The organism is Ruegeria marisrubri, assembly GCF_001507595.1.
In the GTDB taxonomy this organism is placed as follows: domain Bacteria; phylum Pseudomonadota; class Alphaproteobacteria; order Rhodobacterales; family Rhodobacteraceae; genus Ruegeria; species Ruegeria marisrubri.
In genome coordinates this window covers 281,595-336,103 of the sequence record NZ_LQBQ01000034.1, presented here as the reverse complement: position 1 = coordinate 336,103, position 54,509 = coordinate 281,595, and the positions used below count along the sequence as shown (strand labels likewise).

The window sequence follows — 54,509 nt, the reverse complement described above, 5'->3', positions numbered from 1 at the left end:
TCGCGTTCCAGTTTCTCCTCGGCCGTCGTGGCAGCATTGGCGTAGATCGCCGTGAAGAGGCCCAGAAAGGGAATGATCGGGCCGGCATTGAAGAAAAAGAAAAAGATGTTCCAGCCATCGGTCAGCGGGCGGGCGGGTTCGGACATGATGGCCATTGCCCCGCAGGCAACGAAGACCAGCCCGTTGCCCAGGCTGAGCAGCAGCCGTGTCGTGGCCGAGTAATAGGGGATCAGCGGGAACAGCAGGATCGGAAACAGGATGTAACCGATGAAAAAGGGCGGCAGGCCCATGTAATAGGTGCACAGCACGGCATGCAGCGGAATTTCCACCACAAAGGTCAGCAGCGTCGGCCATTTGATGTCGCCCAACGTCCAGGCCGCCCGGACCCCCCAGATCAGCAAGGCGACGGAAGCGATGTTGAAGATCGCCATGACCGGCTGATCCAGATACCAGAACAGGGGAATGAAACAGGCATGCGAGAAGAGGCCAAGGGGGAAACCGACCCGCGCAAGCCCAAAGGCGCGCACTTCGGCAGTGCTCACGCCCGGGGGCGCGCGGTTCACCCATCTTGCCAGTTTCCTGATTATGCTTTGACTACGCATCCTTGGCCCGAGAGTTGCTGCCCCATTCTCAGGGGGCGGGCTTTCGCGAGTCAACTGTCGGCCCACCACACCGGATCAAAGCCCGCTGGTCGTTTCCCCTCTCGTCCTGCCTCGCAAGCTGCGCTATGAGAACGCCATGCCACAGATTGAATCGCTTTTCGTCACCCGCCTGTATCGCGCCGCCCTGTCCGAATTCGATCCCAGGATCGACCCGGAGGAACTGGAAAGCTCGTGCCTCGTCATCGCAGAGGACGACGAGGCCGGGCAGGAATGGTGCGAAGAAAATGGCTATTCCGGCTATACCAGCTATGCCTCTCTGACCGACCTGCCGTGGCGCTTCCCGATCTTCGCCGATCTGGTGAAGGTGCTGGATCAGCATGTGGCGGCCTTCGTTGAGGATCTGGAGTTCGATCTGGACGGGCGCGAGCTGAAACTCGAGGACCTGTGGATCAACATCCTGCCCGAGGGGGGAATGCACGCCTCGCACCTGCATCCGCACAGCGTGATTTCCGGCACGACCTATGTGGCGATGCCAAAGGGTGCCAGCGCGCTCAAGCTCGAAGATCCGCGCTCGGCCCGGATGATGGCCGCGCCGGTGCGCCGCAAGGATGCCCGGCGAGAGTTGCAGCCCTTCATCTACATGAAGCCCGAGGTCGGCGACGTGCTGCTGTGGGAAAGCTGGTTGCGCCACGAGGTGCCGATGAACATGGCCGAGGATGAACGGATAAGCGTCAGCTTCAACTACCGCTGGGACTGAGTGCTGTCTTCCCGGCAAAGAGACACCGGAGCTGGGCCGCTCGAAGCGGGTTTGAAATGAGTGATGCGTCTCGCGGAAACCCTGTGAAGTTGCCACTGATCCGGGCTGTCTGGACGTAGAAGCCGTGCCTGATTTTCTCGTGATTTGGTTGCGGTCAAGATCTGCTGAAAGAAAATGTGAGGGGCTCAAATACAAGGGCATCGCGGAATCTGGTGGCGGACAATTGCTTGGTTCTTCACCGATCAGACTTCGTGGCGTGAGTGTCCTGATCGCGAATGTCATTCGGCTCTGCAATGCCAACAAAATAGGCCCCGGGATTGTGCAGCTGATCTGCCCCGGGGCCTGTCGTGCTAAAATATGCCCGGATCATGACGACGAACGCGTTTGGAAACGCCTTCGCCCGCGCGAAAACTGCGCAACCATCCTGACAACACCTTTCTGGCAGCCACTCACTTCTGCCTTGGCGTGTTCACCGGGCGTTTCAAGGATACTACCGATCCGATGACCGTTCAGTGATCTGGATCACAATTTACGAGATTATTAAGGAAATTTTCTCGCCTTCAGGTGAACTGCTCGGAAATCAGGCGTTCTTCCAGGCCGTGTCCAGGGTCGAACAGGATTCGGTGCTCGATTTCGGGGTCGGAATGGATTTCCACCCAGTCGATGTCGGGGATCGAGATCGAATCGGCATCGGCCATGACGGGGCGCTTGTCCGCCTCCAGCACATCGAACCGGACATGCGCAGTCTTGGGCAAGAGGGCACCGCGCCAACGGCGGGGACGGAACGCAGCGATGGCCGTCAGCGCCAGAACATCCGAGCCGATGGGCAGAATCGGGCCGTGGGCCGAGTAGTTGTAGGCCGTCGACCCGGCCGGAGTGGAGAGAAGTGCACCGTCGCAGACAAGTTCAGCCAGGCGCAGACGTCCGTCCACCGTGATTTTCAGGCGGGCGGCCTGTGGCCCGGCCCTCAGCAACGATACCTCGTTGATGGCCAGCGCCTCGTGCAGCTTGCCCGACTGGTCCATCGCCGTCATCGCCAAGGGGTTGATGATCGTTTCTTCGGCGGCCTCCAGACGCTCCAGCAGGTCGGTTTCGCTGTACTCGTTCATCAGAAAGCCGATGGTGCCGCGGTTCATCCCGTATACCGGCACATTGAGGTGCTGTGTGTTGTGCAGCGTGCGCAGCATGAACCCGTCGCCCCCGAGCGCCACGATCACGTCCGCATCTCGCGGCGCGACATTGCCGTAGCGCCCGACAAGGGCGGCCCGGGCCGTCTGCGCGACCGGTGCGTCGCTGGCCAGAAAGGCGATTCTCTTGCTCATGTTTTTCGGTTTCCGGTGCTGCGCATTTGGTTCCGAAACAAACATACCTTTCCCCGATAGACCAGACTTGACGCCGCAGCGGGCCAATTCGTCGCTTTAAAGCCTTTCTCGGCAGGATGGTTTCCTATAGGAAATCCCCAAATTCACCCAGCGATGCGGAGCCCCCATGAACGCCAACCTTCGTGATACCGGTTTCTTCACCCAGTCCCTTGCCGATCGGGACCCGGAACTTTTCGGCTCGATCACTTCCGAACTCGGCCGCCAGCGCGACGAGATCGAGCTGATCGCGTCCGAGAATATCGTTTCTGCCGCCGTGATGGAGGCGCAGGGGTCGGTGATGACCAACAAGTATGCCGAGGGCTATCCCGGCCGGCGGTACTATGGCGGTTGCCAGTTCGTCGATATCGCCGAGAACCTGGCCATCGACCGCGCCAAGCAGCTGTTTGGATGCGAATTCGCCAACGTGCAGCCCCACTCGGGAAGCCAGGCGAACCAAGGCGTGTTCCAGGCGCTGCTGAAACCCGGCGACACCATTCTGGGCATGAGCCTGGATGCAGGTGGCCACCTGACTCACGGTGCCGCGCCCAACCAGTCGGGAAAGTGGTTCAATGCCGTTCAATACGGTGTGCGCAAGCAGGACAACATGCTGGACTACGATCAGGTCGAGGCGCTGGCCAAGGAACACCAGCCCAAGCTGATCATCGCCGGCGGCTCCGCGATTCCGCGCCAGATCGACTTTGCCCGCATGCGCGAGATCGCCGACATGGTCGGTGCCTACCTGCACGTGGACATGGCCCATTTCGCTGGTCTGGTCGCCGCGGGCGAGCATCCCTCGCCCTTCCCGCACGCGCATGTGGCCACGACCACCACACACAAGACCCTGCGCGGCCCGCGCGGCGGAATGATCCTGACCAACGACGAGGCCATCGCCAAGAAGGTGAACTCGGCAATCTTCCCCGGCATTCAGGGCGGCCCGCTGATGCATGTGATCGCGGCCAAGGCCGTTGCCTTCGGCGAGGCGCTGCGTCCCGAGTACAAGGACTACATCAGGAACGTGGTCAACAACGCCCAGGCGCTCAGCGATCAGCTGATCAAGGGCGGTCTGGATACCGTGACCCACGGCACCGATACCCACGTGGTTCTGGTTGACCTGCGCCCCAAAGGCGTCAAGGGCAATGCCACCGAAAAGGCGCTGGGCCGCGCGCATATCACCTGCAACAAGAACGGCGTGCCGTTCGACCCGGAAAAGCCCACCGTGACCAGCGGTATTCGGCTCGGCTCGCCCGCCGGCACCACGCGCGGCTTTGGCGAGACGGAGTTCCGCCAGATCGCCGACTGGATCATTGAGGTTGTTGACGGTCTTGCTGCCAATGGCGAAGACGGCAACGGCGCCGTCGAGGCCAAGGTCAAGGCCGAGGTCGCCGAGCTCTGCGCCCGGTTCCCGATCTACCCGAATCTCTGATCGGCCCGAAAATGGAACGGGAAACGGCGCCGCAAGGCGCCGTTTTTCTGTCTGGCCATCCTGTTTTTCAGCGGGACGGGACCGGCAGCGCACGGGTTCAAATCAGCCCGCGCCACCAAAGCAATATGAAAACCAGAACCGCCAGCATCAGCATATTGGCAGCGATACCTGCCAGTACTCCCAGAAACGCCCCCCAGCGCCTGTCTGCCAAGTCGATCGCGTGCAGATGAGCCTGCACCTCTTGTGCCGCATAGGTCAGCTGAGGCGTGTCGAGCGTGAGCCTTAGCTTGGGATGCCGCATCATCTGTTCTGCCTGGGCGAGTTTCATCGCCTGGGTATAGACCCTGCGGGGCAGAAGGTGTTTGGCGCGCCGAAGTGACGCGGCAAGCGTCTTTCCTCGCACACCCAGCTTGGTCCGCAACAAGGCAATCGTCGCGGCGATCTGCTCCTGGATGGTGGTCTCTTTCGGCATCGACAATCTCCTGAACGGGCATGTTATCCCTGCGTTTCAGAGGTCACAATGGGGGCTGGCCGTTCGCCGCGTGCGCAGGTATCACCGAACCATGCTCAATACCATCGTGCATGGCACCCCGACCGACGCCCCGCCGCTTCTCATCGCCCATGGTCTGTACGGATCGGCGAGAAACTGGGGCGTGATCGCAAGACGGCTGTCGGATGAACGGCAGGTGATCGCAGTCGATATGCGCAATCACGGGTTCAGCCCGTGGTCAGAGACGCATGACTATCCGGTCATGGCGGCCGATCTGGCCGAGGTCATCGACAGCCTCGGTCAGCCTGCTGACGTCGTGGGGCATTCGATGGGTGGCAAGGCAGCCATGACGCTTGCGCTTCTGCATGGTTCGCTGGTGCGGAAACTGGTGGTGGCCGACATCGCGCCGGTGGCCTACGGGCACAGCCAGATCCAGTATGTCGAGGCCATGCGCGCGGTGGACATGTCGAAGGTCGAGCGGCGCTCGGACGTCGAGCGGCAACTGGCGGACATGGGCGTCGAAAGAAGCCTGCAAAGCTTTTTCACGCAGTCGCTGGACATCCCGGAAAAACGGTGGCGGCTGAACCTTGACGGGCTGGCCCGCGAAATGCCCAAGATCATGGGGTTCCCGGAAATCGAAGGGTCGTGGAGCGGCCCCACCCTGTTTCTGTCGGGGGCCGAGTCGGACTATGTGCGGCCCGAACACCGTGACAGAATCCGCGCGCTTTTTCCCAACGCGCGGTATGCCAAGATTCCCGGGGCCGGCCATTGGCTGCATGCCGAAAAGCCGCGTGAATTCGAAGCCGCCGTCCGGACCTTTCTCAACGCCTGAGCAGCGCCCCTATTGCTGATAGAGACGCTGCGCTACCAGCCAAGAGACCGGCGCGGCCAGAATGCAACCGACCCCGGCAGCCCCGAGAATGGCCGGGAAGGAGATCAGCCCCGCTGAAAGCACGACTATGATTCCGGTCCCGGCGAATGCGGTCGAAATCAAAGAAAACAGAAGTGTCGCGAGGCGTATCATGGCGGGCCCTTCCTGAATCGGTGAAACGGCCATGACATTCCATGATTCAAATGTGAAGGGCTTTGACCTGCATCAGAAAACCAGCCTTACATACCGGAATCGACAGGTTCGGTAACCTCTCCTCCGCCATTTTTCCAATCAGCCAGCCCGCCCAGGTTGTAGACCTCGGCATAGCCCATGTCCTTGAGCAGTTTGCCTGCAAGGGCGGCGCGTCCGCCGGATGCACAATGCAGAATGATCACGCGATCCTTTTGCAGCTCCGGGTCATGAAACTGGGTCGAGGAATCGGCCCGGAACTCCAGCATCCCGCGCGGGATATGGTGCGAGCCGACGGCCCTGCCGCTGCGCTCGAGCTCGGGGGCATCCCGGACATCCAGCAGCAATGCGCCCTTAGCCATCAGTTCCTTCGCTTTCGCAGTGTCTATGCGCTCCACCGCGGCATTCGCGGCTTCCAGCATGTCCTTGACCGTCAACGGCATGTAAAGCTCTCCCTGATTTTCATTTCCGAAGCCTAACATGCGAATTTCGGAACGTGTAGGAAAGACCTGCTTTGAAGCTGTAAGTCCGGCGGGGGCGACCGGGGGGCAGACTTTGCGTGGCCTGCGCCGCAAAGACAGTTGCGTCCAGCCTTGCCGATGGCCTTGCGTGGCACTTGGCTCGAGGAGCGGGAAACGGGCTTGAACGCGCGGGCGAGGCTGGCGAACACACGAGAGAGCAGGCGAGTGGTGCGGATGGCGGGGATCGAACCCGCAAGTCATTGAAGACGAGGGATTTTAAGTCCCTTGCGTTTACCAGTTTCGCCACATCCGCATGTCACCGCCTCATGTTGGTACCTGCTCTGACGCTGGAGTCATGCCAATTCAGACAGTTTTCCCAGTGTTCATCGGCAGGCTCTGGCGTTGCGCGCAATCGGAAGGTGCTTGCGCCCCCTCGTTATTGGTGCATGCCGATTTTCACGTGGGTGTTCAAGGGGAAGATTGAAATCGCCTCGAAGCTGGACGCAGATTGCCAGACACAATGGGCGGCAGAACTTGTTCGTGTTCCGGCGGCGGACCGACCGTGCCGACTGAGGGTGGGCGGCCGAAAGTGCTTATGGAACGGGCGACTATCAGCTAAGATCCCTGTTGCTGATCAACCTGAAGGGTGAAGGCATGACAAAGATATTTTTGATGATTGCGATTTCTATTGTTTTCGGCGCAGGCGTCGCTTTGGCGCAGGACTACGGCGCGGCACTTAAGGCGCGGCAGGGGCAGATGCGGCTGTTGGCGCTGAATCTGGGCATTCTTGGGGGCATGGCCAAGGGCGAGCGAGATTATGATGCAGCCCTGGCCCAGGCTGCCGCCGACAACATCGTTGCCGTTGCGGCTCTCAACCAGTTGACCGCCTGGCCGGAAGGCTCTGACATGGGGGCCACGGAGGGAACGAAGGCCAAGACAGATATCTGGACCGACTTCTCGGGTTTTCAGGACAAGTGGCGCGCGCTAGCACCCGCCGCGGCGAAACTTCAGGCCGCCGCAGGTCAAGGGGCGGGCGAAATCGGCGCGGCTCTGGGGCCGGTCGGTGGCACCTGCAAGGGCTGCCACGATACCTATCGCGCGCCGCAGAGCTAGGCTTTCATGCGCAGGCTTCTCAAGCTTCTGATCGCGGCGGCGGTGCTTGGTGCCGCCGGTTTTTTCTGGCTGACCATTCCGGTGCGGGTCACACCGGAAGACTTCGCCGGGGTTGAAGGCGATGAAACGGCGGGCGAGGCGGTCTTCATCGCGGCCGGGTGCTCTTCGTGCCATTCCGCTCCCGAGGCCAAGGACACCCGGGTGTTGACGGGCGGGCAACGTTTCCCTTCTGAATTCGGCACCTTCGTCGCGCCCAACATTTCAATGCATCCCGAGGCCGGCATTGGCGGTTGGACACTCGTAGATTTCGCAACGGCCCTGCGCCACGGAACGTCCCCGGACGGGCAGCACTATTTTCCGGCCTTCCCCTATACATCCTATGTGCGAATGACGGACCAACAGATCGCCGATCTTTGGGCGTTCATGCGAACGCTGCCTGCGGATACCTCGCCGAGCCAGCCGCACGAGGTATCCTTTCCGTTTTCGTTCCGGCGCGGCATCGGTCTGTGGAAGCTTCTCAACCTGTCGCCGGGCTGGGTCGTGCAGGACGCGCCAACGCCGCAGATTGAACGCGGCCGCGTGCTGGTCGAGGCCCTGGGGCACTGCGGAGAGTGTCACACGCCGCGAAATGCCATGGGCGGGCTGAAGCTCGACGCCTGGCTTTCAGGGGCGCCCAACCCATCGGGCAAGGGGCGGATACCTGCGCTGACGCCGGGAGAGTTCGATTGGAGTGCAGCCGATATCGCCTATTACCTTGAAACCGGGTTTACACCCGATTTCGACAGTGCAGGCGGTCACATGGTGGCGGTCATCAAGAATTTTTCGCAGCTGCCGCCCGAAGATCGTGAAGCCGTCGCCGCCTATCTGAAGGCTCTGCCATAGTGGCCCCTGCCGATGACGCACATTGAGGGTTTGGGGCAGCCCTACCGACTCGGATTTGCGGTCAGAGCCACCCGATCTGGACTCAAAACACACGGGTCAACCGTTTTTGATCGTTCATGGCGCCCGATTTTTTTGTTTCTGCTCTTCGTTAGGCGAACAGCCGCCAATGGGTTTGGCGGGTTGCCGCCGGGTCAAGTTGGCCTTGGTTTCAATTCTCTGGCGCGACGCTAAATAGGCTTCAAAGCCATACTCTCTGGGACAGTCATGAAACCCAATGCACTGGAAATCATCTGTGTCTTATTGGCCGGCCTGCTCGCAGTCGCTGGGTTCCTGGGCGCCGTTCACGCATTGATCACGGCTGTCTGACGATTGCAGTCAGAACACGAAGCTGTCGGTGTCGAGTCCGCTTCCGCAAGCGTGTTTCTGGGCCGATATGGCTTATTGTTTCCGTTATGGGAACGGTTTGTTAACATCAAGAAATTGGACACAATTTCGCCACAATGCCACACTGTGTGAGTGGGCGGAGCGCTGCAATTTTCTGACGTAGCAATTTTTTTATTCCGGTAACAGTCAAGCGCTTCGCCCCACGATTTTTCTGAAAAACGATATGCTGGTTCGGTTTGCATCAGGCGACCAAGTCGTGCTCTGAGCTTTCGCCCGCCTGCGCCGGGAATTGCCATTCCGATGGGCCGTATGTTGGTCATGCATTCACTGTCGAACTGGACCACTTGCGCTGGGGTGATAGGTCTGGCCAAACTCGGGCTTCATTGATTTCAGCCGGACTGATCCGTGGTCGGAGAAACGAGCGGTGACATGCCCAGTCCTTTCCAGTCGAGCGACGGGAAGCTGGCAAGACTTTGGCCTTGGCTTTCGAAGTTCTGCGGGGGTCACGCGTCGATAACCGGGATTATCTCCATGATTCACAACGGTCTAGGCTTGTGCGTCGCGTTTGCTGCATACAGCTGCCAAAGAGGTTCTGCAACTGTCGAAACCGGTGACGTGACAAGGGCATCTATACCCGGATACCGGCGGGTTTGGCTGCCGAGCAAAGCGACGAGACGACCGTGATGAAGCGATGCAACCTTTCCCAAGGCGCAGCGTTCTGCGACCACAGTGAACCTCAAAAGAGGGGGCGTCGTCATCTGATTGATCGCACCAGGGGCGGCATGAACCACCGACCGACAGGGCTTTGCGAAACAATGTCCCGGGTGGGACAAAGCTGCACGCCGTCTGCGGCAACCAAAGCTTCCCATTCAGACTTTTCGTCATCGCATGAGAGGTCAGCGACGCCATCGGCGCGCGGGCGCTCTTGGACAGATTGCCGTATATCGATTCGTTTCCGGGCGGCTGCGGGCATGACGTCAACTGGTATCGAGCGGCGTTGAGGCAGTTTTCGGCCAGCCCGAGCATCGTCCTTCACCCGCGGCGCTGAAAGGCGATCACGATCAGGGCGAGTAGCGACGAGCCAAGCATCAGCAACAGGGACACGGCGTTCAGAAGTGGGGTCGATCCCTCCTTGAGGCGGTCGAACATCGCGATCGTTGTGGACCGGCATGCAAAATTGTCCCCTGTATTGGGGTAATCGGCGTCCAAAAGTGACCCCCTGAAAATTCGTTTCAGAAGCTTCCTCGACGGATTTGAGGGAGCGAGTTGGGGATGTTGGTCGTGGAGACGATTGCGAAGATCAGGCGGGCGTATTTCATCCAGGAGAAGTCGATCAAGCAGATCTGTCGGGAACTTCGGGTGTCGCGGAATACGGTGCGCAAGGTGGTGCGGTCGGGCGCGACCGAGTTCAGCTATGACCGGTCCACGCAGCCCCGGCCCAAGATCGATCCCTGGCGGTTCGACCTGGATGAGATGCTGGCCGAGAACGCCCGGCACCCCAAGCGCCAGCGGCTGACCCTGGTCCGGATTTACGAGGAGCTGCGCAACCGGGGCTATGACGGCAGCTATGATGCCGTTCGGCGCTATGCGGCGAGTTGGTCGAAAGCGACCCGGGAAGCCTCCGCCGCTGCCTATGTGCCGCTGAGCTTCGATCCGGGCGAAACCTATCAGTTCGACTGGAGCCATGAAGTTGTCGTGATCGATGGCGCTACCACGACAGTGAAGGTGGCACATGTGCGCCTCAGCCATAGCCGGATGCCGTGCGTGAGGGCCTATCCCAGAGAGACCCAGGAGATGGTGTTCGACGCCCACGACAAGGCGTTCGCGTTCTTCGGCGGTGCTTGCGCCCGGGGGATATACGACAACATGAAGACGGCGGTCGATGCGATCTTCGTCGGCAAGGATCGCGCCTATAACCGGCGGTTCCAGCAGATGTGCGGCCATTACCTGGTCGACCCGCCGTCCATTGGGCTTGAACCAATGGCGCCTCAATGAACGGCCCTGCACCCCGGCCTCGGGCTGGGAGAAAGGACAAGTCGAGAACCAGATGGGCGTAATCCGGCGGCGGTTCTTCGTGCCGCGTCCGAAGTTCAAATCCTATGCCGAACTGAACGCCTGGCTGGAAGACCGGTGCCGGGATTATGCGAAGGCGAACAGGCACCCGGAGATGCGCGACCGAACGATCTGGGAGGTGTTCGAAGAGGAGCGCCCGAGCCTTGTTCCTTACGTCGGCCCGTTCGATGGATTCCACGCGGTTCCTGCATCGGTATCTGAACTGGCCCCTAATTCGACCGGACACCTTGGCCTGACCAAGGAGGCTTAAGGATAGCCTTAAGCCCATGCTTATGTCTGAGATTGAAATCATCAGCGATGGCGGCCGCCGTCGTCGTTGGTCTGCGGTTGAGAAACTGCGGATCGTGGAAGAAACCCTGTTTGACGGCGAAAGCCTTTCTGCCGTTGCCCGTCGCAATGGCGTGGCGCCCAATCTGCTGTATCGTTGGCGCAAACTGATGCTCGAAGGGGGTAGTATCGCTGTAACCGGAGACGACAGCGTGACCAGCAACAAGACCGTCCGCGAGATGGAAGCCCGCATCCGCGAACTCGAACGCCAGCTCGGTCGCAAGACGCTGGAGAACGAGATCCTCAAGGAGGCGTTGGAAAAGAGCCGGTCAAAAAAACCGACCTTGCTTGCGCGGTCGCTCAAACGGGACGATTTGGCATGAAGACGGTTGCCGAGACCCTGGGCATGTCCCGTTCCAACCTGCACGACCGTCTGAACGGGAGCGCAAAGATCCTGAAAATGAGCGAGGAGATCAAGAAACAGACAATCAGAAAACGCCGGTTGCAGCACCAAGCCGCTGCCGCATAAACTCAAACAAAAACCGAACCAGAGCCTCCGTTACGAAAATGCCTCAGCATTCCGAAAAACTCTGACGACGGACATCGGGCGGTTACTTTCAAATTGGCATTGAGGGGTTTTGATCAGCCGGATAGGGCTGCTAACATCCCGCGACCGCCAACATCGCGTCGTGCCGAACTGAGGCGGAATTGGAAGTTGTCTCGCGACAGGAAACGGGCTTGACGCCCTACAAGCAATGAATTACGTCACGGTTCCACTGAGCGGGCGTTGTGTAGTGGTAAGACCTTAGCCTTCCAAGCTAATGACGCGGGTTCGATTCCCGCCGCCCGCTCCAGTCTCCGGAAATTGCGTCAAATAGACTTTTCATGCATCGCTGAGGGGCGCTGTCCTTGACCCCGCGGCGTGCGGAGGCCATGAAGCGGGCAACCTTTGGAGACCAGAATGCAAGGGCCTGACATGGCAAGATCTAAATCCGCCAACGCGGCAACATCCGCGGCACCCGGAGCAAGTGACGAGCGGGCCGGGTCCAGAAATATGAGCGTTCTGGCCTCTCTCTGGCCGTTCCTGAAGCCCTACCGCCTGCTGATGATCGGCGCCCTGCTTGCACTTGTTCTGACCGCCAGCATGACGCTGACCCTGCCGCTGGCAGTGCGTCGCGTGGTCGATCATTTCCGAATCGAAGACGGTGAGTTGCTGAACCTGTATTTCCTGGCGGCGCTGGGAATCGCGGCGATTCTCGCCGTGGGAACGGGGATTCGCTATGCGCTGGTGACGCGGTTGGGCGAACGGGTGGTGGCCGACATCCGCAAGGCCGTGTTCGATCGCGTGATCGGGATGAGCCCGGAGTTCTTTGAACGCATCATGACCGGCGAAGTCCTGAGCCGGATCACCACCGACACCACGCTGATCCAGTCGGTTCTGGGCTCGTCCGCCTCGATCGCTTTGCGGAACATGCTGATGTTCCTGGGCGGGCTGGTTCTGATGCTGCTGACCTCGGCCAAGCTGACGGCGATGGTGCTGTTGCTGATTCCGGTGGTCATCGTGCCGATCCTGGTGCTGGGGCGCCGTCTGCGCGCCATCAGCCGCGAGAACCAGGACTGGATCGCCGCCTCGTCGGGCAATGCGGGCGAGGCGCTGGGCGCCGTTCAGACCGTGCAGGCCTTTACGCATGAGGACGCCAGCCGGGCGCAGTTCGCCGAGGTCACCGAGACCTCTTACGAAGTGTCCCTGCGGCGTATCCAGACACGCGCGGTTCTGACGGTCATCGTGATTTTCCTGGTGTTTTCGGGAATCGTCGGCGTTCTGTGGATGGGGGCCAACGACGTGCGCGCCGGTAACATGACCGAAGGCACGCTGATCCAGTTCGTGATCTACTCGGTCATCATGGCCGGTTCCGTCGCGGCGCTGTCAGAAATCTGGAGCGAGTTGCAGCGTGCGGCGGGCGCGACCGAGCGGCTGGTCGAGCTTCTCAACGCCGAAGACACTGTGAACGACCCGGCCAACCCCAAGGCGCTGCCGCAGCCGGTGCGCGGTGAGATCGGATTCGACGGGGTGAGCTTCCGCTATCCCTCGCGCCCCGAGGTTCCGGCGCTGGACAATGTGACGCTGAAAGTCGAGCCGGGCGAAACCGTGGCCTTCGTCGGCCCTTCGGGGGCGGGCAAGACGACCGTGATCCAGATGATCCAGCGGTTCTACGACCCGGACGCGGGCAAGGTCAGTCTGGACGGCATTGACCTGCGCGAGTTGAGCCGGGCCGAGTTCCGCCGCCATATCGCGCTGGTGCCGCAGGACCCGGTGATCTTTGCCGCCTCGGCGCGGGAAAACATCCGCTTCGGACGGCCCGACGCCTCTGACGCCGAGGTCGAGGCGGCCGCCCGCGCCGCCGCCGCGCATGATTTCATCGCGGCGCTGCCCGAGGGGTATGACAGTTTCGTCGGAGAGCGCGGCGTGATGCTGTCGGGTGGTCAGAAACAGCGTATCGCCATCGCGCGCGCCATTCTGCGGGACGCGCCGGTGCTGCTGCTGGACGAGGCAACCTCGGCGCTGGATGCCGAGAGCGAGATGGCGGTCCAGCGCGCGGTCGATGAGCTCAGCGCCGGACGCACCACGCTGATCGTCGCCCACCGTCTTGCGACGGTGAAAAAGGCTGACCGGATCGTGGTGATGGAGGAAGGCCGCATCGTGGCGCAGGGCACCCATGCCGACCTGGTGGCCGAAGGGGGCCTGTATGCCCGTCTGGCGCGGTTGCAGTTCACCGACGGGGTCGCCGCGGAATGAGTTGACGTTCCGGCACCCTGACTTTCGTCGCAGCGTCATTCTACACAATCCTCACCCCGCCCATTAAGCCCTCGCTTGCACAGACGAGGATTTGCTCTCATCTTGGAGCGGACAGAACGGTCCGCGTCGATGGGACCGCATAAGGGGAGGAACCGCATGGCTTTTGTGGGGTTGGAAGACAAGGCACGTATCGAAGCAGAGATGCCGTGGGAGGAGCGTGACCTGCCGGTGACGTTCCATCAATTGCTGTCCCGGACGGCAGGGAAATTCCCGAACCACAAGGCCGTCAGTTTCCAGATTCTCTCTGGCCCCAAGGACAAGGCCGAGACGCTGACCTGGTCCGAGCTGCTGGGCAAGGTCAACCAGGCCGCCAACCTGTTCCGCTCGCTTGGCGTCGGAGAAAAGGACGTGGTGGCCTATGTGATGCCGAACTCGAACGAGACGCTGATCACCCTGATGGGCGGCGCTGTCGCGGGCATCGTGAACCCGATCAACCCGCTGCTGGAGCCCGAGCAGATCGCCGCGATCCTGCGGGAAACCAATGCCAAGGTCGTGGTCACGCTGAAACCCTTCCCCAAGACGGACGTCGCGCAGAAAGTGGCCGAGGCCGTGCGTCACGCGCCGAATGTGCATACCGTGCTCGAGGTGGATCTGAACCGTTACCTGACGCCGCCGAAGTCGTGGATCGTGCCATTCGTCCGCCCGAAAATGGAAGACAAGGAACATCTGGCCCACGCGGACTACCTGGATTTCAACAAGGAACTGGCCAAACAGCCCACGACCCTGACCTTCGAGGACAGCAAGGAAGACCGGGTTGCCTGCTATTTCCACACCGGCGGCACCACCGGCATGCCCAAGGTGGCGCAGCACAAGTATTCCGGCATGATCTACAATGGCTGGCTGGGCAACACGCTGCTGTTCTCGGAAAAGGACACGATCATGTGTCCGCTGCCGATGTTCCACGTCTTTGCCTGCCATGTGATCGTGATGGCCGCCGTGGCCTCGGGCGCGCATGTGGTGTTCCCGACGCCTGCCGGCTATCGCGGCGACGGCGTGTTCGACAATTTCTGGAAGCTGATCGAGCGCTGGAAGGTCACCTTCATCATCACCGTGCCCACGGCGATCTCGGCCAAGATGCAGCGTCCGGTGGATGCGGATATCTCCACGGTCAAGACGGCGTTTTCCGGCTCGGCCCCGCTGCCGGTGGAACTGTTCCGCCGCTTCGAGGAGGCAACCGGCGTGACCATTGTCGAAGGCTACGGCCTGACCGAGGCGACCTGTCTTGTCTCGTGCAACCCGGTGGACGGCGAGAAGAAGATCGGCTCGATCGGCATCCCGTTCCCCTACACGGATGTGAAGATCCTGAAGGACGGACCCGACGGGCCGCAGGAATGCGCGGTGGACGAGGTGGGCGAGATCTGCATCTCGAACCCGGGTGTCTTTGCGGGCAATACCTATACCGATCCCGACAAGAACAAGAATCTCTATCACTACGACAAGTACCTGCGCACCGGCGATCTGGGGCGTTTCGACGAGGACGGGTATCTGTGGATCACCGGCCGGGCCAAGGACCTGATCATTCGCGGCGGCCACAACATCGACCCGGCCGAGATCGAAGAGGCTCTGCTGGGGCATGACGCCGTGGCCTTTGCCGGGGCGATCGGTCAGCCCAACTCGCATGCCGGCGAGGTGCCCTGTGCCTTTGTCGAACTGGTCGAAGGCGCCTCTGCGACCGAAGAGGAACTTCTGGAATACTGCAAGATCCACGTGCATGAGCGCGCCGCGCAGCCCAAGCACCTGACGATCCTGCCCGAACTGCCCAAGACCGCCGTGGGCAAGGTCTTCAAGCCCGAGCTGCGCAAGCAGGCCATCACCCGCGTCTACAACGAAGCCCTGGAACAGGCCGGCGTCGCGGCCCGCGTGGTTTCGGTGGTCGACGACAAGAAACGCGGCCTCGTCGCGCAGCTTGACGCGAACGGCTCCTCCGAGGACGATGTGAACAAGGTTCTGGGTAGCTTCACCCGGCCTTGGGAGTGGGCTGCCTGAGCGGAGGGGCAATGGATTATGAACGCCTGATCGACGAAGAAACCTGGAGATTCATCGGGCGGACAGCCGAATCCTACCCGGAAGACGCAGTAGACCTGCCAATCGCAGAGCAGCGGCGACTTTACGACGCCATGTGCCGCGAGTTCCGGGAAAGCTATCCCGCAGAGATAAAGACAGAGGACCGGAGCGCGAATGGCGTTCCGGTCCGTGTCTATACACTGGGCGATCCCACGCGAACCGTTGTCTATTTCCATGGCGGTGGTTTCGTTCTTGGGGGCCTGGAAAGCCACGACGACGTTTGCGCCGAGATCTGCGCGGCAACCGGATATCGCGTCGTGGCGGTCGACTACCGGCTATGCCCGGAATACCGCCACCCCGCGCAATTCGAGGATTGCTGGACCGCGACCGTCTGGGCGGCGGAAGAATTCGGCGACCCCCTGGTTCTGGCCGGGGACAGCGCCGGAGGGAACCTTGCGGCCTGCGTCGCGCATCATGCGCGTGGGCGGCTGAAGAACATACTCGGACAGGTGCTGATCTACCCGACCCTCGGGGGGGATGTGGATCAGGGGTCCTACCTTGAACATGCCAACGCACCGATGCTGACGCGCGAGGATGTTCTTTACTACAAGAAGATGCGCTGCGGAGACGGCGACGCCCCCACCAACGATCCGACCTACGAGCCTTTGCAGGACACCGATTTCTCGGGCCTGCCGCCGACCGTCATTTTCACCGCCGACTGTGATCCGCTGCGCGACGATGGCCGGGACTACCGTGACCGCATCCTCGCGGCTGGCGGCACGGCGCATTGGATGAACGAAAAGGGGCTGGTTCACGGCTATCTGCGCGCCCGCACGACCGTCGGCCGGGCCCGCGACAGTTTCGAACGCATCACCATCGCCATCGAGGCCCTGGGGCAGGGGATCTGGTGCTACGACTGATCCCCGCCACAGCAAGGTGCGCCGTCAGTTCAGGAACGTCTCGGCCTTCATCGTCTCGGCGACCGGGGCCCCCAGGCGTTTCAGGATGGTCGGGGCCAGCTGCAACTGATCGATGACGTAACCCGCGTCCGGCCCCTCGGCATCGCCGAAGTAGTACAGCGCCGTGTCCTGCTGCAACTCGCCGCGCCCGCCGTGGTGGCCCCGGTCGTCCTGACCGTGATCGGCCGTCACGATCACCTCGTACCCCAGTTGACGCCAGCGGGGGATGAAGGGAGCCAGCATCTCGTCCGCTACGAAACAGGCGTGATCCATCTCGCGGGCGTCGTGATAGAAACGGTGGCCCATGCTGTCCAATGTGCAGCTGTGCAGGATGCCGTAGTCCAGACCGTAGCGCAGGCACAGGTTGGTCAGGGTAGCGAACAGGTCCACATCCGACGGCGTCATCTGGTTGTCGTGGCCATAGCCGGTCATGGTGTGGAACCGGCCGTGGTTGATGGTTGCGCTGTCCGGCTCGTCATATTCGATGTCGCGGACATAGTCGAAGGGGTGGCGGTTGAAGAACTGTGACCAGAAGCTGTGGGTCACGGCCCCGGTCACGCCGCCGGCCTCGCGCACCTGGCTGAAGATGTCCTTGTGCTGCAGGCGAAAGACGTTGCCATTGCCGGTGCAGCCATGCTCGGCCGGGGTCACGCCCGTGTGGATCGAGGCATAGCAGCTGGCCGAGATCGACGGCAGGACCGAGCGGTGTTTCCATACCCGCGCCTCGCCGCTGTCGACCCAGCCTTCGAGATTGCCGAACAGGCGACGGAAATTGCGCCATGGCACGCCGTCAAGAATGATCAGCAGCAGTTTGCGGTCCATCGCGCTCTCCTTGTTCGCGGTGTCTGAGTCCGGTCGAGCCTATCGCTTTGCCAAAACCTGACCAGTCATTTCGTGTCCTGAAAGGCGAAATCCCGGCGTCTGTCGCATGACATTTCGCCGGGATTGCTGATTTTTTGGGTGCAGGCTCAGTGCCCCGCGCTCTCCATCTTGCGGTGGGCGACCACCTCTTCCAGCCAGCCCAGGTGCATCTCGGGGACCGAGCTGAGCAGCAGGTCGGTGTAGTCGTCGAACGGCGGGCTCAGCACCTGAGACTTGGAGCCATAGCGCACCACGCGCCCCTGATACATCACGGCAATCGAATCCGAGATCGCCTTTACCGTCGCCAGGTCATGGGTGATGAACAGATAGGCCACGTCCTCGATCTTCTGCAGGTCCAGAAGCAGCTTGAGGATACCGTCCGCCACCAGCGGGTCCAGCGCCGAGGTGACCTCGTCACAGATGATCATCTTGGGCTTGGCCGCCAGCGCCCGGGCGATGCAGACCCGCTGTTTCTGGCCGCCCGAAAGCTCGGCCGGGTAGCGGTCGATGAAGGATTCACCCAGCTCGATCTCGTCCAGCAGTTCGATGATGCGCTTGCGCTTTTCCGAGCCGCGCAGGCCGAAATAGAACTCCAGCGGACGGCCGATGATCGTGCCCACCGTCTGGCGCGGGTTCATCGCCACGTCGGCCATCTGATAGATCATCTGCAATTCGCGCAGGTCCTCGCGGCTACGCCCCGACAAGTCGCGCGACAGCTTGCGGCCTGCAAAGGTGATCTCGCCATCGCGCGGCGGCAGAAGGCCGGTGATCACCCGCGCCAGCGTGGACTTGCCCGAGCCGGATTCACCCACGACCGCAAGCGTCTGGCCCGGGTGCAGGTCCACGGTGACATTGTTCAGAACGTCGAAGTTCAGCCCCTTGTAGCGCGCGGTGATGCCGTCCACGCTCAACAGCGGGTTTGGCGTCGGCTCTTTCTCTTCGTGCTCGATCGAACGCACCGAGACCAGCGCCTGGGTGTATTCCTCCTGCGGGTTGTTGATAATCTGGTCGGTGGTGCCGTATTCGACCATGTTGCCCATCCGCAGCACCATGATGTCATCGCTCACCTGCGCCACCACCGCCAGGTCGTGGGTGATGTAGAGCGCGGCGACGCCGGTATCGCGGATGGCCTCTTTGATCGCCATCAGAACGTCGATCTGGGTGGTTACGTCGAGCGCCGTGGTGGGCTCGTCGAACACCACCAGATCCGGCTCGGGGCAGAGCGCCAGCGCCGTCATGCAGCGCTGCAACTGACCACCCGAAACCTGGTGCGGGTAACGGTCGCCGATGTTGTCGGGATCGGGCAGGCCGAGCTTGGCAAAGAGGTCACGCGCGCGGGCTTCGGCCTCTTTTCGGGTGAACTTCTTTTGCTCGACCGCGGCTTCGACCACCTGATCCATGATCTTCTTGGCCGGGTTGAACGAGGCGGCGGCGGATTGCGACACATAGGTCACCTCGCCCCCGCGCAGCTTGCGGACATCCTTGAGTGACGATTTCAGGATATCGCGCCCGTTCACCCAGACTTCGCCGCCGGTGATTCTTACGCCGCCGCGGCCATAGGCCATCGTCGCCAGCCCGATGGTCGACTTGCCGGCACCGGATTCGCCGATCAGGCCCAGCACCTTGCCGCGCTCGAGGTCAAAGCTGACCCCGTGCACGATCTCGATGTCGCGGGGTTTTTCGCCCGGCGGATAGACGGTCGCGCCGATCTTGAGGTCGCGGACCTTGAGAAGGGTATCGCTCATCCCCGGCCTCCTTTCAGCGATGTGGTGCGGTTCAGGATCCAGTCGGCCACCAGGTTGACCGAGATGGCCAGCGTGGCGATGGCCACGGCCGGATACAGTGCCGCGCCGATGCCGTAGACGATGCCGTCCTTGTTTTCCTTCACGATCCCGCCCCAGTCGGCCAGCGGCGGCTGAACGCCCAGACCCAGGAAGGACAGGGTCGAGACGAACAGGACCATGAAGATGAAGCGCAGGCCCAGTTCGGCCACCAGCGGCGACAGTGCGTTGGGCAGGATCTCGCGGAAGATGATCCAGCCATGACCCTCGCCGCGCAGCTTGGCGGCCTCGACATAGTCCATAACCTCGATGTCAACCGCGACGGCGCGGGCCAGGCGATAGACGCGGGTGGCGTCCAGCAGCCCCATGACCACGATCAGAACCGGGATGGTCACGGGGACCATCGCCAGAACCACCAGCGCGGTGATCAGCGACGGGATCGACATTACAAGATCGACCAGGCGCGACATGACCTGATCGGCCCAGCCGCCCAGAACGGCGGCCAGAAAGCCCAGGATCGAGCCGGTCACGAAGCTGAGGATCGTGGCCGCCGTGGCGACGAAGATCGTCGTGCGCCCGCCATAGATCATGCGGCTCAGCAGATCGCGGCCGATATTGTCGGTGCCCAGAAGATGCTCGGCGCTCGAAGGCTCCCAAACGTCGCCCACGACCTCGGCCATCCCGTAGGGGGCCAGCAGGGGCGCGAAGATCGCCACGAAAAAGTAGAGGGCCGTAAAGCCCAGGCCGATCAAGGCAGAGATAGGGATATTCTTCATTTCGGATGCCTCAGCCTCGGGTTGGCCAGGATGGAGACGATGTCGGCCACCATGTTCAGACCGATGTAGATGGCGGCAAAGATGACGCCGCAGGCCAGCACCACCGGCACGTCGCGCTTGGTCACATGGTCCACCAGGTATTGCCCCATGCCGGGATAGATGAAGACCACTTCGACCACGACGACACCGACGACCAGATAGGCCAGGTTCAACATCACCACGTTCACGATCGGCGCGATCGCGTTGGGAAAGGCGTGGCGCCAGATGATCTTGAAGTTGTTGAGGCCTTTGAGTTCCGCCGTCTCGACATAGGCGGACTGCATCACGTTCAGGATCGCGGCCCGCGTCATGCGCATCATGTGCGCCAGAACCACCATGGTCAGAACGACGACCGGCAGCGCGATGGCCGAAAGCTTCTGACCTAGCGACATGCTGTCATTGATCATCGCCAGCGGCGAGAACCATCCCAGTTTCACCGCGATGAAATAGACAAGCACATAGCCGATCAGGAACTCGGGGATCGAGATCGTGGTGAGCGTCACGGCCGAGATCAGCTTGTCCGGCCAGCGGTTCCGGTAGCGCACCGCGACGAGGCCGAGGAAAATCGCCAGCGGAACTGAGATGAGGGCCGCCCAGAAGGCCAGGAACAATGTGTTGCCCAGACGGTTGCCGACGGACTCGGCGATGTCGAGCTTGTTGGTCAGGGATGTGCCCATGTCACCTTGCACGATGCCCGTCAGCCATTCGAAGTAACGGGTCAGGGCAGGGCGGTTGAGGCCCATTTCCTCGCGCAGATTGGCCAGCGCCTCGGGCGTTGCGGACTGTCCCAGAACGGCTTGCGCGGCGTCTCCGGGCAGGGCTTCGGTCAGACCGAAAATCAGGGCCGAAGCGCCAAACAGCAGAAGGATTCCCAGCGCAAGGCGCTGGGAAACCAGTTTGATAATGGGATGCATGCGTTCGTTTCCGGATTAAGCGAACCACATCTTGCGGGACATGTTTCCGTTCATCATTTCCTGCGTCGAGTCCGACTCCCATCCGGCCAGCTGGTTGCTGACGCCTTCGATGAAGTCGTTGAACATCGGGCAGATCAGACCGCCCTGATCGCGCAGCATGCGGCCCATCTTGGAGTAGATCTCCTTGCGCTTGGCCGGGTCCAGCTCGGCGCGGGCGGCGAACAGCATGTCGTCGAACTCTTTGACCTTGAACCGCGTGTCGTTCCAGTCGGCGGTCGACAGATACGCGGTCGAGTACATCTGGTCCTGCACCGGACGGCCCCCCCAGTAGGATGCGCAGAAGGGCTGAACGTTCCAGACCTCGGACCAGTAGCCGTCGTTGGGCTCGCGCTTGATTTCCAGCGGGATACCGGCCTGCTGGGCGGTCTGCTGGAACAGGGCGGCGGCGTCCACGGCACCCGGGAAGGCGCCGTCGGCGACGCGCAGGATGATGGGCGAGCCGTCATGGCCGGACTTCTTGTAGTATTCGGCTGCTTTCTCGATGCTGAATTCGCGCTGCGGGATGGTGTCGTCGAACAGCGGATAGGCCGCGTTGATCGGCATGTCGTTCCCGATCGAGCCGTAGCCACGCAGGATCTTTTCGACCATCTCTTCGCGGTTGATCGCGTATTTCAGCGCCATGCGCAGATCGTTGTTGTCGAAGGGTGCCGTGTCGCAGTGCATGATGAACACATAATGCCCGCGGCCCGATGTCGAATGCACCGTCAGGTTCGGCGCGCGGCCCAGCAGGTCGGCAATCTTGGGTTCCACGCGGTTGATGGCGTGAACCTGACCGGACTGCAGCGCGGCGGTCCGGGCGGTGGCGTCGTTGATGACCACGACTTCGACACTGTCGAAATGTCCGAAATCGCCATTCCAGTGGTTTTCGAACTTGCTGAACAGGTGGCGCACACCGGGTTCGTCGGCTTCCAGCTTGTAGGGGCCGGTGCCGATGCCCGCGCCGGGGTTGTCCATGCCGCCATCGGGCTGAATGATCAGGTGATAGTCAGCCATCAGATAGGGCAGGTCGGCATTCGGCTCGTTCAGCGTGACGTGGAAATACTCGCCATCGGCCTTCATCGACTCGATTCCGCGCATGATGCCCAATGCACCAGACTTGGAGTCTTCGTTCGAGTGGCGCTGCATGGTTTTCAGCACGTCTTCGCTTGTCATGGTCTTGCCGTTGTGGAACTCGACACCCTGACGCAGCTTGAAGGTCCAGACCTTGGCATCGGCGCTGCCTTCGACGCTTTCCGCCAGGCGCGGCTCGATCGAGCCGTCGGGGGCCACTTCGACCAGCTGGTCGCCGAATTGCTTGCCGTTCTGGAAGGGGACCGAGCTTGCATAGGTTGCCGGGTCAAGCGAGTTTGTCGACTCCCCTCCCTGCAGGCCCAGTTTCAGGTCGCCGCCCTTCTTGGGGCCAGCCGCGCGCGCGGCATCGGCAAACATGGTGCTTGCCACGGCAGCCGAAACACCCAGTGCGGCCGCCTTCCCCATGAATTCGCGGCGGGTCATCTTGCCAGCGGTCACCTGGCTTGCCATGTGGTTGAGTTGGTCGTTCATCGAAGTCTCCCAATTGGTGGTGTGTTTGCCTCTGCGGGCATTTTTTATTGACGCACGAGTCAAGGTTCGCGCATTTCCGACGGTCGGGCAAGGGTTAATGTCCGCTCCGTAAGGTAATCCCTGTCACAGGTGGTTTCGCGGAATCGTGTCCTCCATCTCTCGGGTGAAGACCACCTTGTCATTCTCATATGCGGTGATGGATGCGCGCAGGTGGAAGCTTTTGGCATCCGACCACATTTCGCTGCGGGTCTCGGTTCTCAGGCGCCAGTCCCCGCGGCCCATCTCTTCGGTCCAATGGCACTGGCCCCTTGCCGAGAGCGGGTCGTCGGGGTGGATCGTCCAGCACTCGCGGGCGATGCCGCCGCTGATCAGACCGTGGTCGTCGTCTTGGACAAGGCCGAAATCGTCCTCGATGATCAGGCGAATCTCGCCGGTTTTCAGATCGGTTTCGGTGCGCCGCGTGTTCGATGCCTCGCGCAGAGTGGTGACCTGCCACGGTGTCTCGGCGTCGGGCGGCGGGAAGGCGTATTCGTCTGTATCACCCGAGGGGCGCAGCGGCAGGGAAATCTCGCCTCCGGTCAGGTGCAGTTCCGCGGTTTCCGGAGAGGGCCAGATCAGGGGCCAGTAGGCGCTGGAAACCGCAACCCGCAGCCTGTGCCCCCTGGGCACGCGATAGGCGATCTGGTCGAGGTCGAGCGTGATGTCGTAGGCCTTGCCGGGTTCCAGCGGCTCCGGCGCGGCATGGCTGTCGCGATGGGTCAGGTTCAGCACGCCATAGGTGATCCGGGTCGAGGCGCCGTCGGGATGCATATGGTTCAGCCGGACGGCGATCTGGGCCTGAGGCTTGTCCGAACTCACCCGCAGCCGCAGCCGGGGCGCGCCCACGATGTCGAGCTCTTCGGCCAGCGGCGCGCCGTCGAAACAGGCTGACAGCGCGTCGTCGTGGCGTTGGTCTCCGGGCATCTCGGGGCCCAGCCAGATGGCGCAGTATTCGCCGCTGTCCAAGCCGCAGTGATGCGGAGAGCGAATGCGTCTGTCCAACGCACCTTCGACGCCAAGCCCCTCGTTGCTCAGAGACAGACTTTGCTGGTTGAGGTGCGAGGTTGCGCCCTCGGCCTCGGCGATCCAGCGGCCGGGGCGTTCGGTATACCACCGCGCCGGACGAACGCCGTCCATCAGGTAGGCGCGATAGTCCGGGTCGTCCGCGACGCCGCTATCCAGCCCCTTCAGCCAGTGATCCCACCAGCGCAGGGCCTCTTGCAGAAAACCGATCCTCGGCTCGGGAACGGCGAAATGCGGGTATTTGTGGACCCACGGCCCGACGATGCCCTTGGTCGGTGCCTGCAGCTGTTCGACCAGCAGGGGAACCGTGTTCTTGTAGGCGTCGCCCCAGCCGCCCACCGCCAGGGTCGCGGCCTTGATCGCGCCGAAATCCTCGCAGACCGAGCCATGCCGCCAATAGGCGTCGCGGGTCTGGTGGCGCAGCCAGATCGACGGCAGGAAGGGCTCGTTCTCCAGCCGCTCCAGCCACAGCGCGCGCCAGTTCTCGCGCAGGGCCGGGTCGGGCGCGCGCGAGGAATAGGCCCACATCGTCGCCCCCCAGCCGAGGTTTTCGTTCAGCAGGCAGCCGCCCTTGTAGTGAATGTCATCCGCATAGCGGTCGGCGGTGGAGCACAGGGTGATGATCGCCTTGAGTGGCTCGGGCTGCATCGCCGCCACCTGCAGCGAATTGAAGCCGCCCCAGCTGATTCCCATCATGCCCACCTTGCCCGAGCACCAGGGCTGCACGGCCAGCCAGTTGATCACCGCGACCGCGTCGTCCAGTTCCTGCTGGGTGTATTCATCGGCCATCAGCCCTTCGCTGTCACCGTTGCCGCGCATGTCGACGCGGATGCAGGCATAGCCGCGCTTGGCGAACCACGGGTGGGTCAGGGCGTCTCGGGCCGTGGTGCCGTCGCGCTTGCGATAGGGCAGGTATTCCAGGATCGCCGGAACCGGATCATCATGCGCGTCCACCGGCCGCCAGACCCGCGCGGACAGGCGGCACCCGTCGGGCATGACGATGCCGAGGTCGGGAAGCTCTTCAATGTCGCGCAGGGCATTGGGGGTGAGTGTCATGGGGCGAGTTTCAGATGCGAACACGCCTAAACAAAGGGCGTAAACGACAGATCATTCCCGAATTGCGACCAACAGGTCCATTACATTGGTACCGGTGGGGCCGGTGATCAGCAAGGCGCCCTTGCGCGCCAGATAGGTGCCGCTGTCGGCGGCCTTCAGCGAGTCCGCGGCGCCCTCTCCCCATGTGGTGCCGTCCACGATGGCGCCCGCGGCGTCGGTCGGCCCGTCGGTGCCATCCGTGCCGCCGACGACCACCGTGAGTCCGTCGCAACCCGCGATCTCCTGTGCCAGCGCCAGCGCCAGCGCCTGATTGCGGCCTCCCCGGCCCGGGTTCTCGGGCAGGACCACGGTCGGCTCGCCCCCGAGGATCATCGCCCCGCGCGGCATGGTCCGCAGGCGAGGGCCCAGCCGTGCGGCCAGCGCCGGCAGGTCGTCATGCAGGGCCTCTTCGTTGGCCAGAACGTCGAACCCCACTTCTTCGGCCGCTTTCGCGGCGGCGGCGCGGGCATGGGCGTTCGAGGCGACTATGCGCGCGCGCGCCGCGTAGTCGTGCCGGTCGGGCAGCGCGCCGATGCCCGAGCCGATCACCATCAGGTCGTCGCCCGGCACATCCGAAATCGCCAGAACCTCGACATGGCCACCCCGGAAGCCGGACAGCAGCCCGCCGCCCTTGATCCGGGATATCCTGCGCCGTTCGGCATTCATCGCGCCGATGTCCAGCCCGGCCGAGAGAAGACGCCGGTTCAGGGCCGCCAGATCATCGAGCGTCTTCCCCGGCATCAGGTCTTCGGCCAGGGACGAGGCGCCGCCCGAGACCAGCAGCAAAAGCCTTGTACCCGGCGCCATCGACCTGACCGCTTCGCGCAAAGCCCGCCCGCCTTGCAGGCTGCGGGCGTCAGGCACGGGGTGAGAGGCCTCGATCAGCCGGACATGGTCCGGCAGCCCTTTGCCGTGGCCGTCCTTGGTCACGACCAGACAGGGAACCGCCCCGAAATGGTCCAGAGCCGCCCGCGCCATCGCCCCCGCGGCCTTGCCCACCGCAAGAACGAGATCCGGTCGCTGCACATCCGCAAGCGCCGCCGCCGTGGCCGCGTAACCGCCGACGGCATCCACGCCGGCCTGCCAGATGGTGCGGGCAATTTCGCGTCTGTCCATCAGATGTCCATCCAGATCGTCACCGGCCCGTCATTGACCAGCTCCACCGCCATATCGGCCCCGAAACGGCCCGTCTCGACGGGAACGCCCTGTTCGGCCAGTTTTGCGGCAAAATACTCGTAGAGGCGTTCCCCCTCGGCCGGAGCTGCCGCCATCGAGAAACCGGGGCGATTGCCGCGCGAGGTGTCGGCGGCCAGCGTGAACTGGCTGACCACCAGGGCCGAGCCGCCAATGTCACGCACCGAGCGGTTCATCTTACCCGCCTCGTCCTTGAAGATGCGCAGCTTGGCGATCTTTGCGGCCAGTTGGTCGGCCTGTGCCTCGGTATCGCCCTGCATGGCGCAGACAAGGATCATCAGGCCGGGGCCGGTCTTTCCGATCACGGCGCCATCGACCGAAACCGATGCACGGGAAACACGCTGAATCAGGGCGCGCATTCTACCTCCTTCAGTGTTGGGGCGTCGGCGCCGGGGCGCGTGACGCTCAGGCTGGCGGCCCGGTTGCCCGCCGCAAGCGCCGCGGCCAGGCTCTCGTGTGTCAACGCCAGGGGAGCTGCCAGCAGGTCGTTGCGATGCAGATAAGCCAGAAACCCCGCGTTGAATACATCACCCGCGCCGACGGTGTCACGGACCTCGACCTTGGGCGCAGGGGACGCGATGCTCAATTCGCCTGCGTGGGCGGCGGCACCGCTGGCGCCTTGCGTGTGGATCAGCACTTGCGCGGGGTCGGTGACAGGCATATCGCCGAGCCAGTTCAGGTCCTCGTCCGAAACCTTGATCACATGCGCCAAGGCCATCATGCGGTCCAGGCGCGCCCGGTATTCATCCGGGGCCGTGACAAGCCCGGGTCGGATGTTCAGATCCAGCCATATCTGCGTGCCTTTTGCCCGCCGGGCCAGACCCTCGAACACATCCGCCGAGGGCGCGTGGATCAGGCTGATGCCGCCAAAGACCAGCGCCTTCGTCGTGCCGGGGAGCGCGGGGATCCGGTCTGAGGTCAGCGAACGGCCCGCGCTGCCTTCGTCATAGAGGTCGAACCGGTTTCCGTCCGGCAATGGATGTGCCAAGGCAATCGTCGAGGGTGCATCAAGTTCGACGGCATGGCGGGTATCGACGCCTTCGGCCGCAAGCCATGCCGACAGCCGCTTTCCCATCGGATCGGTCGAAAGGGCGCCCACGAAACCGGATGCCACGCCCAGCCGGCTGAGCGCGACGGCCGTGTTCACGGCGGCACCGCCGGGGACCGGGCGGAACCCCTGTTCGCCATCGGCCAGCGGTGACGGCACGAAATCCATCACGGCCTCGCCGCAACACAGGATTGCCGGCGGCGTCAGCCCCGCCATTCGACGAACTCGTCCAGACCGGCGCGTTCCGTCCTGAAGGCGTTGGCCGGGTGGTCGTGGTCGGGATAGCCGAAAGAGATGGCGCAGAGTATCAGCCGGTCATCGGGGATGTCGAAGAACCTGTGCAGGAACGGGCCATACGTGGCTACGGCGGCCTGCGGAATGGAGGCGACGCCAAGCGCCTGCGCGGCCAGGGTGAACGCGGTGACGAAGCCGCCGCAATCCATGGCGCCGTAAGGCCCAAGTTCGCGCGGGCTGGAGATAATCGCGCAATGGGGCGCTCCGAACAGGCTGAAGTTTTCCATCATCTGCTTCGCCGATGCGGCCCGATCGCCTTTCTCGACCCCGACCGACTCGTACAGCGCCCAGCCGCAGGCGCGGCGCCGGTCCTGATAAACACCGGAATAGGAGGCGGGAAAGGGCAGGTCGGGCGCCGGAATGCCCGTCGCCGCTTCGTGCAGCAGGGCTTCGCGAAACCTGTCTGTCTCGGTGCCGCTGGTGACGATGACCTGCCACGGCTGCGCATTGCACCAGCTTGGCACGCGCCGCGCGCTGGTCAGTATGTTTTCGATATCCGACTTTGGCACCGGGTCAGGACGAAAGGCGCGGCAGGAGTGCCGGCGGGTCAGCAGATCATCCAGTTCGGTCAGGGTCATCGAATTTCTCTCGGTCGTGGCGCGCGCAGGATGGCCGGGGCAGGTGGGTTAGGCAAGGGGCGGTCGCTGCAATTTGAGCCGGATCAAGAAACAGATAGGCGAATTGTGATACGATCGGACCGAACCGCAGAAGGAGGGCTGAAAATGGTTGAGAAAACCGATCAAACCGGTCTCTGGCCGTCGCTGTACGATCCGTTCCGCAATTTCGGAATGAAGCTGGCGGATTGGCTGACCCCGGCCACCGAAGCGTCCGGAAACGGCGAATCCTACTCGATCTCGATGGAGTTGCCCGGCGTTTCGGAGGACGACATCGAACTGACCGTGGACGATGGCGTCGTGACGGTGCGCGGAGAGAAAAAGACCGAGGAAGAGAAAAAGGGAGATACCTGGTATTTCTCCGAGCGCCAATACGGTGCCTTCCGCCGCTCGTTCCGCCTGCCAGAGGATGCCGACGGTGCAAAGGCCAGTGCCAAGATGAAGGATGGCGTGCTGCACATTACCGTGCCCAAGAAACCGGCCGAGAAATCCGAAGAGGCGCGAAAGATCTCGATCGCGCGCGGATAAGGTTTAGCGGCCTGTCCTCTATTGCTGTCCGGTCGCCAAGAGATAGCCGACGGCGGCAGCCGCCAGAAGTCCCAGGACGGTAGCGATCAGGATCTTGAGCGCCGACCAGGGGCGTTCGCCCTGAACCCGGCCAGACCTGCCGTTGACCACGAAGCGGTAGGTCTGGCCCCTGTATTTGTAGGCCGCCACCCAGACCGGCAGCAGGATGTGCTTGAAGGTCACGTTCCGCACGTCCGTATCGATGGCATGGATGCGTTGCCGGTCGCCGCCGATGTCGAACCGGACGTCGCGCTCGATCACGCGGGCCATGTAGGCGCGGGCCTCGGTGTATCCCTCCTGCAGATCGACAGTATAGGCTTCGGCCCGGAACCCTGCCAGGTATTCCGGCTGATAGGGTTCGATTGCCGCCAGATCCCAGGGCGCCAGCGCATCGGTATAGCTTTTGGGCAGCGAGGCCGAAGCCAGAACCAGAACGTCATCGAAGAACCGGGCGACGCGGCCTGACTTGGGTGTCCAGCGGACCTTTGGCACCTGCTGTTGCACCCGTTTGCCGTCGCGAACGACGGTTCGGGTCACGTAGTAGACTGTGCCGCGCTCGCCCCGATAGCTGGATGTCGTATCGGCGTCGAAGGTCCAGTAAGGGACATAGATGCCCTGCATCCTGCGGCCCTTGCGGGCATAGTCCTTGAGCCCGTTGGGCGCGAACCACAAACGCCCCAGCCAGTCGCTCATGGCCTTGTGCGCGGCGCGCTCGTCCAATGCGAAGGGCAGAACTCCGCGCGGCTTGATGTGCCGGTTCACGCCGGTGTCCGTCACGACCGGTGTGGCGCAGAACGGGCATTGTGCGGCGTGGGTGTTGGGATCGAATTCAACCTGCGCCGCACAGTTCGGGCAGGACAGAACCCGTGTCTCTTCGATTTCGCTGTCGGGCAGGCGGTCGGTGATGGCCGCGTCGAAGTCCAGCTCTCGCAGGCTGGCGCCGCCCCAGGGGCCTGAGCTGATCGGTTCGGAATGGCCGCAGTGATCGCAGATCAGCGTGCCGGATTTCGGATCGAACCGATAATCCGCGCCGCACTGGTCACATGGGAAGCGGTGTTCCGCGAAATCGGGCGACGGGGCATGAGTCATGGGGCGCTCAGTCCTTGAGAGGGAAGTAGAGATAGGCCGCGCGGTCTTCCTTGGGCAGGACATGCGGCAGCATCGCGGCCTCGCAGGCCCCGACCGTCTTGAAATTGTCACGCCCCTCGGCCAGCGTCAGGCCGTGATTGGCCGCCGAGGGCTCCCTCGGGTTCGTGTCATGGTAGATGTCCTCGTCCTCCCAGAAACAGATCGGACAGATCAGGTGCCTTCCGCGTTCCGAAAGGGTGAGGTAGTCGCAGCAGGGGTAGACGAAATGCGGTTCGGGCCGCGTTTTGCGTCTGCCCATTTTCGAGCGCTTCAAGGGGCCGGCCATGCGGTGCCCTCATGCCCCCGGCGGCGGAGGCGGCAGGATGGTGAACAGCTGCGCCAGTTCCTGCACCTCACCGGCCTTCTTCCAGCCGTCCTGACCGGGCGTCCAGACGTAGGTGTCGCGCGTAAGTTCGCCTGCGCTGGCCATACGGCCCAGTCGGGCCTTGGAAAACGGCCCGCTGGTCTGTCCGTCCACCGCGATGTGCCAGACATGCTCGACCGGCGGCGGAGGCGGCGGGGCCACATGCGCGGACGGTTGCGGGGCAGCGGGCGCGGGCGTGCCCCACGGGCCTGACGGCCGACCCGCTGCCATGTTCGACATCTGGTTCGCCATCGCCATGCCCATGCCCATGCCAAGGCCTACGCCCATGCCGCCGCCTCCGCTCGGGGAACTGGCTGCTGCCGTCATCGCCTCGGCCGCCGAATACTGGGTGAACTTGCCCAGATCCCCCGCCAGCCCCATCGAGGTGCGCTTGTCCAGCGCCGCCTCGACCGCCGGCGGCAGCGAGATGTTCTCGATGTAGAATTCCGGCATCTCGAGTCCGTAGCCGTCCAGCACCGGCGAGACCTCGGCCGCGATCAGCTTGCCCAGGTCGGCGGTGTTGGCGGCCATGTCCAGAACCGGGATGCCCGCCCCCGCGATCACCCGGCTGAATTCCTGCACGATGATGTTGCGGATCTGAAAGCTGATTTCGTCCATGGTGAACTCGCCGTCGGTGCCCACGATCTCGACCAGGAAGCGGGCCGGGTCCTTCACCCGGATCGTATAGGTGCCATAAGCGCGGATCCGGGTCGGGCCGAATTCCGGGTCGCGCAGCATGATCGGGTTCTTGGTGCCCCATTTCAGGTCGTTGAACCGGGTCGTGTTGACGAAATAGATCTCGGACTTGAACGGCGACTGGAACCCGTGATCCCAGTGCTGCAGCGTCGTCATGATCGGCATGTTGTTGGTCTCAAGCATGTAGAGACCGGGCGTGAACACGTCGGCCAGCTGGCCTTCGTGCACGAACACGGCCGCCTGCCCCTCGCGTACGGTCAGTTTGGCACCATACTTGATCTCGTGGCCTTCGCGCTCGAACCGCCAGACCATCGTGTCGCGGGTGTCGTCCACCCAATGAATGACATCAATGAATTCTCCGGTCAGAAAATCGAAAATTCCCATGAAATATCTCCTTTAGGGCGTGTCAGCGTGGCCGCGCCACCAATTCGCTGGCAATGACATGGGCCACCGGGCGGGCCTGATCCGCGCTCATCCCGGGTTTCATCCGGGGATCATAGAGCATCGCCAGCAGTTTCTCGTCATGGCTGGTCAGCAGTGCGAACTCGTCGTCGTCATTGAAGATCGAAGGCCGCGCCGAGGGGCTGTCGTTGGGCAGGCCCAAGCCTTGCGCGATCTCTTCGTGAATGCAACTGAGGCGCACCAGGTCCGGGTGCTCGGCCCGTATCAAGGCCACCGCGCGGGTGTAATTGTGCGGAGACCCGTTGTTGGCCGATGCAAAGACGAAACAATAGAACGAGCGCGGAAGGTTATCGAACAGATCAAGCTGGGCCTGTCCGATATTCGGGATCAGCTGACGAAGGCGGTTCTGGACGAACCCGGTGTCATCCTCGCCGGCGACGAAAACATGAAAGTTCGGGTTCCGGTTCGTGCTCTTGATGGGATGCCGGGTGACCCGCGACAGGCGTTCCGCATAGGCGTCGATCTGCGCCCGGTCTTCCGCGCGCTGGTCCAGTGGAACGCTGGGGCCGAATTCGGTGGCGATACGCACCGGGCCTTGCCAGCGGCTCAGGTAGCCGCTGGTCCTCCGGCTCGTGGCCAGGATCGCTTGCCCGGGATACTCGCTGTAGAATGCGATGGCTTCGAAATTCCGCACCAGATCGTCGGCGTCATAGGGCGTGTCGGGGCCGCCGCCGTCGGTGCGCAGCAGGCCGCGCGTCAGCAGGTCGTTCTGCACCTTTTCGTAGTACCGCGCGAGATCCCGGCTGGCCGCAGATGGTTCCGTGACGGTTTCCGCGGGCGCCGCGGGGCCGGTGGGGCGAGATTGCGGAATCGCCGATTTCACCAGCGCCGTTTCGCAACCGGCCAGCGCCAGAAGCAAAGCCGCGGTCCCCAAGGAACGCCCCATCCTGCCATTCATCTTGCGCAAACCGTCAGCCCGGTATCGAGGTTCCCGTTGCATCGCCCAGCCCGTCGCTGCGTGCCTTGGCCGACGCCAGCGTGTCGCGCAGCTCGGCCTCCATCTTCTTCAACTCTTCCTCGGCGGCGGCGCGTCTGGCCTTGCCTTCGTCGGCGATCTGCAGGCTTTCCTGAATGGTGCCGATCAGATCCGCATTCGCCTTCTTCACCGCTTCGATGTCGAACACGCCGCGTTCCATCTCTTCGCGGATCAGCTTGTTGGACTGGCGCAGATTGGCGGCATTCGCGGTGAGCAGCTCGTTGGTCAGGTCGCTGGCCTCATGCACGGCGGCCGCGGCCTCGGCGCTGCGCTGGATGGTGACGGCCTGCGCCAGCTGCGTCTCCCACAGCGGCACGGTGTTGACCAGCGTCGAGTTGATCTTGGTGACCAAGGACTTGTCGTTTTCCTGCACCAGCCGGATAGAGGGCAGGGACTGCATCGTCACCTGCCGGGTCAGCTTGAGGTCATGCACCCGACGCTCGAGATCGTCACGGGCGGCGCGAAGATCGCGCAACTCCTGCGCCTTCATCACCTGGTCGCCCTCCGGCGCGGCATCCACCTCGGCCGCCTTGGCGGGAATGTCGTGACTGTCCAGCTCGGTCAGTTTTTCTTCGCCCGCCGCGATGTAGAGGGCAAGCTCGTCGTAAAAGCGCAGCGTCTTTTCATACAGCAGATCAAGCGACTTGATATCCTTGAGCAGCGTGTGCTCATGCCCCAGCAGGTCGTCCGTGATCCGGTCGATCTGGGCCTGCACCTCTTCGTAGTGGGCGGTGAACTTGGCGAAGGGCGCGGTGCGGCCCAGCAGTTTCTCCCACCAGCTGCGCTCGCGGCGAACGTCCAGTTCGCTGACCGAGAATCCGCGGATCGTGGTGACGATGTTGCGCAGGCTGTCGCCGGCGGGGCCGACATCCTTGTTGCGGACATCGGCCAGCATCGCCTGGCTGATTTCCTGCAATTCCGCCTGTGCGGACGAGCCGAAGGACACGATCGAGTTGGTGTCGCCCATGTCGATCTCGTCCATCCGCTTGCGGATTTCCGCGCTGACCGGCTCTTCGGCATCTTCCAGAGACACGACCTCGGCTTGCGGCTCGGGCAGGGTGACGGCGGTGACCTCCTGCACGAGGGCCTCGGTTTCGGCGGCTTTCTTCTTGACCAGATCAGACATGAAATTCTCCTCGCTCAAATTCTTCTAATTCTCGGTTCATTCCGACCGGACACCTTCGCGCTGCAACCGGTCGCGCAGCACGTCGATCTCGACGGTCAGGTCGCTGCGGTCGTCCAGCAGCATCTTGCGGGTTCGCGCGGCGAAATTTTGCTCGAGATCGTCCAGCAGTTCGGAGTAATGGGCCAATGCCTGCGCGTCGCGCGTGCGCGAATAGATGTCGGCGAACTTGACCGTCGCATCCCGGGCGCCGCGCAGGTAGACCGTCAGATACTTGCGTGCGCCGGTCAGGTCGCGCGGGTCTTCCTCGACCGTGCGGAACAGGTCGCGCGCGGTGTCCTGAAACCGTTCCACCCGCGCCTCGATCCGGCGGTCGCCGGCCCGGGCGATGGCGTCGGACATTTCCGCCAGCATCACCTCGGCACCGCCCACGGCCCGGGCGACGCGGCTCTGCTGAAAGGTATCGACGCCTTCCATGCCCTTGTCTTTCAGGGGATCAACCCCGAAGGCAATGGAATGAAGCGCGGTCCCGGCCAGACCAAAGAGCAGCGGAGCCACAAGGCTGACCTGAGAGGCTGTTTCGGCATCCAGGTACTCGTTTCGATAGGCGGCAAGTCCCACGCCCAGCCCGGTCAGAATGCTGGCGAATATCTTGCGTGGAAAGGCCGGGCGGCGCGCCACGCGCCGGGCCTTGTAGGCGGCCTCAGCCCGCAGCCCCTCGCGCAGCAGCAGGGCTGCGGCGGTCAGCAACCCGGCCGCGACCAGCCCCATCGTCATCCCGATGGCGCCGTCGTTCAGCGACAGGAACACCAGCGGGATGGGCGGAATGAACATCACATTGGAACGCGCACCGGCTGGATCGACCCGTGCACCGTCGAACTGCCCGCGCTCGGGCAATGGCCTTTCGTCCTCGGGGTCGGGGCTGTATTTGCCGCCATAACGCTGGGCCATGGTCTCAGAGCCCTCCCAGCAGGCCGGTGCACACCCCGAACAGCAGCACCAGCAGCGCCGCATAGGCCATTTTCTGCACTCCGCTCTGAGACATGGCGCTCCCCACGATGCCGGTTGTTCCCAGAATCTAGTGGATGCACCGGCACTTCGCTAGGGGGAAGGTGCGGGCAAGGGCGTCAGTTGCGGGGTTTTCTGCCGACGGGAGGACGTTTTCGTTGCGGCCGGGCCGGGCGCTTGGCGGGCGCGGCCGGTTTGCCTTCGGCATCCAGCCCAAGCTGGTCGCGCACCACGCGGCGGCGGATTTCCTCGACCTCGCCGGGCTTCAGGTTGCCCAGTTGGAACGGCCCGTAGGACACCCGGATCAGCCGGTTCACGACAAAGCCGATATCCTCCATCGCGCGGCGGATTTCGCGGTTCTTGCCTTCGCGCAGGCCTATGGTGAGCCACGCGTTCGCGCCTTGCTGGCGGTCCAGGGTGACGGTCATCGGCTGGAATTTCTCGCCGTCGATGACAAGGCCCTGCCGGAGCGGCGCGAAATCCTCGTCCTTGGGCTTGCCCTTGATCCGAACCCGGTACTTGCGCAGCCATCCGGTCGAGGGCAGTTCCAGCCGCCGCTTGATGGCGCCGTCATTGGTCAACAGCAGCAGGCCTTCGGAGTTGAGGTCCAGCCGCCCGACGCTCATGACGCGCGGCATGTCCTCGGGCAGGTCGTCGAATATGGTCGCGCGCCCCTTTTCGTCGCGGGTGGTGGTCACCAGCCCGGCGGGCTTGTGATACAGCCACAGGCGCGGCGGCTCGGGTTCGGCGACGGGTTTGCCGTCAACGGTGATCCGGTCCTTCGGCGTCACGTTCAGCGCCGGGCTGTCGATGGTCTTGCCGTTGACCGTCACGCGGCCGGCTTCGATCATGCGCTCGGCCTCGCGGCGCGAGGCGACGCCGGCGCGGGCAAGGATCTTGGCGATACGTTCGCCTGGAGGGGTGGTCTTTGTCATGCCACGGCCATAACGCATCGCGGCGGCTTGCGAAAGCCGGGTTTGTGGGGCAGTCAGGGGCATGGTTTTCAGATCCCACATGAAACGGGCGCTGGAAGAGGCGCGCGCGGCCGCCGATCGGGGCGAGGTGCCGATCGGCGCGGTGATCGTGTCGCCCGAGGGCAGGGTGGTGGCCGCGGCCGGAAACCGGACGCGGGAATTGAACGACCCCACCGCGCATGCCGAGATTCTAGCGCTGCGCGAGGCCTGCGCCGCCGCCGGGTCCGAACGGTTGCCGGGCCATGATATCTACGTCACGCTGGAGCCTTGCGCGATGTGCGCCGCCGCGATGGCCGCGGCGCGGATCCGGCGGATCTATTACGGCGCCGCCGACCCGAAATCCGGCGGCGTGGCGCATGGGGCGCGGGTCTTTACCCACCCTCAGGCCCATCATGTGCCCGAGGTCTATGATGGCATCTCGGGCGAGGAATCGGCCGCGTTGCTCAAAACCTTCTTTGCATCCCGCCGCGGGAACGGTGACGAAAGCTGACATGCGCGCGGCGATGGGCGGGAGAACTTCCGAAACGGTTACCCCGCCCGCACCACCATCTCGCGCGGAATCTCGGCCAGCGGTTGGCCACCGCTGGGCGTCACCACAAAGCTTTCGGTGATCGCCAGCCCCCAGTCCGGTGTCCACAGTCCCGGCATCAGGTGAAAGGACATGTTTTCCTGCAAGGGCGTCGTGTCGCCGGGGCGCAGGCTCATCGTCCGTTCGCCCCAGTCCGGCGGATAGCTGAGACCGATGGGATAGCCCGTGCGGTTGCCCTTGACGTAACCGGCCCTGGCAAAGCTGTCATAAACGCAGGCGGCAACCTCTTCGCAGGTGACGCCGGGCCGGGCGATGGCCAGGGCGTCGTCGATGGCGGTCAGAACCGCCGCTTCGGCGCGGCGGATGTCGGCGGGCGGCTCGCCCAGAAACAGCGTGCGGCTGGCCGGGCAGTGATAGCGGCGAAAGCAGCCCGAGATCTCGAAATAGGTTGCCTCTCCCCGAACCAGCGGACGGTCGTTCCAAGTGATGTGCGAGGCCGACGCCTCGCGCCCCGAAGGTGCGATCGGCGCGATGGCCGGATAATCGCCCGCCAGCCCCGGCAGCCCTGCGATTCCGGCCGCCTGCACCTGTGCGACCAGCTCGTTTTTTGGCACGCCCTCGCGGTAGTTTTCCCGCAAGGTGGCGTGCATGTGGGCGGTCAGCTTGCCGGCCTTGCGCATCATCTCCAACTCGGTGTCGCTCTTGACCGCGCGCTGCCAGTTCACGAGGCCCGTTGCATCGTGCAAGGCCTCTGGGCCAAAGGCCTGCTCCAGAATGCGATGACTGGCGGCGGAGTAATAATAGTTGTCCATCTCGACGCCCAGGGCATCGGTCCATCCCCGCTCACGCAGCAGGGCCACAAGGGACTCGACCGGGTGATGCTCGGGGTGCTGGACGTGTTCCTCGGGCCAGTCGAACAGGTCCGCCGGGTCGAGCCATGTCGTCTGCGCCGCGCCCGCCTTGTCCTGCGTGCGCCCCCACCACAGGGGCGAGCCCTTGCTGGGCAGAATGACCATCTGGGGGACATAGAAACTCCAGCCGTCATACCCGGTCAGCCAGGCCATGTTCGAAGGGTCGGCAACCAGCAGCGTTTCGATCCCCTGCCTTGCCATCGCCGCGCGGTTTTTTTCCAGCCGCGCGGCGTATTCCTGTTGCGTGAAATCGGATGCCGGCATGTTCTCCTCCCTCGCAATCTGCCGCCCGGGTCAACCCCGCCAGTCCAGACGATAGACCATGTGTTCTCCCTCCAACCCCTTCAGGGCGACACAGGCGAGGTCGGAAAAGGCGAAATCGCTCGATCCGCCGACCATGATCCGGGTCGCGTCCGAGACGCGGATCTCGCCGGGTGAGGCGGTCGAGGCGATCCGGGCGGCCTTGTTCACCACCGTGCCGTAGAAATCATCGGTGGTCTGGAGCACTTCGCCCGTATGGACGCCGATGCGGGACTGAAGCCTCGGTTCCTCGGGCGAGGACGCCAGCGAACGCTGCACCGCAATGGCGGCCGACATGGCCGAACTGGCCGAGCCGAAGGTGGACATCGTTCCATCGCCCAGGGTCTTGACCAGTTTGCCGCCGTTTCGCGTGACGATCTCTTCGACACGGTTCAGGTGCGCGGTCACGAGGTCCAGCCACCGGCTGTCGCCGATCGCCGACACGATCGCGGCAGAGTTCGCGATGTCGGTGAACATGATGGTCGCCACGCCGCTCAGGCTGTGGCTGTGGCTTTCACGGGCCGCGGCCACCAGTTCTTCGAGCCGCGCGTGGTGCTGGCCGACATATTCCACGTTCGACACGGGCGTGGAGTTGTGCATGTGCACCACCCGCCATTGCCCCTTTTCCAGCGCAAAGACCATCGTGGTCCTGAACCGGATGTCCTGATCCGAGCCGGCAAAGCGCCAGACCGCCGTCCAGAAGGCCCAACCGATATTGCCGGCGGAAAACGCGTGAACCTCGACCTTGGAATACCCGAAGCTCGGAATGGCCTTCACGAAATCGGCGAACCCCCGGCGCAGCATGTCGGCCGTCCAGACCTCTTCCTCGGCGGTCCCGACATACAGCATCGCGCCATCTTCGCTGAGAAGGTTCATCACCACGTCGGCATCGCCTTCGGACAACGCCTCCATCAGGCGGTTCGCGACCGCCTCGAGCTCGCGCGATGGGGTGATGGCGGGACCCTGCATGTCGGCCTAGAGGTCGATGGCCTGCATGACCTGCGGCTCGATGACCTGTACCCCGGGCAGCCCTTCGACCAGGTCTTTTGCCGATTGCTCGAGGATCGGGAAGGTCTTGTAGTGGCAGGGGATCACCGTCTTGAAATCGAAGTAACGCCGGGCCGCATAGGCCGCCGCCTTCATGTCCATCGTGAAATAGCCCCCTGCCGACAATATGCCGATATCCGGTCTGTAGTAGTCCCCCATCCAGTCCATGTCGGCCATGATGTCCGTGTCGCCGGACAGATAGAGCGTCTTGCCCTCGGTGCGGATCATGAAACCGACCTCCGAGCCGCCTGCCTTGGGGCCCTCGGGCGATGCAAAGGTCGAGCTGTGCGACGCGGGAACCATCGAGACCGTTACTCCGCCCAGGTCCACGGTGCCGCCCTTGTTGAAACCGATTGTCTCGATCTTTTCGGTCTCGCCCCAATGGGCCATCACGTCATATTGGCCGACCAGAGGCGCGCCCAGTTTCCGGCTCAACTCCAGCACATCGGCGGCGTGGTCGAAATGGGCGTGGGTCAGCAGGATGTGCGTGGCGCCTGCCACCGCCGCCTCGTGGTGTTCCTCGGCGAGCATGGGGTTTCCGGTCAGCCAGGGGTCGATCAGCAGAACCTGACCTTCGGTTTCGATGCGGAATGAGCCATGGCCCAGCCAGATGATTTTCATGACATTTCTCCCGGTTGCTTTTGGGAAAGAGTATCATGACGCAACCGCAGGGCCAGTCTTTTCAGGCGCGAGCCAGGCGAGTTTTGCGACGCAGGCCCGGACCGCATCGCGTGTGATCATATCCGCGTGTGTCCCGGCCTTGCGGCTTTGTCCAAGGCCCCGGTTTCCGGCATTCTGGATGGCGGAGAGGAGCGCCGATGACCACGAGACAAGACACTGCCCTCGACAGATCGCTCGACAGGCTGGGCCACTGGATGTCCAAGAGGCTGCGGCGCAAGAGTTCGGGTTACAACCCCTATACCCCGTCGGATTTCGACACGTTGTGCCGCGTCCTGAAGCCGGGTGATGTGCTTCTGGTCGAAGGCAATGAGCGTATCGCCAATGCCATCAAGTATCTAACCCAGTCCACCTGGTCCCACGCGGCGGTATTCGTGGGCAATGCCCTGCCGGAACCCGCTGACGGCGGCGAGCGGCCAAGGCTGGTCGAGGTGAATCTGGGCGAGGGGTGCGTGGCGGTGCCTTTGTCAAAATACCGCTGCTACAACACCCGGATCTGCCGGGCCGCCGGCCTGAATGACGACGAGCGGGCCCAGATCGTCCGGTTCATGGTCGACCGCATGGGCCTGCGCTATGACATGCGGCACATCTTCGACCTGCTGCGCTATTTCTTTCCCACGCCCCCGGTGCCGGTGAGGTGGCGGCGGCGCATGCTGGCCTTCGGCTCGGGCGATCCCACGCGGGCGATCTGTTCGTCGCTGATCGCGCAGGCGTTCCAGTCGATCCGCTATCCGATCCTGCCCAAGATCTTCGAGGTCGGCCGCGAGGGTGAGTATTCGCGCCGCGAGATTTTCCTCATCCGTCATCACTCGCTTTTCGCGCCACGGGACTTCGACATTTCTCCGTTCTTCGAGGTGGTGAAACCGACGCTTGCGCTGGGCTTCGACTTTCGCGAAATCGAATGGGGGTCGCCGCCTGAACACTCAGGGGATGGGCCGCAGTCGGTCGAGCGTCCGACAGCTTCCCATTGAGAACGCTTTGTCGCAAACGGGGCAGACGCATATCGGATGAGCCCCGACAAAGGGAGAAACCTGAGAGAGGCGGGGCGGTATGAGTGAATTGAAGACGGACGTTCTTGTGATCGGCGGCGGCACGGCCGGGTTCGGCGCGGCCGTGGCGGCGGGGCGGCTCGGATTGGACGTGTGCCTTCTGGAAAGTGGTCCAAAGATCGGCGGCGTGATGGCATTCTGCCCCGGCATGCCTTGGGGTGCGGCCTATCCGCAGGACCGCATGATCGGCGGGCTGATGGAGGAATTGGCGGGGCGACTTTTTGCCATGGACCCTCCGATGGCTGAAAAACGCCCCTGCACGCTTGAGAATTTCGGCCCCGAGATCCTGTATGATCCGGACACGGCGACGCTGGTCATGTTCGAGATGCTGGAAGAGGCTGGCGTGCGCGTGCATCTGAACGCGACGGCTCATGCGCCCGTGACGGAGGGAGAGCGCATTGCCGCCGTCGAGTTCTTTGACCGCACCGGTCCGCACCGGATCAGGGCGGGTATCGTGATCGACTGTTCCGGCGACGGTGACATCTCGGCCAAGGCGGGGGTGCCCTATTCGCTGGGTGACGGGCGGGGCAACATGATGGCGGTGACGCTGTCGTTCCTGATGGTCGGGGCCGACTGGGACAGGGTCTTTGCCGAGAACGATCCATATTTCCGCCGCCATGCCGCAAAGGGCATTGCCCAAGGCCGCCTGCATCCCGATCTGGCGCAGCTCTACCTGATGCGCGGGTTTCACCGGGATACCGTGTTCTGCAACTCGGTCGCGATCCGTGGGGTGGACGGCACCGATCCGGCGGACATCACCCGCGCCACGCAGGAGGGGCGGCGGCGCTGTCATCAGTTGGCCCAGTTCCTGCGCAGCGACGTGCCGGGATTCGAAAACGCCTTCATGATGAACCTCGGGCCGACGGTCGGCGTGCGCGAGACGCGCAAGCTGGAAGGTCTCTACCGGGTCACCGGCGCCGATCTGGCGGCGGGCACCAGGTTTCCCGATGGCATCGTCTGTTGTGACAACCCGATCGACGACGTGATGCGCGGTTCAAGCGAAATGACCCATGATGCGATGGTCGAAGAGGGCGGCTATTACACCATTCCCTTCCGGTCTCTGGTGCCGCGACGGATCGAAAACCTGATGTTTGCGGGGCGCATCCTGTCGGCCGATCCCACGGCCTTTGCCTCGGTCCGGGGTATGCCTCAGTGCATGGCGATGGGGCAGGCGACCGGAACGGCGGCCTGGCTGGCGCTGCGCGAGGGTGTGCCGGTGCAGCAGGTGGGCCACGAAGAACTGGTCGCGTCGCTTCGGGCGCAGGGGGTTCGGGGCCTCGGCGGGCAGTCTTTGACCGCCGCCTGAGTGCTGCGCCCTTGCGACCGGAGACCAGCGGCGGTAAATGCCCCCTAACGCATACGAGGGTTTCCCATGTCGATTGACCAAAGCACTGCCGCCAAGGTGGCCAAACTGGCCCGGATCAAGGTCGAGGATGACGCGCTGCCCGCGCTGGCCTCGGAGTTCAACACGATCCTGGGGTTCATCGAACAGCTGAACGAAGTTGACGTCGAAGGAGTCGAGCCGATGGTCTCGGTGACGCCGATGCGGCTCAAGCGCCGCGAGGACGTGGTGACCGACGGGAACATGCAGGACAAGATCCTGTCCAATGCCCCCGACGCGCGCGAGGGCTTTTTCGCGGTTCCGAAGGTGGTGGAGTAAGACATGAGCGATCTGAACAAACTGGGCCTTGCCGAGGCCCGCGACGCGCTGCGCAAGGGTGAAACCACCTCGGTCGAGCTGACCGAGGCCTGCCTCAAGGCCATCGACGCGGCCGATGCGCTCAATGCCTTCGTCCACAAGACGCCCGAGATCGCGCTGGAGCGCGCCAAGGCCGCCGACGAGCGCATCAAGGCCGGCGACGCGCCCGCCATGTGCGGTCTGCCGATCGGCATCAAGGACCTGTTCTGCACCAAGGGCGTGCCCAGCCAGGCGGCCAGCCGTATCCTGGAAGGCTTCAAGCCCGAGTATGAATCCACCGTGTCGCAGCAACTGGCCGATGCGGGCGCGGTGATGCTGGGCAAGCTGAACATGGACGAATTTGCCATGGGCTCGTCCAACGAAACCTCGGTCTATGGCAACGCGGTCAGCCCGTGGCGGCGCGGCAATGACGACACGCAACTGACTCCCGGCGGTTCGTCGGGCGGGTCGGCGGCTGCCGTTGCTGCCGATCTGTGCCTTGCGGCCACCGGCACCGATACCGGCGGCTCGATCCGCCAGCCTGCCGCCTTCACCGGCATCACCGGCATCAAGCCGACCTATGGCCGTTGCTCGCGCTGGGGCATCGTGGCCTTCGCGTCCTCGCTGGATCAGGCGGGCCCGATGACCAAGAACGTGCGCGACGCCGCCATCATGCTCGAGGCGATGTGCGGGCATGACCCCAAGGATTCGACCAGCGCCGACATTCCGGTGCCGAATTTCGAGGCGATGCTGACCGGCGACATCAAAGGCAAGAAGATCGGCATCCCCAAGGAATACCGGATGGACGGCATGCCCGCCGAGATCGAAAAGCTCTGGGCCGATGGCGCCGAAATGCTGCGCGACGCAGGGGCCGAGATCGTCGATATCTCGCTGCCGCACACCAAATACGCGCTGCCCGCCTATTACGTGATCGCGCCCGCCGAGGCCTCGTCGAACCTGGCGCGCTATGACGGCGTGCGATATGGCCGCCGGGCGCAGTTGGCGCAGGGCGACGGCATCACCGAGATGTATGAAAAGACCCGCGCCGAGGGCTTTGGTCACGAGGTGCAGCGCCGGGTGATGGTCGGCACCTATGTGTTGTCGGCGGGTTTCTACGACGCCTATTACAACCGCGCCCGCAAGGTGCGGACCCTGATCAAGAAAGACTTTGAGGACGTGTTCGCCGCAGGCGTCGATGCGATCCTGACCCCGGCCACGCCGTCGGCGGCCTTCGGGCTGGGCGAGATGACCGAGGCCGATCCGGTGCAGATGTATCTCAACGACGTCTTCACCGTGACGGTGAACCTTGCCGGTCTGCCGGGGATCTCGGTTCCGGCCGGTCTGGACAAGCAGGGGCTGCCGCTGGGGCTGCAACTGATCGGCCGTCCGTGGGAAGAGGGCGATCTGCTCAACACCGCCTATGCGCTTGAAAATGCAGCCGGGTTTGTGGCGAAGCCGGGGAAATGGTGGTAAGCCGATCGGAAGGCAGGAAATAAGAACGAGGCTGGTAGAATGCGTGCATTCCTTTTGATTCCCGCGATTGGCCTGTTGGCGGCCTGCGAAACGGTGACGCCGGTTGCAGGCACAGGGTTCAACACGCCGCAATACCAGGCGCAGCGCGAGGCGCAGTTGGCCGGGCAGGGCGTTGCTGGCAACCCTCTGTTTCCGCCCGCGGTGATTTCGTCCGAGGGGGCGCCCTCGACCGACGGGTTCAGCGACCCCTACGGAACGCAGCAGTCTCTGGCGGCCGGAACGGCGTCGGATGCCAGCGCGCAGGACATTGCCAACCAGACGGCGGCAGCCCTGGCCAGCACCTCGGCGCCGAACTCTGCCGCGCCGCTGCCGCAGGTCGTCGATCCGAACAATCCCGGCATCTCGGACGAGCAGGATTTCGAAGCGGTCTCCAGCCGCCAGACGATCGAAAGCGATGCCGCACGCATCGAGCGGAACAAGGCGAATTACGAGGTGGTTGCTCCGACCGCCATTCCCGAGCGCAGCGGTGACGCACAGCCCAACATCGTGCAATACGCCCTCAGCACCTCGCATCCGGTGGGAACGCAGCTGTACAGCCGCTCGGGCTTCAACCTGCTGGCCAAGGCGCAACGCAACTGCGCCAAGTATCCGTCTCCGGATCAGGCTCAGATCGCCTTCCTTGAAAGCGGCGGTCCGCAGCGTGACCGCAAGGGTCTGGACCCGGATGGCGATGGTTTCGCCTGCGGTTGGGACCCCAGCCCGTTCCGTCGTGCCGTCAACAACTGAGCACCCGCGGCCGATCTGGCGCCCGTCACCGAATTTCGGACCGCGCCGCGATGGGCTGCGGCCCTCTCTGGTCGTGATCCATTACACCGCCATGGTCAGCGCCGAGGCGGCGCTTGAACGTCTATGTGATCCGCAGGCCGAGGTGTCGGCGCATTACCTGATCGGCGGTGACGGCCGGCTTTGGCAGATGGTGCGCGAAGAGGACCGCGCCTGGCATGCCGGCGTCGGCAGCTGGCATGGGCTCGAGGACATCAACTCGCGCTCGATCGGCATCGAGTTGGACAACCTAGGGACCCACCCGTTTTCCGATGCCCAGATGTCCGTGCTCGAGCAGCTTCTGTCGCAGATGTTGCCCCGTTGGGGTATCGCGCCAGAGGGCGTGATCGGCCATTCCGACACGGCGCCGGGCCGCAAGCAGGATCCGGGGGCAAGGTTCGACTGGGCGCGGCTGGCGCGGCTGGGCCTGGCGCGCGCCACTCCGCCCGCGAATCGTTCTGCCGAAGCTGGGTCGGAACCAATCCAAGAACTGGCCCATGCCGCAGGCTATACCGGATCGGATGATCCGCATGCGCTCTTGCAGGCGGTGCGGATGCGCTACCGCCCTTGGGCGCGTGGCCCCGAGCAGGCCGCCGATCGTGCAATGCTGAGGGCGCTGGCCCTTGACCGGGAGTGGCCCACCACATAACTGCTGTTTTGCGCGGAGGGCCGGATGGCCGCTGGGGCGAACGCCCGAGAGGAAAGTCCGGACTCCACGAGGCAACGGTGCCGGGTAACGCCCGGGCGGGGAAACCCGACGGAAAGCGCCACAGAAATCAAACCGCCCCGCCTTGGCGGGGTAAGGGTGAAACGGTGGGGTAAGAGCCCACCGCGCCCCTGGCGACAGGGGTGGCACGGCAAGCCCCACCGGGAGCAATGCCGAATAGGATCCCCACGCGGGCAGGTCGGCGCCAGCCGAAACCGCCGCTAGGCGCGCCTTGGCCGAGAGGGATCGGGTTGGCAGCTTGAGCCGCGCAGCAATGCACGGCCTAGAGGAATGGTCATCGAAGGGGGCAACCCCGGAACAGGATCCGGCTTACAGGCCCTCCGCGCGTTATTCCCTTTACGAGCCCGGCGGCGCGTAGGCCCCGGTCAGGCTGGCCGCTTTCTTGGCGATCTCGGTGAACTCGTCGCCGGTCCAGGCGCGAACGGTTTCCACGTCCGACACGGAACCCGATGCGGCCACGGCCATGCCGACGGCAACAGTGTCCGTTCCGTCCGGCGCCTCGCTGACCAGAACGACGTCATTGCGGCCGGTCGTCATGTAAAGCGCGACGACCTTTCCGCCGACCTTGTCCAGCAGCGACTGAATCGCTGCTGCGCGGTTCTCGGGCTTCTTCATCAGCCCCTTGATCCCGGCCTGAGAGTAGGACGCGTAGGTAATGAACAAAGGCATTGGTGTTTCCTCCTTGCAAAAATCATTTGGATATTGGAACCACCCCGGCCTCGGCGGTCGGGGCGACGCTTCAAGCTGCGGCAAACACCGAGGTCGAAATCAGATAGGTGCCAAAGCAGACGAGAGCCGCGCCCGTCAGCGGAACGAACCACCGTGCGCGCGGAAGCAGCTTTTCGGCCGCCACATACAGAGCGATGCCTACGATCCAGTAGAGGTTCATGATGCCACCCACGAAAAGCAACGCCATCAAGGCCCAGCAGCAGCCCAGGCAGTAGCTGCCATGATGCGCCCCGGTACGCAGGGCGCCCCAGCGCCCCGGTCGGCCGTGTGCGGACAGGAAATGCGCGGGGCTGCGGCAATGATGCAGGCAGACCCTCTTGAGGGGCGAGAACTGATAGACCCCGGCCGCGATCAGGACAGCACCTGCAAACCACTGAGAGCGGATCGTCATCATCGGGCCGTTGACGTGACCGGTGTTTTCCAGCCCCCATTGCAACAGCGTTGCGACAAGGCTGAAAAGGGCCCAGATCAGCAGATACCCCGACAGGAAGAACATGCCGAGCTGACGGGCCCGCGCACGATCCGGGCCCATCCTCTTGATCGCGGCATACAGCAACAGCGTTGGCGCGGCGCTCGGGGTCATCATTGCAATCATCATGACCCACCACATCAGGAAAACGAGAACGCCGTAGCGCAGCGACCACGCCGCCGCGCCGCCCATCTCCATCGGCTTGCCGACCGGGCGGGCCATGCGGGTCATCTCGATGGCAGACATGTTCATGCCGACCCCGGCGATGGTGTACCACGCCGCCCCGACGACGATCAGGGTGACGCTGCCAAGAACGATCCACCGGTCGTGCCGCAGCAGATGCTCGACCGGCCCCGGAACCGAAGGGCCGGGGGGCGCTCCGGTGTTTTCACGCGCCGAGGACGCCATGCCCGGACAGGTTCAGTTGCGCAAGATGCGCATGGGTTGCGTCGAAAGTCAGGCTGATCGCGCCCCCCGTGGTCTTGGCGGAGCCGGATGCCACTTCGGCCTGCCTGAATTCGAACCCGTTTGGCAAAAGGATCGAGGCGCGATGAGGATCGCCACTCACGATGTTCGGGATCGGCGCAACGCTGACATCGAACACGCCACCGACCTTGGCATGGCCCAAGCGCTCTTCCCTGCTCCAGTCCACTTCGATGGGCGCATAGAGCGTTTCATGCTTGGTCGGGCACATCGCGCTGAAGACGAACCACATGGTCGCCATTTCGTCGGTGTCTTCGCCCTTGATGATCGCCTCGAGCGCCGCCCTCTGGTCCGTGTCGGCCTTCTCGTCGATTATGATCTGCATCTGGCCGTTGCCTTCGTGGATCGGACCGGGCCAGTAGTAGACACCGGCCGCGCGCAACCCATCAAGCTTCGTGTCTCCGTAATGTCCGGTCTTGATGTCGTAAACGACGACCGCCTCGCAGTTGCCGTGGTTTGGCAGAACGCTGAACTGGCAAGGGCAACCGAAGTTGCAGTTGCAATTGGCGAGTTCTTCGGCCTCAATAGTCCATTCTGTCATGAGTTCCCCCCAAAAAATGACCGCGCAACGAAATGCTCTCGAAACGCATCTTTCCCTGAGAAGGTGCCCCGGCCATCCGGACCGGATCGGATTTGTCCGGCTTGGAGTGCTTGGCGCACTCTACCACGAAACAGGGTATCCGGCCAAATTTGCCAAAGTAGATATATCTTTTGGCGTGGGAAATCCTGCCAGTCCCCGGATTTTCCGCGCTGTGACCGCGGATTCCGGTTGACTCGCTCTGCAAGGCGGGTAAAAGCGCACGCTCATAGGAATTCAACCGAAAGGCCCCTGCCTTTTCGGACGCAGGAGATAACCATGGCGAAGCCGACGACAATCAAGATCCGTCTGAACTCGACCGCGGGCACGGGCCACTTCTACGTGACCAAGAAAAACGCTCGCACCATGACCGAGAAAATGACCGTTCGCAAATACGATCCGGTCGCTCGCAAGCATGTCGAGTACAAGGAAGGCAAGATCAAGTAAGCTGTCTTCAAGTTCGAAGTGTTCCGGGAAAGGGTCCTGCCGAGGCAGGGCCCTTTCTCTTGTTTTTGTGTTGATCCCGTTGCCATCAGGGCTATGCGCCGGCGAAGCGGGGTAGAGTGAACTGAAATTTCAGGCTCTCCATCCGTTGCAGACAAGCATCAGCTGTCGACTCAATCGCCTTGCTACTGGGTTGCTATGATGTCCCGCGTGCAGTTACGGTTCATCAGATCGCCACAAAACGTTGACTGTCATGAAAAAAATCCTGTTGCCCGCAATCGCATTCGTTGCTCTCTCGGCCTGTGAAGATATCTGGGACCGTGAAGGCGTAGGTTTCACCGGCTTGGATGGTGAGCCCAGAACAACCGCCTTGCAGGCGGGGGCTGCAGCCTATGTCGCCAAAGACGTAAACATTCCGGCTGAACTGGCCGGTGTGCCGACGATCCGAGTCAGCACCGACCAGACGGAACCGGACAAGATGGCCGGGGTCGCTGTCGACAACGGCGGGCGCACACCGGGTAGCGCCGTCGAGGTCACGGCCGAGGACAGGAATCTCATGCTGAGCACGGTTCAGGTGAACGATACCCTCTATGCAGTTCTGCGCGCGCCGGAAGGGGACAGCAGTAAGATCGACAGTTCGGTCGGTCCGAAATTCGGCAGTCGTGTTCAGCGGTTGACTGGGTGTCTCCCCGCCGGCGACGTCTACAAGAAGGGGTCAAGCAGCCGGGCTTCCGGTTTCGCGGTGCCGCTGGACTGTAGCTGAACCAGACTGTTCTGGCTCCATTTGCAAACGGCTCTCGCCAGAAATGGCGGGGGCCGTTGTATCGTTCGGGCAGATGATGGCGCCGGGGCGCAGCGGGGCGGGTGCCGTTGCCTTTGGGTGTCGAAATCAACCGGGAGCGGACCACCAATCAGGTGGCAGGGCTGTGCCAGGTGGTTCCGAAAGGGCGGGTGCGTGGGCCGTGTCGACCTTTCGCCAAAAGAAAAGGGGCGGGCCCCGTTGGCCCGCCCCTTTGTTTCCGTGACGCCCGCAGCGCCTTATTCGCGATTGCCGAACAGCTGCAGCAGGAACATGAACATGTTGATGAAGTCCAGATACAGGCTCAGCGCGCCCATGATGGCGGCCTTGCCCAGCCATTCCTGGTCGCCATGCGCGGCGTGCTGGATGTAGGTGGTCTTGATGTTCTGCGTGTCATAGGCGGTCAGGCCGGCAAAGATCAGAACACCGATCACCGAGATCGCGAAAGCCATGGCCGACGAGGCGACGAAGATGTTCACGATCATGGCCACGATCAGTCCGATCAGACCCATGACCAGGAAAGTCCCCATTCCCGACAGGTCCTTCTTGGTCACGTAGCCATACAGCGACAGGCCGGCAAAGGCGATCGCGGTGATCAGGAAGACCTGCACGATGGATTCACCGGTGAAGACCAGGAAGATCGAGCTGATCGACAGGCCCATTACCGCTGCAAAGGTGTAGAACACCAGTTGTGCGGCAGATGCGGAGATGCGATCGATCGCGGCGCCAAGGCCAAAGACAAAGGCCAGCGGGGCGAACATGATGACCCATTTCAGCGGCGACGCGTAGATCGTATAGCCGAACTGGGTCAGGTACTTGGTCGAACTCAGCTGCGCCGCGGCCGCCGACGGATCGGTGGTCACGGCAAGACCGGCGATGGCCCATGCCGCGAGGAACGTGATCAGCATGCCTACGGACATCGTGCCGTAGACCTTGTTCATATGGGCGCGCAAGCCCTCATCAATCTGGGCAGCGCGCGCGCCGGCCGCCGTCCGGATCGTATCGAATTGAGCCATTGGGGTCTCCCTACAATTAACCTTTGCGTCGCGGATTGGCATCCGCAACTCTCCGGTCAAATATCGGAGAGGAAGCCCCCCAGTTCAAGGCTTTCCGGTAGGTTGTTGCATGAATTATTCGTTAAATCGTCGCGTGTCCGGCTCAGCAGCGCCAGGTTTCCGGCGCATCCCAGATCGACCGGCGCGCTTCGCGATGCGCTTCGGCGCGGGTCAGGCCAATGTCACTCAGGGCACGGTCGTCCAGACGTTCCAACGCGCGCCGCTGGCGCCAGACGGCGAATGCGGTCCGGATCGCGCTCAGGCGAGACGTGGGGGTGGGGCGGCAGGTATGCGTTGCGGTGGTCAGTGCCATGACGTGCTCCTTTTCGATTTGGTGATGCTTTTCCTCTCTGCATCAAATTCCTTGATCTATATGGGGCATTGTGGTTCATTATGAAAACGAATGTTTATGATGGCTATCATCAAGGAGTGTGATGGTGAGGAATCTGGATATCACGACGCTGCGGTCCTTTGTGGCGGTGGCCGACAATGGCGGGGTGACCCGCGCGGCGGGGTTTCTTCATCTGACGCAGTCGGCGGTTTCGATGCAACTCAAGCGGTTGGAGGAGTTGCTGGGCCTTGAACTGCTCGACCGAAGCGGCCGCACCATCGCACTCACCGCGTCAGGCGAGCAATTGCTGGCCTACGCCCGCCGGATGGTCGCGCTGAATGACGAGGTGATCGGCAGGCTGACCGATCAGGCCTTTGAGGGCGAGGTGGTGCTGGGCGTTCCGCACGACATCGTCTATCCGGCGATTCCGCGCGTGCTGCAAAGGTTCAACGCCGAATTTCCCCGGGTGAAGGTACAGTTGGTGTCGTCCTATTCGCTGCAGCTCAAGGAGATGTTCCGGCGCGGCGAATGTGATCTGATCCTGACGACCGAGGCGAGTGGCGGCGGAGGCTGCGAGACCGTGGCGGAACTGCCGTTGCGCTGGATCGGCGCGCCCGGCGGAACCGCATGGCGGAAACGCCCGGTGCGCCTGGCCGTTGGCCGCCGGTGCCTGTTCCGGCCCCAGGTGATTGCGGCGCTGGACGCGGCCGGGATTCCGTGGGAGCTGGCGGTGGAAACCGAAAACGACCGCACCATCGAGGCGACCGTCGCCGCCGACCTGGCGATCCACGCGATGCTGGAAGGCACCGAGGCCGCGCATCTGGAGCAGATCGATTCCGGCGGCGCCTTGCCCGAGTTGCCGGTGCACAAGATCAACCTCTATGGCGGCGAAAAGGGGCGCGGCGCGGTTGTCGAGGCGCTGGCCGATCTCGTGCGGCAGAACTTTCTGCTGGTGGGCGGGACGCAGCTGAAGGCCGTGGCGGGGTAGGGCCGTCAGGGTGTGATCACGACCTTCCCGGTCGACTTCCGCTCTTTCAAAAGACGCATTCCTTCTTCCGCCTGCTCCAGTGGCAGAACATGGCTGATATGCGGCTTGATCCGCCCTTCGGCGTGCCAGCGGAACAGTGTTTCAAAGCTGTTGCGGACGACTTCGGGCCGGAATTTGAGATAGCCACCGATATAGACCCCGATGACGGTCAGATTCTTGACGAGCAGGTGGTTCGCCGGGATCTGCGGCACCTCGCCACCGGCAAACCCGATCGGCAGCAGGCGGCCTTCGGGGTTGGTGGCGCGAAAGGCCGCCTTGAAGACGTCGCCCCCGATCGCATCATAGACAACGTCGGCCCCGCCCAGTTCGAGCACCCTCTGGCGCAGGTCCTCTGACGCGTCGATCAGGTGGTCGGCGCCTGCGGCCTTGGCGACGGCGAGCTTGTCCTCGCCGCGGGCCTGCGCGATCACCGTGGCGCCCATCAGCTTGCCAATCTCGACGGCGGTCAGGCCCACGCCGCCAGCCGCTCCGGTGACTAGGAGGGTCTCCCCCGGTTGCAGCCTGGCGCGGTGGTCCAGCGCGATGTGGCTGGTGCCATAGGCGATCTGGATCGCGGCGGCATCCTCGAAACTCATGGTCTCGGGCAGTTTGATCGCACGTTCGGCATCGAACACCCCGAATTCCGCCAGCCCGCCCTGGCCGGAATAGACGGCGATTCGGTCGCCGGGCTTCAGATGGGACACGTTTGTTCCCAGTTTGTCGACAATCCCGGCGATTTCCATGCCAAGCGTGAACGGTGCAGCGGGTGTATCCTGATAGGTTCCGCGCTGCATGAGGAGGTCGGCGAAATTCAGCCCGCACGCCCGAATCGCGACACGGACCTGCCCATCGCCGGGGTCGGGAACATCGGCGCTGACCAGTTGAGGTGAGGCTCCGGCGGCAAGAATTTGGTAAGAACGCATCGGTTTTCCTTGGGTTTTGCGTATAGGCGGGCGGAAATGCACGAATGTCAATCGGGGCCAAGCGGCTCTGACGTCCCGGGTTTTGCAAAGGGCTCGTGCTATCCGGGTTGACGCTAGGGAAACAATTCCGGGAATGGAATATTTGACACAACCACAAACCTTTATTTGCGCACATCGATTCAACCTTCTTGAAAAAATGGCGATTTTTCGCGATAGTCGGACATGGTGCGGTTCGGGGCGCGCTACCGGAGTTAGTGAGTTCTTAATCACCCACTTACTACTCTGGCGGTAGTCGCTAGTGGTGTGAGTGCCCGGACGGTTGTCAGCGCAGAAGAGGAGATAACCAATGACTCATCCCGTCGATGTCCATGTGGGCAAGCGTGTCCGGCACCGTCGCTGGCTGATCGGCATGACGCAGCAGCAATTGGCCGAGCAGGTTGGAATCAAGTTCCAGCAAATCCAGAAATATGAAACCGGCGCCAACCGGATCAGCGCGTCGCGCCTTTGGGACATTGCCGAGGCTCTGGACGTTCCGGTGAGCTTCTTCTTCGAAGGTCTCGACGAGGCCCACAAGGAAGCGCCCGGCAAAAAGAACGTGCCCGCCGATCTGATGGGCGACAAGGAAGCTCTTGATCTCGTGCGCTCGTACTACGCGATCCCCGAGAACCAGCGCCGCCGCCTGTTCGAACTGGCCCGTGTGCTGAGCGAGGTCGCCTGAGCCTGCCTGCTTGACTTTCAGGGTCGTCGGGCGCACGGGTAGGCGATGCAGAAATCCTTGCTCAGTGATCTTGAAGTCGCGGAAATGATGGCCGACGCCGCGCGTGCGGCGATCTTGCCCTATTTCCGGCAGTCGAATCTGGAAACCCAAAACAAGCACCAGTCCGGGTTCGACCCGGTCACGGCGGCTGACAGGGCCGCAGAATCCGCCATGCGCGACGTGTTGTCGCTGCATCGCCCTGAGGACGGGATCTGGGGCGAGGAATTCGGGGAAAGCACCGGTGACAGCGGCAGAACCTGGGTTCTGGATCCGATCGACGGGACGCGCGGTTTCATCAGCGGCACTCCGACCTGGGGCGTGCTGATTGCCCTGACCGAAGGAGAGGGGCCGGTTCTGGGGCTGATCGACCAGCCCTATATCGGCGAGAGGTTCGTCGGCGTCGGCGGCGTGGCCCATGCGACCGGGCCGGCCGGGGAAATTCCTCTGCGAACACGCTCCAACCCTTCGCTCGATCAGGCCATTCTGTTCACCACCTTCCCGGAGGTCGGAACCAAGGAAGAGGCCGCCGCCTTCCGCGCCGTGTCCGATCGGGTCAAGCTGACGCGGTATGGCATGGATTGTTACGCCTACGCACTGCTGGCGGCGGGACAGGTCGATCTGGTGATCGAAGCAGGGCTGAACGCCTACGACATCCAGGCCCCCATTGCGGTCATCGAGGCCGCGGGCGGTTTGGTGACCGATTGGCAGGGCGGCCCGGCCCATCACGGCGGACGGGTGCTTGCCGCGGCGAACGCCGACATCCACGCTGCTGCAGTCGAAATTCTCAGCCGCTTCTGATCGCACTTGCCAGAAACCGGCTCGCCGGTTAGCGTCCCCGGGCCGGTTCTTGAGCCCGTTTTCCACCGGCCTCCACACTCTTCGCATGAGACGGGCATTTGCAGGAGTGTGCGACAATGACCGAATTCCTCATCCGAAATGCCGATACCATCCTGACGATGGATGATGTGCGCCGCGAGTTGCAGGGCGCCGACATTCTTGTCAGAAATGGCCAAATCGCTGCCGTCGGCCCGGGCTTGAAAACGGAGGGTGAAATCCACGACGCGACCGGTTGCGTGATCACCCCTGGCTTGGTCAACACCCATCATCACCTCTACCAGAGCCTGACGCGGGCGGTTCCCGGCGGGCAGGACGCGCTGCTGTTCGGCTGGCTCAAGACACTCTATCCGATTTGGGCAAAGTTCGGCCCCGAGGAAATGTTCGTGTCGGCGCAAATCGGTCTGGCGGAACTGGCCCTTTCCGGCTGCACGCTCAGCTCCGACCACCTTTATCTTTATCCGAACGGGTCGCGGCTGGACGACACCATCGCCGCCGCTACGAAGCTTGGCATCCGGTTCCACCCCACCCGTGGTGCGATGAGCATCGGCGAGAGTGACGGTGGCCTGCCGCCCGACAGCCTCGTCGAACGCGAAGAGGCGATCCTGAAGGACATGATCCGCGTCGTGGACGCATTCCACGACCCGTCCGAAGGGGCGATGTGCCGCGTAGGGCTGGCCCCTTGTTCCCCCTTTTCGGTCAGCCGAGAGCTGATGCGGGACGCGGCGCTGCTGGCGCGCGACAAGGGCGTGATGCTGCACACGCATCTGGCCGAGAATGACGAGGACATCGCCTATTCCCAGGCGCAGTTCGGCTGTCGCCCCGGGCAATACGCCGAGGATCTGGGCTGGACCGGCCCGGATGTCTGGCATGCCCATTGCGTCAAGCTGGACGGGCGCGAGATCGATCTGTTCGCCCGGTCCCGCACCGGGGTGGCGCATTGCCCCTGCTCGAATTGCCGCCTTGGGTCGGGCATCGCGCCAGTGCGGGCCATGCGGGACGCGGGTGTTCGGGTCGGGCTGGGCGTCGACGGTTCGGCCTCGAATGACGGCGGCAACCTGATGGCCGAGGCGCGGCAGTCCATGTTGCTGCAACGGGTGGCGCGGGGGGCCGATGCCATGTCGGCCCGCGAGGCGCTGGAGATCGCGACGCGCGGCGGCGCCGATGTCCTGAACCGTCCGGATTGTGGCCGGCTGGAGCCCGGAAAGCGTGCCGATATCGCGGTCTGGGACGTCACCGGCATCGACAGTGCCGGCAGTTGGGACCCGGCGGCCCTGCTTCTGGCCGGGCCAACACGGGTCAAACACCTTTTTGTCGATGGGCGTCAGATCGTGCGGGATGGGCAGATTGCAACGATCGATCTTCCCACCATGATCGAGCGCCAGAACCGGCTGGCCCGCGCCCTGCGCGCTTAGGCGCGCCCGCTTTTCATCTTTTCCAAAATACTCCCGCCGGAGGCACGCGCCGCAAGGCGCGTTCCCCTCAGCCCAAGGCGCGGCGCCCGCCGATCCACACCTCTACCACCGCCCGGTCATCGCCCATCATGATGGTCGGAAAGACGGCTTCCCACAGGTCCTCGGCGCGGGCAGAGCGCTG

The 54,509-nt window shown here is 63.2% G+C and carries 54 protein-coding genes, 2 tRNA genes, 1 other RNA gene and 2 pseudogenes (2 of these 59 cut by a window edge); 26 read left to right on the top strand and 33 right to left on the bottom strand.

What is annotated here, in order from left to right; all coding sequences use genetic code 11:
* A protein-coding gene (locus AVO45_RS14150; RefSeq protein ID WP_205627895.1) for an adenylate/guanylate cyclase domain-containing protein crosses the window boundary here: on the bottom strand, positions 1-542 show its 5' portion. Its footprint begins 631 nt before the window's first position; the window shows 542 of its 1,173 coding nt (coding positions 1-542); the start codon lies at positions 540-542; its stop codon lies beyond the left edge, outside the window.
* A 196-nt stretch (positions 543-738) separates the two neighbouring features.
* On the opposite strand from AVO45_RS14150, the gene AVO45_RS14145 reads away from it, so the two are divergent.
* A complete protein-coding gene (locus AVO45_RS14145; RefSeq protein WP_068348014.1) occupies positions 739-1,359 on the top strand; it encodes a 2OG-Fe(II) oxygenase family protein in 621 nt (206 codons plus the stop codon).
* A gap of 560 nt (positions 1,360-1,919) precedes the next feature.
* On the opposite strand, the gene AVO45_RS14140 is transcribed toward AVO45_RS14145, so the two are convergent.
* A complete protein-coding gene (locus tag AVO45_RS14140; protein WP_068348107.1) occupies positions 1,920-2,681 on the bottom strand; it encodes an NAD kinase in 762 nt (253 codons plus the stop codon).
* 166 nt (positions 2,682-2,847) lie between these two features.
* Between AVO45_RS14140 and glyA the strand changes: the two genes are divergently transcribed.
* Entirely contained in the window at positions 2,848-4,143 is a 1,296-nt protein-coding gene (gene glyA / locus AVO45_RS14135) for a serine hydroxymethyltransferase (RefSeq protein ID WP_068348012.1), read from the top strand.
* A 97-nt stretch (positions 4,144-4,240) separates the two neighbouring features.
* Here the strand turns inward: glyA and AVO45_RS14130 are convergent, their stop codons facing one another.
* Positions 4,241-4,615: a hypothetical protein gene (locus tag AVO45_RS14130; protein WP_068348010.1), complete on the bottom strand. Its 375-nt coding sequence runs from the start codon at positions 4,613-4,615 to the stop codon at positions 4,241-4,243.
* Positions 4,616-4,706: 91 nt separating this feature from the next.
* Here AVO45_RS14130 and AVO45_RS14125 point away from each other — a divergent pair, with 91 nt between their 5' ends.
* A complete protein-coding gene (locus AVO45_RS14125; protein ID WP_068348008.1) occupies positions 4,707-5,465 on the top strand; it encodes an alpha/beta fold hydrolase in 759 nt (252 codons plus the stop codon).
* A gap of 9 nt (positions 5,466-5,474) precedes the next feature.
* Here the strand turns inward: AVO45_RS14125 and AVO45_RS14120 are convergent, their stop codons facing one another.
* From AVO45_RS14120 to AVO45_RS14110, 3 genes are all read right to left on the bottom strand, one after another.
* Complete coding sequence (locus tag AVO45_RS14120; RefSeq protein ID WP_068348102.1) at positions 5,475-5,657, bottom strand: hypothetical protein; 183 nt, start codon at positions 5,655-5,657, stop codon at positions 5,475-5,477.
* 86 nt (positions 5,658-5,743) lie between these two features.
* Positions 5,744-6,136 carry a rhodanese-like domain-containing protein gene (locus AVO45_RS14115; RefSeq protein ID WP_068348006.1) on the bottom strand — a complete coding sequence of 131 codons (393 nt, stop codon included), beginning with the start codon at positions 6,134-6,136 and terminating at the stop codon, positions 5,744-5,746.
* A 244-nt stretch (positions 6,137-6,380) separates the two neighbouring features.
* A tRNA-Leu gene (locus AVO45_RS14110) sits at positions 6,381-6,467 on the bottom strand.
* Between the two features lie 341 nt (positions 6,468-6,808).
* Here AVO45_RS14110 and AVO45_RS14105 point away from each other — a divergent pair.
* The 8 genes and pseudogenes from AVO45_RS14105 (at position 6,809) to AVO45_RS14070 (ending at position 16,654) form a co-directional block, all read left to right on the top strand.
* Positions 6,809-7,267, top strand: coding sequence for a c-type cytochrome (locus tag AVO45_RS14105; protein ID WP_068348100.1), 459 nt, complete (start codon positions 6,809-6,811; stop codon positions 7,265-7,267).
* Between the two features lie 6 nt (positions 7,268-7,273).
* Entirely contained in the window at positions 7,274-8,149 is an 876-nt protein-coding gene (locus AVO45_RS14100; protein WP_068348004.1) for a c-type cytochrome, read from the top strand.
* Positions 8,150-9,805: 1,656 nt separating this feature from the next.
* A pseudogene (istA, locus tag AVO45_RS14095) lies at positions 9,806-10,808 on the top strand (IS21 family transposase); the annotation flags it as partial.
* Between the two features lie 64 nt (positions 10,809-10,872).
* Positions 10,873-11,324: pseudogene (locus AVO45_RS14090) on the top strand (transposase); the annotation flags it as partial.
* A gap of 329 nt (positions 11,325-11,653) precedes the next feature.
* Positions 11,654-11,727: transfer RNA gene (locus AVO45_RS14085), tRNA-Gly, on the top strand.
* A 122-nt stretch (positions 11,728-11,849) separates the two neighbouring features.
* Entirely contained in the window at positions 11,850-13,670 is a 1,821-nt protein-coding gene (locus tag AVO45_RS14080) for an ABC transporter transmembrane domain-containing protein (RefSeq protein WP_068347997.1), read from the top strand.
* Positions 13,671-13,826: 156 nt separating this feature from the next.
* A complete protein-coding gene (locus tag AVO45_RS14075; RefSeq protein WP_068347995.1) occupies positions 13,827-15,716 on the top strand; it encodes an acyl-CoA synthetase in 1,890 nt (629 codons plus the stop codon).
* Between the two features lie 11 nt (positions 15,717-15,727).
* On the top strand, positions 15,728-16,654 hold the full coding sequence (locus AVO45_RS14070) for an alpha/beta hydrolase (RefSeq protein ID WP_068347994.1): 927 nt from the start codon (positions 15,728-15,730) through the stop codon (positions 16,652-16,654).
* 24 nt (positions 16,655-16,678) lie between these two features.
* Here the strand turns inward: AVO45_RS14070 and AVO45_RS14065 are convergent, their stop codons facing one another.
* From AVO45_RS14065 to AVO45_RS14020, 10 genes are all read right to left on the bottom strand, one after another.
* Positions 16,679-17,515 carry an alkaline phosphatase family protein gene (locus AVO45_RS14065; protein WP_068347993.1) on the bottom strand — a complete coding sequence of 279 codons (837 nt, stop codon included), beginning with the start codon at positions 17,513-17,515 and terminating at the stop codon, positions 16,679-16,681.
* 146 nt (positions 17,516-17,661) lie between these two features.
* Positions 17,662-19,299: an ABC transporter ATP-binding protein gene (locus AVO45_RS14060; RefSeq protein WP_068347991.1), complete on the bottom strand. Its 1,638-nt coding sequence runs from the start codon at positions 19,297-19,299 to the stop codon at positions 17,662-17,664.
* Positions 19,296-20,111: an ABC transporter permease gene (locus tag AVO45_RS14055; RefSeq protein WP_068347990.1), complete on the bottom strand. Its 816-nt coding sequence runs from the start codon at positions 20,109-20,111 to the stop codon at positions 19,296-19,298. Before AVO45_RS14055 ends, AVO45_RS14060 begins: the two co-directional genes overlap by 4 nt.
* Positions 20,108-21,064, bottom strand: a complete 957-nt coding sequence (locus AVO45_RS14050; RefSeq protein WP_068347988.1) for an ABC transporter permease — start codon at positions 21,062-21,064, stop codon at positions 20,108-20,110. Before AVO45_RS14050 ends, AVO45_RS14055 begins: the two co-directional genes overlap by 4 nt.
* Positions 21,065-21,079: 15 nt before the next feature.
* Positions 21,080-22,666 (bottom strand): ABC transporter substrate-binding protein, encoded by a 1,587-nt coding sequence (locus AVO45_RS14045; RefSeq protein ID WP_068347987.1) that lies wholly within the window; start codon positions 22,664-22,666, stop codon positions 21,080-21,082.
* 123 nt (positions 22,667-22,789) lie between these two features.
* Positions 22,790-24,784, bottom strand: coding sequence for a CocE/NonD family hydrolase (locus AVO45_RS14040; RefSeq protein ID WP_068347986.1), 1,995 nt, complete (start codon positions 24,782-24,784; stop codon positions 22,790-22,792).
* A gap of 51 nt (positions 24,785-24,835) precedes the next feature.
* Complete coding sequence (locus AVO45_RS14035) at positions 24,836-25,939, bottom strand: DUF4147 domain-containing protein (protein WP_068347985.1); 1,104 nt, start codon at positions 25,937-25,939, stop codon at positions 24,836-24,838.
* Positions 25,939-26,376: a D-aminoacyl-tRNA deacylase gene (gene dtd, locus AVO45_RS14030; protein WP_068347984.1), complete on the bottom strand. Its 438-nt coding sequence runs from the start codon at positions 26,374-26,376 to the stop codon at positions 25,939-25,941. The genes AVO45_RS14035 and dtd overlap by 1 nt, the downstream gene beginning before the upstream one ends.
* Positions 26,364-27,281 carry a carbohydrate kinase family protein gene (locus AVO45_RS14025; protein WP_068347983.1) on the bottom strand — a complete coding sequence of 306 codons (918 nt, stop codon included), beginning with the start codon at positions 27,279-27,281 and terminating at the stop codon, positions 26,364-26,366. Before AVO45_RS14025 ends, dtd begins: the two co-directional genes overlap by 13 nt.
* Positions 27,269-27,937 (bottom strand): nitroreductase, encoded by a 669-nt coding sequence (locus tag AVO45_RS14020; protein WP_068347982.1) that lies wholly within the window; start codon positions 27,935-27,937, stop codon positions 27,269-27,271. The genes AVO45_RS14025 and AVO45_RS14020 overlap by 13 nt, the downstream gene beginning before the upstream one ends.
* Positions 27,938-28,081: 144 nt before the next feature.
* Here AVO45_RS14020 and AVO45_RS14015 point away from each other — a divergent pair, with 144 nt between their 5' ends.
* Complete coding sequence (locus AVO45_RS14015; RefSeq protein WP_068347980.1) at positions 28,082-28,501, top strand: Hsp20/alpha crystallin family protein; 420 nt, start codon at positions 28,082-28,084, stop codon at positions 28,499-28,501.
* An 18-nt stretch (positions 28,502-28,519) separates the two neighbouring features.
* Here AVO45_RS14015 and AVO45_RS14010 read toward each other — a convergent pair whose 3' ends face one another.
* The 7 genes from AVO45_RS14010 to AVO45_RS13980 all read right to left on the bottom strand — a co-directional run bounded on the left by AVO45_RS14010 (position 28,520) and on the right by AVO45_RS13980 (position 35,295).
* Complete coding sequence (locus AVO45_RS14010) at positions 28,520-29,629, bottom strand: TFIIB-type zinc finger domain-containing protein (protein ID WP_068347979.1); 1,110 nt, start codon at positions 29,627-29,629, stop codon at positions 28,520-28,522.
* 7 nt (positions 29,630-29,636) lie between these two features.
* Positions 29,637-29,927 (bottom strand): CPCC family cysteine-rich protein, encoded by a 291-nt coding sequence (locus AVO45_RS14005; RefSeq protein ID WP_082688812.1) that lies wholly within the window; start codon positions 29,925-29,927, stop codon positions 29,637-29,639.
* 36 nt (positions 29,928-29,963) lie between these two features.
* The gene (locus tag AVO45_RS14000; protein WP_068347977.1) at positions 29,964-31,112 is read right to left on the bottom strand and encodes an SPFH domain-containing protein; all 1,149 of its coding nucleotides are present in this window, start codon (positions 31,110-31,112) and stop codon (positions 29,964-29,966) included.
* Between the two features lie 22 nt (positions 31,113-31,134).
* Positions 31,135-32,088, bottom strand: coding sequence for a DUF2927 domain-containing protein (locus AVO45_RS13995; RefSeq protein ID WP_205627897.1), 954 nt, complete (start codon positions 32,086-32,088; stop codon positions 31,135-31,137).
* A 13-nt stretch (positions 32,089-32,101) separates the two neighbouring features.
* On the bottom strand, positions 32,102-33,292 hold the full coding sequence (locus AVO45_RS13990; RefSeq protein ID WP_068347975.1) for a toxic anion resistance protein: 1,191 nt from the start codon (positions 33,290-33,292) through the stop codon (positions 32,102-32,104).
* Between the two features lie 36 nt (positions 33,293-33,328).
* Positions 33,329-34,240, bottom strand: a complete 912-nt coding sequence (locus AVO45_RS13985; RefSeq protein WP_068347973.1) for a 5-bromo-4-chloroindolyl phosphate hydrolysis family protein — start codon at positions 34,238-34,240, stop codon at positions 33,329-33,331.
* A gap of 176 nt (positions 34,241-34,416) precedes the next feature.
* Positions 34,417-35,295, bottom strand: a complete 879-nt coding sequence (locus AVO45_RS13980; protein WP_082688807.1) for a pseudouridine synthase — start codon at positions 35,293-35,295, stop codon at positions 34,417-34,419.
* On the opposite strand from AVO45_RS13980, the gene AVO45_RS13975 reads away from it, so the two are divergent.
* A complete protein-coding gene (locus tag AVO45_RS13975; RefSeq protein ID WP_068347971.1) occupies positions 35,294-35,761 on the top strand; it encodes a nucleoside deaminase in 468 nt (155 codons plus the stop codon). The genes AVO45_RS13980 and AVO45_RS13975 overlap by 2 nt on opposite strands.
* Before the next feature lie 38 nt (positions 35,762-35,799).
* Here the strand turns inward: AVO45_RS13975 and AVO45_RS13970 are convergent, their stop codons facing one another.
* From AVO45_RS13970 to AVO45_RS13960, 3 genes are read right to left on the bottom strand one after another with little or no spacing between them, the layout of a single operon-like run.
* Positions 35,800-36,975, bottom strand: coding sequence for a M24 family metallopeptidase (locus tag AVO45_RS13970; RefSeq protein WP_068347969.1), 1,176 nt, complete (start codon positions 36,973-36,975; stop codon positions 35,800-35,802).
* A 30-nt stretch (positions 36,976-37,005) separates the two neighbouring features.
* Complete coding sequence (locus AVO45_RS13965) at positions 37,006-37,980, bottom strand: adenylate/guanylate cyclase domain-containing protein (RefSeq protein WP_068347968.1); 975 nt, start codon at positions 37,978-37,980, stop codon at positions 37,006-37,008.
* Between the two features lie 6 nt (positions 37,981-37,986).
* Positions 37,987-38,679, bottom strand: a complete 693-nt coding sequence (locus AVO45_RS13960) for a metal-dependent hydrolase (protein WP_068347967.1) — start codon at positions 38,677-38,679, stop codon at positions 37,987-37,989.
* Between the two features lie 197 nt (positions 38,680-38,876).
* Here AVO45_RS13960 and AVO45_RS13955 point away from each other — a divergent pair, with 197 nt between their 5' ends.
* From AVO45_RS13955 to rnpB, 7 genes are all read left to right on the top strand, one after another.
* Complete coding sequence (locus tag AVO45_RS13955) at positions 38,877-39,707, top strand: YiiX/YebB-like N1pC/P60 family cysteine hydrolase (RefSeq protein WP_068347965.1); 831 nt, start codon at positions 38,877-38,879, stop codon at positions 39,705-39,707.
* 79 nt (positions 39,708-39,786) lie between these two features.
* A complete protein-coding gene (locus tag AVO45_RS13950; protein ID WP_068347964.1) occupies positions 39,787-41,091 on the top strand; it encodes an FAD-dependent oxidoreductase in 1,305 nt (434 codons plus the stop codon).
* Between the two features lie 66 nt (positions 41,092-41,157).
* The gene (gatC, locus tag AVO45_RS13945; RefSeq protein ID WP_005981734.1) at positions 41,158-41,445 is read left to right on the top strand and encodes an Asp-tRNA(Asn)/Glu-tRNA(Gln) amidotransferase subunit GatC; all 288 of its coding nucleotides are present in this window, start codon (positions 41,158-41,160) and stop codon (positions 41,443-41,445) included.
* Positions 41,446-41,448: 3 nt separating this feature from the next.
* Positions 41,449-42,936, top strand: coding sequence for an Asp-tRNA(Asn)/Glu-tRNA(Gln) amidotransferase subunit GatA (gatA, locus tag AVO45_RS13940; protein WP_068347962.1), 1,488 nt, complete (start codon positions 41,449-41,451; stop codon positions 42,934-42,936).
* Positions 42,937-42,975: 39 nt separating this feature from the next.
* Entirely contained in the window at positions 42,976-43,722 is a 747-nt protein-coding gene (locus AVO45_RS13935; RefSeq protein WP_068347960.1) for a hypothetical protein, read from the top strand.
* On the top strand, positions 43,706-44,407 hold the full coding sequence (locus AVO45_RS13930; protein WP_068347958.1) for an N-acetylmuramoyl-L-alanine amidase: 702 nt from the start codon (positions 43,706-43,708) through the stop codon (positions 44,405-44,407). Before AVO45_RS13935 ends, AVO45_RS13930 begins: the two co-directional genes overlap by 17 nt.
* Before the next feature lie 12 nt (positions 44,408-44,419).
* An RNA gene (gene rnpB, locus AVO45_RS13925) (RNase P RNA component class A) lies at positions 44,420-44,813 on the top strand.
* An 8-nt stretch (positions 44,814-44,821) separates the two neighbouring features.
* Here the strand turns inward: rnpB and AVO45_RS13920 are convergent.
* The 3 genes from AVO45_RS13920 to AVO45_RS13910 form a co-directional block, all read right to left on the bottom strand.
* Positions 44,822-45,154, bottom strand: coding sequence for a GYD domain-containing protein (locus tag AVO45_RS13920; protein WP_068347956.1), 333 nt, complete (start codon positions 45,152-45,154; stop codon positions 44,822-44,824).
* A 70-nt stretch (positions 45,155-45,224) separates the two neighbouring features.
* Positions 45,225-46,091, bottom strand: a complete 867-nt coding sequence (locus AVO45_RS13915) for a DUF2182 domain-containing protein (RefSeq protein WP_068347954.1) — start codon at positions 46,089-46,091, stop codon at positions 45,225-45,227.
* A complete protein-coding gene (locus tag AVO45_RS13910) occupies positions 46,072-46,707 on the bottom strand; it encodes a DUF1326 domain-containing protein (protein WP_068347952.1) in 636 nt (211 codons plus the stop codon). Before AVO45_RS13910 ends, AVO45_RS13915 begins: the two co-directional genes overlap by 20 nt.
* A 315-nt stretch (positions 46,708-47,022) precedes the next feature.
* Between AVO45_RS13910 and rpmG the strand changes: the two genes are divergently transcribed.
* On the top strand, positions 47,023-47,190 hold the full coding sequence (rpmG, locus tag AVO45_RS13905; RefSeq protein ID WP_005630270.1) for a 50S ribosomal protein L33: 168 nt from the start codon (positions 47,023-47,025) through the stop codon (positions 47,188-47,190).
* Between the two features lie 250 nt (positions 47,191-47,440).
* The gene (locus AVO45_RS13900) at positions 47,441-47,950 is read left to right on the top strand and encodes a hypothetical protein (RefSeq protein WP_068347949.1); all 510 of its coding nucleotides are present in this window, start codon (positions 47,441-47,443) and stop codon (positions 47,948-47,950) included.
* 275 nt (positions 47,951-48,225) lie between these two features.
* On the opposite strand, the gene AVO45_RS13895 is transcribed toward AVO45_RS13900, so the two are convergent.
* Together AVO45_RS13895 and AVO45_RS13890 are read right to left on the bottom strand one after the other, a co-directional pair.
* Positions 48,226-49,002 (bottom strand): Bax inhibitor-1/YccA family protein, encoded by a 777-nt coding sequence (locus AVO45_RS13895; protein ID WP_068347947.1) that lies wholly within the window; start codon positions 49,000-49,002, stop codon positions 48,226-48,228.
* 142 nt (positions 49,003-49,144) lie between these two features.
* Complete coding sequence (locus AVO45_RS13890; protein WP_068347945.1) at positions 49,145-49,354, bottom strand: DUF1127 domain-containing protein; 210 nt, start codon at positions 49,352-49,354, stop codon at positions 49,145-49,147.
* A 121-nt stretch (positions 49,355-49,475) separates the two neighbouring features.
* On the opposite strand from AVO45_RS13890, the gene AVO45_RS13885 reads away from it, so the two are divergent.
* Positions 49,476-50,360, top strand: a complete 885-nt coding sequence (locus tag AVO45_RS13885) for a LysR family transcriptional regulator (protein WP_205627894.1) — start codon at positions 49,476-49,478, stop codon at positions 50,358-50,360.
* Positions 50,361-50,365: 5 nt separating this feature from the next.
* On the opposite strand, the gene AVO45_RS13880 is transcribed toward AVO45_RS13885, so the two are convergent.
* A complete protein-coding gene (locus AVO45_RS13880; RefSeq protein ID WP_068347943.1) occupies positions 50,366-51,322 on the bottom strand; it encodes an NADPH:quinone oxidoreductase family protein in 957 nt (318 codons plus the stop codon).
* A gap of 346 nt (positions 51,323-51,668) precedes the next feature.
* On the opposite strand from AVO45_RS13880, the gene AVO45_RS13875 reads away from it, so the two are divergent.
* The 3 genes from AVO45_RS13875 to AVO45_RS13865 all read left to right on the top strand — a co-directional run bounded on the left by AVO45_RS13875 (position 51,669) and on the right by AVO45_RS13865 (position 54,328).
* Complete coding sequence (locus AVO45_RS13875; RefSeq protein ID WP_068347941.1) at positions 51,669-52,040, top strand: helix-turn-helix domain-containing protein; 372 nt, start codon at positions 51,669-51,671, stop codon at positions 52,038-52,040.
* Positions 52,041-52,085: 45 nt separating this feature from the next.
* Entirely contained in the window at positions 52,086-52,877 is a 792-nt protein-coding gene (hisN, locus tag AVO45_RS13870; protein ID WP_082688805.1) for a histidinol-phosphatase, read from the top strand.
* 116 nt (positions 52,878-52,993) lie between these two features.
* Complete coding sequence (locus AVO45_RS13865) at positions 52,994-54,328, top strand: 8-oxoguanine deaminase (protein ID WP_068347939.1); 1,335 nt, start codon at positions 52,994-52,996, stop codon at positions 54,326-54,328.
* Positions 54,329-54,395: 67 nt separating this feature from the next.
* On the opposite strand, the gene guaD is transcribed toward AVO45_RS13865, so the two are convergent.
* A protein-coding gene (guaD, locus tag AVO45_RS13860) for a guanine deaminase (RefSeq protein ID WP_068347937.1) crosses the window boundary here: on the bottom strand, positions 54,396-54,509 show its 3' portion. 1,176 nt of this gene lie beyond the right edge of the window; 114 of the gene's 1,290 nt are visible here — the last part of the coding sequence; its start codon lies beyond the right edge, outside the window; it ends in the stop codon at positions 54,396-54,398.

What these genes read in the sequence shown, in the direction of transcription:
- AVO45_RS14145 (WP_068348014.1), top strand. Translation starts at nt 739, where the DNA reads ATGCCACAGATTGAATCGCTTTTCGTCACCCGCCTGTATCGCGCCGCC.
- AVO45_RS14140 (WP_068348107.1), bottom strand. Translation starts at nt 2,681, where the DNA reads ATGAGCAAGAGAATCGCCTTTCTGGCCAGCGACGCACCGGTCGCGCAG.
- glyA (WP_068348012.1), top strand. Translation starts at nt 2,848, where the DNA reads ATGAACGCCAACCTTCGTGATACCGGTTTCTTCACCCAGTCCCTTGCC.
- AVO45_RS14130 (WP_068348010.1), bottom strand. Translation starts at nt 4,615, where the DNA reads ATGCCGAAAGAGACCACCATCCAGGAGCAGATCGCCGCGACGATTGCC.
- AVO45_RS14125 (WP_068348008.1), top strand. Translation starts at nt 4,707, where the DNA reads ATGCTCAATACCATCGTGCATGGCACCCCGACCGACGCCCCGCCGCTT.
- AVO45_RS14120 (WP_068348102.1), bottom strand. Translation starts at nt 5,657, where the DNA reads ATGATACGCCTCGCGACACTTCTGTTTTCTTTGATTTCGACCGCATTC.
- AVO45_RS14115 (WP_068348006.1), bottom strand. Translation starts at nt 6,136, where the DNA reads ATGCCGTTGACGGTCAAGGACATGCTGGAAGCCGCGAATGCCGCGGTG.
- AVO45_RS14105 (WP_068348100.1), top strand. Translation starts at nt 6,809, where the DNA reads ATGACAAAGATATTTTTGATGATTGCGATTTCTATTGTTTTCGGCGCA.
- AVO45_RS14100 (WP_068348004.1), top strand. Translation starts at nt 7,274, where the DNA reads ATGCGCAGGCTTCTCAAGCTTCTGATCGCGGCGGCGGTGCTTGGTGCC.
- AVO45_RS14080 (WP_068347997.1), top strand. Translation starts at nt 11,850, where the DNA reads ATGGCAAGATCTAAATCCGCCAACGCGGCAACATCCGCGGCACCCGGA.
- AVO45_RS14075 (WP_068347995.1), top strand. Translation starts at nt 13,827, where the DNA reads ATGGCTTTTGTGGGGTTGGAAGACAAGGCACGTATCGAAGCAGAGATG.
- AVO45_RS14070 (WP_068347994.1), top strand. Translation starts at nt 15,728, where the DNA reads ATGGATTATGAACGCCTGATCGACGAAGAAACCTGGAGATTCATCGGG.
- AVO45_RS14065 (WP_068347993.1), bottom strand. Translation starts at nt 17,515, where the DNA reads ATGGACCGCAAACTGCTGCTGATCATTCTTGACGGCGTGCCATGGCGC.
- AVO45_RS14060 (WP_068347991.1), bottom strand. Translation starts at nt 19,299, where the DNA reads ATGAGCGATACCCTTCTCAAGGTCCGCGACCTCAAGATCGGCGCGACC.
- AVO45_RS14055 (WP_068347990.1), bottom strand. Translation starts at nt 20,111, where the DNA reads ATGAAGAATATCCCTATCTCTGCCTTGATCGGCCTGGGCTTTACGGCC.
- AVO45_RS14050 (WP_068347988.1), bottom strand. Translation starts at nt 21,064, where the DNA reads ATGCATCCCATTATCAAACTGGTTTCCCAGCGCCTTGCGCTGGGAATC.
- AVO45_RS14045 (WP_068347987.1), bottom strand. Translation starts at nt 22,666, where the DNA reads ATGAACGACCAACTCAACCACATGGCAAGCCAGGTGACCGCTGGCAAG.
- AVO45_RS14040 (WP_068347986.1), bottom strand. Translation starts at nt 24,784, where the DNA reads ATGACACTCACCCCCAATGCCCTGCGCGACATTGAAGAGCTTCCCGAC.
- AVO45_RS14035 (WP_068347985.1), bottom strand. Translation starts at nt 25,939, where the DNA reads ATGGACAGACGCGAAATTGCCCGCACCATCTGGCAGGCCGGCGTGGAT.
- dtd (WP_068347984.1), bottom strand. Translation starts at nt 26,376, where the DNA reads ATGCGCGCCCTGATTCAGCGTGTTTCCCGTGCATCGGTTTCGGTCGAT.
- AVO45_RS14025 (WP_068347983.1), bottom strand. Translation starts at nt 27,281, where the DNA reads ATGGCGGGGCTGACGCCGCCGGCAATCCTGTGTTGCGGCGAGGCCGTG.
- AVO45_RS14020 (WP_068347982.1), bottom strand. Translation starts at nt 27,937, where the DNA reads ATGACCCTGACCGAACTGGATGATCTGCTGACCCGCCGGCACTCCTGC.
- AVO45_RS14015 (WP_068347980.1), top strand. Translation starts at nt 28,082, where the DNA reads ATGGTTGAGAAAACCGATCAAACCGGTCTCTGGCCGTCGCTGTACGAT.
- AVO45_RS14010 (WP_068347979.1), bottom strand. Translation starts at nt 29,629, where the DNA reads ATGACTCATGCCCCGTCGCCCGATTTCGCGGAACACCGCTTCCCATGT.
- AVO45_RS14005 (WP_082688812.1), bottom strand. Translation starts at nt 29,927, where the DNA reads ATGGGCAGACGCAAAACGCGGCCCGAACCGCATTTCGTCTACCCCTGC.
- AVO45_RS14000 (WP_068347977.1), bottom strand. Translation starts at nt 31,112, where the DNA reads ATGGGAATTTTCGATTTTCTGACCGGAGAATTCATTGATGTCATTCAT.
- AVO45_RS13995 (WP_205627897.1), bottom strand. Translation starts at nt 32,088, where the DNA reads ATGAATGGCAGGATGGGGCGTTCCTTGGGGACCGCGGCTTTGCTTCTG.
- AVO45_RS13990 (WP_068347975.1), bottom strand. Translation starts at nt 33,292, where the DNA reads ATGTCTGATCTGGTCAAGAAGAAAGCCGCCGAAACCGAGGCCCTCGTG.
- AVO45_RS13985 (WP_068347973.1), bottom strand. Translation starts at nt 34,240, where the DNA reads ATGGCCCAGCGTTATGGCGGCAAATACAGCCCCGACCCCGAGGACGAA.
- AVO45_RS13975 (WP_068347971.1), top strand. Translation starts at nt 35,294, where the DNA reads ATGGTTTTCAGATCCCACATGAAACGGGCGCTGGAAGAGGCGCGCGCG.
- AVO45_RS13980 (WP_082688807.1), bottom strand. Translation starts at nt 35,295, where the DNA reads ATGCCCCTGACTGCCCCACAAACCCGGCTTTCGCAAGCCGCCGCGATG.
- AVO45_RS13970 (WP_068347969.1), bottom strand. Translation starts at nt 36,975, where the DNA reads ATGCCGGCATCCGATTTCACGCAACAGGAATACGCCGCGCGGCTGGAA.
- AVO45_RS13965 (WP_068347968.1), bottom strand. Translation starts at nt 37,980, where the DNA reads ATGCAGGGTCCCGCCATCACCCCATCGCGCGAGCTCGAGGCGGTCGCG.
- AVO45_RS13960 (WP_068347967.1), bottom strand. Translation starts at nt 38,679, where the DNA reads ATGAAAATCATCTGGCTGGGCCATGGCTCATTCCGCATCGAAACCGAA.
- AVO45_RS13955 (WP_068347965.1), top strand. Translation starts at nt 38,877, where the DNA reads ATGACCACGAGACAAGACACTGCCCTCGACAGATCGCTCGACAGGCTG.
- AVO45_RS13950 (WP_068347964.1), top strand. Translation starts at nt 39,787, where the DNA reads ATGAGTGAATTGAAGACGGACGTTCTTGTGATCGGCGGCGGCACGGCC.
- gatC (WP_005981734.1), top strand. Translation starts at nt 41,158, where the DNA reads ATGTCGATTGACCAAAGCACTGCCGCCAAGGTGGCCAAACTGGCCCGG.
- gatA (WP_068347962.1), top strand. Translation starts at nt 41,449, where the DNA reads ATGAGCGATCTGAACAAACTGGGCCTTGCCGAGGCCCGCGACGCGCTG.
- AVO45_RS13935 (WP_068347960.1), top strand. Translation starts at nt 42,976, where the DNA reads ATGCGTGCATTCCTTTTGATTCCCGCGATTGGCCTGTTGGCGGCCTGC.
- AVO45_RS13920 (WP_068347956.1), bottom strand. Translation starts at nt 45,154, where the DNA reads ATGCCTTTGTTCATTACCTACGCGTCCTACTCTCAGGCCGGGATCAAG.
- AVO45_RS13915 (WP_068347954.1), bottom strand. Translation starts at nt 46,091, where the DNA reads ATGGCGTCCTCGGCGCGTGAAAACACCGGAGCGCCCCCCGGCCCTTCG.
- AVO45_RS13910 (WP_068347952.1), bottom strand. Translation starts at nt 46,707, where the DNA reads ATGACAGAATGGACTATTGAGGCCGAAGAACTCGCCAATTGCAACTGC.
- rpmG (WP_005630270.1), top strand. Translation starts at nt 47,023, where the DNA reads ATGGCGAAGCCGACGACAATCAAGATCCGTCTGAACTCGACCGCGGGC.
- AVO45_RS13900 (WP_068347949.1), top strand. Translation starts at nt 47,441, where the DNA reads ATGAAAAAAATCCTGTTGCCCGCAATCGCATTCGTTGCTCTCTCGGCC.
- AVO45_RS13895 (WP_068347947.1), bottom strand. Translation starts at nt 49,002, where the DNA reads ATGGCTCAATTCGATACGATCCGGACGGCGGCCGGCGCGCGCGCTGCC.
- AVO45_RS13890 (WP_068347945.1), bottom strand. Translation starts at nt 49,354, where the DNA reads ATGGCACTGACCACCGCAACGCATACCTGCCGCCCCACCCCCACGTCT.
- AVO45_RS13885 (WP_205627894.1), top strand. Translation starts at nt 49,476, where the DNA reads ATGGTGAGGAATCTGGATATCACGACGCTGCGGTCCTTTGTGGCGGTG.
- AVO45_RS13880 (WP_068347943.1), bottom strand. Translation starts at nt 51,322, where the DNA reads ATGCGTTCTTACCAAATTCTTGCCGCCGGAGCCTCACCTCAACTGGTC.
- AVO45_RS13875 (WP_068347941.1), top strand. Translation starts at nt 51,669, where the DNA reads ATGACTCATCCCGTCGATGTCCATGTGGGCAAGCGTGTCCGGCACCGT.
- hisN (WP_082688805.1), top strand. Translation starts at nt 52,086, where the DNA reads ATGCAGAAATCCTTGCTCAGTGATCTTGAAGTCGCGGAAATGATGGCC.
- AVO45_RS13865 (WP_068347939.1), top strand. Translation starts at nt 52,994, where the DNA reads ATGACCGAATTCCTCATCCGAAATGCCGATACCATCCTGACGATGGAT.